Raw genomic sequence first — 54,217 nt, forward strand, 5'->3', positions numbered from 1 at the left:
TCGTCCACGTTGCAAGTCTGGTCCAGCTTGTATTTCACGCCGGTATAGAAGTCGTCCGCGCCGTGCGATGGCGCAGTGTGCACCGCGCCGGTGCCTTGCTCGGTGGTGACGTAGGTCGCCAGCACGCCGAGGATTTGCCGGTCGAGAAAGGGATGCGCAAAGGTGATGCGATCCAGCTTGCTGCCGGGAAAACGCGCGGCTTCCGTGGCGCCGGTGAGCTTGCAAGCCTCCATAGTCTGTTTGGCCAATGCCTCAGCGACCATGTACACCTCGCCATTGTGCTCCAGGGCAACGTACTCAAGGTCAGGGTGAAAAGCCACGGCCATGGAGGCAGGGATGGTCCACGGAGTGGTGGTCCATATGATGGTGTTGACCTTTTTGCCGGCCAGCTTGGCGTCTATCTTCGCGGGATCGCTGGTGAGGGCGTACTTCACCCATATGCTGGGGCTGGTGTGCATTTCATATTCGACTTCGGCTTCGGCCAGCGCCGTCTTGTCGTGTATGCACCAGTAAACCGGCTTCAGGCCTTTGTACACCGCGCCGTTTTCCAGGAAATCGAAGAGCGTGCGCGCGATCATGCACTCAAAGCGCGGATCCATCGTGGAGTAAGGATCGTCCCAGCGGCCGAAGATGCCCAGGCGCTTGAACTGGCCGCGCTGCAGGTCAAGATACTTCTGCGCGTACTTGCGGCAGGCGTTGCGGACCGACGATGCCGGCATCTGCAGCTTCTTCTGCCCCAGTTCCTGGTCCACTTTGATTTCGATGGGCAGACCGTGGCAGTCCCAGCCCGGAACGTAAGGCGAATCATAGCCAGCCATGGTCTTGCACTTCACCACAAAATCTTTCAGGCATTTGTTCAGCCCGGTCCCCATGTGGATGGGCCCGTTGGCGTAGGGCGGCCCATCGTGCAGAACGTAGAGCGGCCGGCCCTTGCGCGCCTCCCGAATCTTGCCGTAGATCCCCGCTTTCTCCCATCGTTCCAGCCACTTAGGCTCGTTCTGGGGGAGATTTGCCTTCATGGAAAAATCGGTCTTCGGCAAATTGAGGGTCTTCTTGATCTCCAGCGGCTCGGACATGGGCTCTCCGGATGCAGGTTGCACGTGTTTTCATTATAACCAGAGTCGGCGATGCTTCCGGCGAACACCGCTTTCGTACTGCCGCGCATGCTCGCCGAAGAAAATCATTCACTCGGACGGCCAGCACTTTACGGAGCCGGGAAGAGCTTTAATATCAGGATGCGGGACGAGAGTTACTTCAACGGGATAAGCAATCACGGACGGGGCTCGCGCGGTTTGCTCAGAGGCCAGCTTCAACTTCTTCTCAAGACATTCGGGAGTGTCAGTACTTTGAGCCTGGCAGCGACCTTTAGCCAGATTCCGGGCGCTCTCTTCGTAGCCTTTTTTGCAGTCAAGCATGCCGGCGCTTAGTGCGATCTTTTTCGCGATTCGCTCCCAGCAGGCTGCCTGTTCCTTGGGCAGGATGCACTCGGCATCGATAACGCGGGTGTAATTCATGGCAACCAGTTTGCCAGGGTGTTCCACAAACTCGATCTGGCCCAAGGCTACGTCCTCAAAAATCTTCTTCCCGGTTTTGGCATCGTAGATCGCAAATCCCATACCTCCGTTGAGGCCGTCATCAGCGCGGAAAAAGACAAGGTTGTTCTTCACGCCCTTGAAATAGCCGCTCCAGTCGTGAGGTCTAACAATCATCTCTGATTTAGCGCGAGCGGCCGTACAGGGAGCGGCCACGCCGTTGGCGATAGGCACAATCGCGAGCTTATCAGCGCCCTTTTGTCCCAGATCGACTTCTTTGACCATGAAGTGCGGGAAAAAATAGCAAGTCACTTTGCCGTGAGTATGCATACTGTACCGGGACGGCCCTAAGTCCACGGTTTGCGTGCGCAACGGCTTATCGAATGAACTTGCCGATGCAATTGCCGTCAACGCGAGAAGACTTACAAGAAGGCGGAATCGCACAATTCTCTCCGACATGCGACGTTCATTTCTGCTCTACGACCAGCTTAGCACCCTCATCGCGCCCGGAGAGAGTACGGGAATCCAGGCAACACGGCCCTGCGGGAATGGGGCTGCCATGCGGGCACGTTCGCGGATGGCCCAGAAAGGTGCAGATGCGGTCGGTGGCTTCAGGGGACAGAATGTGCTCGAACTTGCAGGCCTGTTCGGCGACTTCTTTTTCGTCGGCTACTTGAAACGTGTGGGTGAAGAGCTGCTCCGCCAGGCGATGGCGGCGGATCACGTCTTCCGCGCGCTTGCGGCCTTTCTCGGTGAAATAAATCATCTGCTCACCGTGACCGGTGGCCTCGCTGGGCGGACGAAACGCCACGTGGCAGCGGTTGAGAACTTGTTTATGCGTGTGCGGCGCGGCGGTGTGGGCTTCCAGTTCCACCAGTCCCATGGTCTGCATGCGCTCCAGGGCCATGGACATTGGCAACGCGCCTTCCACTTCCACGCGGCCCAGTTCGGCTGGCTCGCCGTTTTCCGCCAGCACCCAGAGTTCTTCCAGGACTTCGTCATACTGCTCTTCATCGCCCATGGCAAAGGTTTCCTGCGAAGCAATCTTGCCATGGTGCAGTTCGAGCAGGCGGTCGGCCAGGCGAGCGACGTCCGGGTCATGCGTCACCATGATGATGGTGCGTCCCTGGGCGTGCAGGTCGCGCAACTGCCGCAGGACGATTTCTTCATTCACCGCGTCCAGATTGCCGGTGGGCTCGTCCGCCAGAACGATGTGCGGATCGTTGATCAGCGCGCGCGCGATGCACACGCGCTGCTGCTCGCCGCCGGAAAGCTGCGAAGGCAAGTGGTCGGCACGATCGAGCAGGCCGATGCGGTCGAGCGCCGCGAGAGCTTCCTTCTTGTCGGTCATGCTGTGGAAGTACTGCGCCAGCATGACGTTTTCCACCGAGGTGAGGTAAGGGATCAGGTGGAATTGCTGAAAGATGAAACCAATTTTCTCGGCGCGAAAGCGGTTCAGCTCCGCCGGCGTCATCTGCGAGACGTTGACGCCGTGAATCCAGATTTCGCCTCTGGTGGGCTGGTCCAGACAGCCGAGCAGGTTCACCAGCGTGGATTTGCCTGAGCCCGAAGGGCCCATGATGGCCAGCCATTCGCCGGGAGCCACGGTCAGGGAAACGTTATCCAGCGCGCGCACTTCGACGTTGCTTTTGTAGACGCGGGTGACGTTTTTGAGTTCAATCGGCATTATTCCCCTCGGAGTATTCCCGCAGGCTGAATTTGTTGCAACAGACGCAACGGCGCGGTGGACGCCGCCAGCGCCAGCAAAATGCTGCCCAGCAATACCGGAGCGAGCAAGAGCGGTTGCGGCCAGATGGCGGCGGCGAAATTCGCTCTGCCGATCCAGAACGCGACGGCGCTGCCCAGCATATACCCAGCAGCGGCGCCGGCCAGCGCCAGCAGGGAAGATTCGGCGGCGAAGAGAAAGTTTACTGTGCGGTTGGATGCGCCCAGGGCCTTCATCACGGCAAAATCTTTGCGGCGTTCCAGAACGGAGCTGGTAAACGTGGCCACCATGCACAGCATGATCAGCGCCACCACCGCGGCGGACGCCGACAGCACCAGGGAACGCGTCTTGCCGATGACCGCCGTCTGCGCCTGCGTGATCTGGCGGACCGGTTTGACTTCAGCCTGGGGCAGGGCAGAGGCCAGCCTGGCGATGGCGTCCTGAATGTCGCGCGGGCGGCCATCCACGCGGACCAAAGCCGTGCTGGGCTGCACGCCCGTCCAGCGCACAAAATCATCGAGGGGGACATAGATGCGGCTGTCATCGTCAGAGCCAGAGTGGAACGTGGCCTGCGGACGAATTTCTGCTTTGTCCTTGCCGAACGAAACTTTAAAGGCTGAGCCGCGTGAAAGAGTTTCCGCGGCGCGCGATCCGATGAGCGCGTTGCCGGCGTGCGGCTCGCCAATCGCCCACCACGAATTCAGCTTGGTGAGCTTGGCGAGATCGGCGCCGCCGACCACAACTTTTGATCCGTCAGGCGCGGTGGCGATGGCATACGCCAACGGAACAACTTCGCCTTTGCCGCCGAGCGCCGCGCTGATCTTGCCCAGCTCATCTGCGCTGAGAGTGCCCGAGGTCTTGCTGACAATCACGTTGGCGCCAAAGTTGCGGAATTCGCGGCTGAGCTTGTTTTCCAAATCGTAATAGACGGTAAGCCCTGCGGTGGCGATAGTCGCGACCACGGCCACTGAGATCAGCGCCGTCAGTGCGCGGTCTTTGCGGACCCAGGCCGCGCGGACTAGCAAGCGCAGAAAAAGCTGGCGGCCTGTCATTTCCTTGCTTCGCCGGTCGCTCATGCGTCACCCCGCAATACGACCGCCGGTTCAAACAGCACGGCTTTGCGAACCGCACTTGCGCTGCCTAAAAAGGTCACCAGAAAGGCAGTAAAGATGACCACGGCCAGCACCACCGGGTGGACTTCAATGGCCGAACCGAAAATGTTTATCCCAATGCGCCGCACCAGCACTACGCCGGCAAGAAAGCCGATCACGCCACCGGCCAGCGCCAGCAGCCCGGCTTCAGTAAAGAACAAGGACGCCACCACTCCGTTGCTGGCGCCCAGGGATTTCATCAAGCCGACTTCATTGCGGCGCTCAAGCACGGTAGCGGCCATGGCGGCGGAGATCGCCAGCGCGGCCGCCAGCAGCGTGGCGAAGGTCAACAGCAGCATCATCCCGGAGACGCTGCTAAGCAGCTTGCCCTGGTTTTGTTCCACCTGGCGGATCTGGTCCACGCGCACGTTAGGCAGCGCCTCATGGATCTGGTAGGCAATGGAGTTGGCGTAGGGCGAGCAATACCAGCGGTCGCGTAGTGCGGGAGTCATCTTGTTGGGGTCGCGACGGCCAAACGCGTCTTCCGGCTTGGTAAGCGCACTGACCACCACTCGGCGGACGACGCCCGGGTGCCCCAAGATTTGTTGGACGATATGCAGTGGCGCGACGATGGACTGGTCCTCTGCTCCGCCAGTGCTGAGAATGCCGCTGACTTGCAACTTGCGTCCGCCGACTTCCAGTTCGTCGCCAAGCTTGATGCCCGCCCGTTCCGCCAGCTTGCTGCCGACGAGCACCTGAGGATCGTGCGTCTGCGGCCACTCGCGATAGTCCTGCGGCCATGCTCCGGTGACTTGCCACCACGCGTTCACGCTGCGCGCGCCGGTGGCAAACTCTTCTTTGCCGTAACGGAGCGGCTGCTCAAAATATGTGCCGATAAGTTCAGCATCAACTTTGCGTCCGTTGCTGGAGAAAGTCTTCGACTCGGAAAGAAAGGGAACAAAGCCCTTGATGTTGTGTCCCCAGAAAATGCCTTTGAGCTTGGGCAGGTCGGACTCCGGGATGAACGCGCCTTGGCTCGCCGGTTTCAGGTCCACACCGCCCAGGTTTACGTCCAGCGTGTCTTCGATTGGAGTGAGCACCAGGTTGGCGCCGTATGTGCGCAATTCCTGGTTGATTTTGTCGCCCACGTCATTGCCCAGGGCGATCATGGCCGTGGCAATGCTCATGCCCAACGCGATGGCCAGCAGGGCCACTGACTTGCGCCGCTTCTGGCGGCGGAACGACTCGAAAAGAAGACGGAGAAACATCTTAGTGTGAGAATTGTCCGAGCTGTGGCATGAGGTCTGTGACTTTTATCACTACCGCATCGCCTTCCTGGGTTGATTGCAGCGGAATCGGATTGCAGCCGCCGGGCTGGCCTACGCTCTGCGGGTTGATGGGTGCCGCGCAATTCTTGCAGACGATCCCGTTGTTGCCTTTGTAAAAGCCCACGGCGCCGCAGATCTGGCAAGCATCGAAGATCGCTGCCACTTTGCCGTCCGGCTTGCGATAGAGCAAAAAACGCACTTTCACGCCCTGTACGTCGGCGCTGAAGCGGCGCAGGTCGCCTTCCGCCAGGTCTTTGTCGGGGATACTGGCGCGGCCGTCTTTGTCGAACGTGACGGGCGTGGCTTCCGTCAGCTTGGGGCCTTCGGCGTAAATAAACTCGGCGGTGACCATAAAGATAAAGATGAATGCGGTGCCCACCACCAGGTTGGCCCACAGGCGTTCGCGACGCTCGGTCCACTCCTGCTTGCGGGCCTCGGCTTTATTAGCGGGGGCATTTTGATTGGCTGAGGCCGTGCCAGCCGGCTGCGAAGGCGCACTGGCGTCCGGCTTGCGCCGCCGATATTCCAGCAGCACCATCAGCGCCGCCAGGGCCAGCATGGTGACAGGGAAGAAGTAATCATTGCGGACGATAGGCCCGATCAGCGCCATCTCGCGCTTGCTGGAGCGGATCACGCCGGTTTCAAACAGCTCATGCACGCCGCTGATGGCCAACTGGGCGGCGACGAAGAAAAGAATAATGGTGGTGACGCGGAAGAACTTCCGCAGGTCCACGCGCACGCTGCCCTTCACAAACATCACGCCAAAGACCACGGCTAGGGCCACGCCGGCCAGCGTGCCCAGGAAACTCATCAGTTCGGTGGAATTCAGGGTCACGCCGGAGAGGATGACCACGGTTTCCAGGCCTTCGCGAAACACCATGAGGAAGACAAAAGCGAATAGTCCCCATCGCGACCCGCCGCCGGCCAGCGCGCCCACTTTGCCTTCAATCTCGCCTTTCAACTTGCGGGCGGTGCGCATCATGAAGACGATCATCCCCACCACCAGCACCGCGGCCACCAGCATGACCCAGCCTTCAAACGTGTCCTGGCTGATAGGCAGGTAAGAGAAGGCCACGCCGCCGGCCACGCTGGCGATAAAGGCAACACCCAGCGCCACATAGACCGTCTTGCGCAGGTCCTGACGCCCGATCTTAGCCAGGTAAACCAGGGTGATGCCGACGATCAGCGCGGCTTCCACGCCTTCGCGTAATGTGACAACCAGGGCCTGAAACATGGGTGATTATGAAAATGAATTTCAATTTCAATTTCAATTAGAGATTTTACCCGCCCGGCAAACCCAAGTCAACAAGTTGAAAAGTCGAATAACAGGGGAAAGGGATGTCCCAGAGCCGTTACTCCAGAGATCCCAGCGTCTTCAGGAACGCCTGTGCCTGTTCCAACTGCGGAAACAGTCTTTCTTCCGCCTGAAATTCACGGGAATGCACGCAGCGCCGGCTGCCGCGCAGCTTGACCGGATGCCGCAGGTGCAGCATCTCGTGGTAAACCAGGTACTCAATCGCGTGGCGAGGCACGTTGACGCGGTCAAAGATACGGCTCACTACGATGGTGTTGTGCGCGGGATCATAGTGTCCCAGGCGGCGGCGCGAATGGTTGCCGCTCCAGGTCATCTGCGGGCGGGCCATGAGCCCGTGGAAGAAGCGCAGGTTCAGGTGGTCAAAGATTTCGTCCAGGTGATAGTGCTCGCCCGCCGGTCCAGCGATGCGCTTGCGCCCGCGCATCTGGCGCACCAGGTGCATCTTGGCCGCGATGGCGCGGCTTCCGCTGAACCGGCGATAGCGCGCGGCGTGCACAGGATCAATGACCGTGCGGTACAGCTTGGCGATAAGTATGTGCAGGATGGAATGCAGAACCGTCTGCGGCGCGCCTTCCAGCAGATCAGACAGCCGCGCGTAGATGCGTCCCTTGCGCAGGCGGATGGTGTTGTTAAGATTGCTGAAAGGGAAGAAGCGCACTTCAAATTCCGGCAGAGGCGCCTGCGGACGCAGCTCACGGTAAGCTTGCTCGAAGATGGCGGCAATCTTGGAAGTCATTGATTACGTGCTGGCGAGGGCCTCTATCTGAAATTCCGCCTCGCTTCGCACGGGAGAGAAAAACCTATTTCTTCTTTTCCGCCGCCGGGTCCTTTTCTACTACCTCCGCGTACTCCCGGGCCATATCGCCGCTGGACTTGACCCCATCCTGAGCGTCTTGCAGAACGAACATGAAATCCTGCGCTTCGCGGCGCATCTGGGGATCGTTTTGCGCAACGTTCTTGAGCGCGCGCAGGCGGGCTTCAAAGCGGTCGCAGGCGACCACCACTTCTTTCAGGCCGCGGCGAAACTCTTTGCGGTCGTCCTTGCTCAGCGGACGTCCCTGGTACTGGTCGAGATTGTCGTTGATCTCGTCCATGAGGGTTGTAAAGTCCTCCAGCAAGTCGTGGATTTTCTTGCCGCGGCCTTCGGCCTGCTTGGGATCGGCGCGCAACTGGTCCAGGGAATCCAGCCGGGCCTCAGTAAATTTGATGTACAGTTTCAGCCGCTTGTAAGGGTCCATGGCCACTTCGCGAAGCTGATCGGCCTCAGCATCCGTCAGGGGATCACGCCGCCGTCCGGCAAAAGAAGTGGCCACCAGGAGCAAGAGGAGCAAAGTCATCTTGGTTGCGGCCTTCATTTTTTAGTCTCCTTCTTCTTGGGCGCGAACATTACGTCCATCAGCTCCTGGCGATAGCCAGCCAGCGTTTTTTCAGCGGCGTCCAGGGGCGGGCGATCTTCGGTCACCAGCGTCCGCTTCAGGTTCTCCAAATGGCGCTGGGTTTGGCGCAGATGAATTTCCACTTCTTTCATCTTACTGCGGGTGTCCAAGGCAATGTCATGCGCCTTAGCGGCGTAGTCCAGGATTTCTTGCACCGTCGCTTGCCCTTTGGCGATGTCGTTTTGGGCAAACTGTTCTGACGCCACGTCCGCCAGGCGCTGTGCCAGCTCGGCATAAAGTCTGGCTTGCTGCCCGCCGCTGGCCGCTGCAGCCTCAGACTTGATCTGCTCCACCGACTTCTGCGCCGCCTGGCCAGCCAGGCCCAGGCCGAACACCAGCACGACGGCGAAGGTTGTGCGCATCTTCATGATTGCCATTTCGTTAGCTGCAAAGTCCGCCCAAGAAGCGGAGGACTATTTTTCCTCGAATCGTTCTTTGTTTATGTTCTTCTCTTACGGCTCTTCTCTTATGGTTCTATCGCTTTCAAACGATGCCGGGCCTGGAACTCCTGGTCGGGATATTTCCCGCCGGACACCGCCAGAAACTTTTTGTAATTTTCCGCTGCTGGTTTGTACATCCTAAGATTGTCATAGGATGTGGCGCGGATGAAAATAGTCCTGGGCGTCTCCGGCAAAAATTTGGCGCGGGCGTCCAGGCAACGTATGGCGAGTTCGTAGTGATTGTTTTCCCGCGCCGCGTCCGCCAGGTATCCATAGGCCTCAGGCATGTCCGATTTCAATTGCAGGGCCTTCACCAGCTCGCTCTCCGCGGCAGCATACTTCAGCTGGTAGAGCAGCGCGATGCCCAGGTCCAAGTGGAGCTGCGGGTCGCGCTGGTCGTTGTCCACCAGCGGCTGCAGGACAGCCTCGGCCTCTTTGTATTGCTTGTTGGCGAGGTAAAGGTCAGCCAGTTCCTTGGCGACCACTGGCCCTGCCGGCTGGCCCGCAGCTTGGAGCGCGGCGATAGCCTCCGTATTCTTGCCTTCTGATGCCAGCAGTCGCGCATATTGAACGCGGGCGGAAGCGTCTTGCGGGTTCTGGTCAAGGTATTTGCTGAGCCAGACTTCGGCGTCGGCGTACCGCTTCTGGCCGGCCAGCAGGTTGATCAATTGCGCCATGCCCGCGGAGTCGCCGGCCTCCGCGGCTTTCCGCAAATGCGATTCTGCGCCGGCTGCGTCGCCTGCTTTCCCCAACAACACGCCGGCACGTACCAGCATTTCTGGTCCGCCGGCTTTGAATTCGAAAGCTTTGTCGTAGGCGGCCGCCGCACCTTTCGCGTCATTGCCTGCGTTTTCCAAAGCTTCTGCCAGCGCCAGCCAAGCCCGGCCGCGCGCCTGCTGCCCGCCGGTGGTGGGTGTAAGTTCCACCGCTTGCTTGAGTACGGGAACAGCGCCAGCCGTATCGCCGGAGCGCGCCAGCGCGACCCCAAGGTTCAAGTTGGCTTCAAACCATTTCGGAGACAGTTCAACCGCTTTGCGATACGAAGTGATCGCGGCTGTGGTCTTGTCCAGGTGACTCTGGGCGAAGCCCAGATCAAACCAAGCTTGCGGGTTGTTCGCGGCGGCGGTCACGGCGACCAGAAGCTTCTCTTCCGCTTGCGCGTACTGCTGGCTTTGCAGCAGCGTTTCGGCTTCCTGCAAGCTGTCAGCCGGTCGAGTTTGCGTCGCCGCCTGGGGGCGTTTCTTCGCCGGCGCCGAAGCCTGATTCAGCGCGGGCCGCCCGGAGAGCGCTGCCAGCAAGATGGCCGAGATGAGTTTACTTGTGCCCATTCGAACGCGAAGCCTCGTCGCGCAAAACCCGGGACAGCCATTTTCCAGTGTGTGACTTGCTGCATTTTGCCACAGTTTCCGGCGACCCGGTTACCACTACTTCGCCGCCGCGGGCGCCGCCTTCCGGGCCCAGGTCAATCACCCAGTCGGCGGTCTTGATGACGTCAAGGTTGTGTTCAATCACCAGCACCGAGCCGCCGGCTTCAATCAGTTTGCGGAAGGCGGCCAGCAGTTTGCTGACGTCGTCAAAGTGCAGGCCGGTGGTGGGTTCATCGAAGATATACAGCGTGCCTTTTCCGGCGCGGGCTTGCTTGCGCTGCTCGCGTTCCTCGTCGGTTTCAGAGCCGGAAGCAAAGGCGCGCGGCCGTCCCGCAGGCATGAGATGCGCCGCTAGCTTCATGCGCTGGGCTTCGCCGCCGCTCAGCGTGGTGGCAGACTGTCCCAGCCGCAAATAGCCCAGGCCCACTTCCTCCAGCACGCGCAGCTTGTCCGTGATCTTGGGATGTCCGGAAAAGAAGTGCATGGCTTCACGGACCGTGAGGTTCAGCACTTCATGAATGTTCTTGCCCTTGTAGCGGATTGCCAGCACCGTGGGCATGTAACGAGCGCCTTTGCACTCTTCGCAAATGAGTTCTACGTCGGCGAGAAATTGCATCTCGACCGTCACCGTGCCATCGCCCTGGCAGGTTTCACAGCGTCCGCCGGGAATGTTGAAGGAGAAATGCCCGGCGCTGAAGCCGCGTTTCACCGCCTCGGGGACCGAGGCAAACACTTCGCGGATCACGTCAAAGGCCTTGATGTATGTCACAGGATTAGAACGCGGCGTGCGGCCAATGGGCGATTGGTCCACCAGCACAACGTCGGCTACGTATTGTCCGCCGGTGACGTTTTTGAATCCGTGGGCGGCGGGTCCGGGGCCGGCGGTGATTCCTTTTTCCGCCGCCAGGGCTTCATACAAAACGTTGTGCACCAGCGTGGACTTACCTGACCCCGAGACGCCGGTCACGGCGACCAGCATGCCCAGCGGAATATCCACGTTGATGTTTTTCAGATTATGGGCGCGCGCGCCTTCCACGCGCAGCTTGGGCACGCCGGGCGTGCGGCGGTTCTGGGGAAACTGTATGCGCAGTTCGTGGCTGAGATAGCGTCCGGTCAGGGAAGCGGGCAACTTCTTCAGGTCTTCATAGGTTGCTGCGGCCACCAGGCGGCCGCCGTGTTCGCCGGCGCCGGGGCCCAGATCAAGAATGCGGTCAGAGGCGCGCATCACGTCGGCATCATGCTCCACCACAAGAATGGTGTTCCCCAGATTGCGCAGCTCATGCAGGATGGTGATGAGCCGCGCAGTGTCGCGACTGTGTAGCCCGATGGAAGGCTCATCCAGCACGTACAGCGCGCCGACGAGTCGTGAGCCCAGCGATGTCGCCAGTTGAATCCGCTGGGCTTCACCGCCGGACAGCGTGGACGAGAGGCGGTCCAGCGTCAAATATTCCAGGCCAACGTCATTTAAGTACTTCAGCCGCTCCTGGATTTGCTCCAGGATTTTGCCAGCGATATCAGTATGTTCGCGGGAAAGGTTCAAGTTGTCGAAGAACTGTGCTGCCTGCTCCACGGTGAGCGACGTGGCTTCGCGGATATTCTTGCCTTCAACCTTTACTTGAAGGGCGTCCGCGCGCAGCCGCCCGCCGCCACACTCGGGACACTGCGCGTATCCGCGGTACCGGCTCAGGAAAACGCGCACATGCAGCTTGTACTTCTTGCGCTCCAGCAGGCTGAAGAAGCCTTGTACGCCGGGAAACTTGCCGTCGCCTTCAAGGACCATCTGCTGGTGGTCGCGATCCAGGTCCGCCCACGGGATGTCCATGGGAATGTCATTCAGCTTGGCAAACTTCCGCAAGTCGGATTGCAGCGTACGATACTTGGGCTTGGTCCAGGGCTCAATGGCGCCTTCGCCGAGAGTCTTGTTGCTGTCGGGGATGACCAGGTTCAAATCAAAATCAATGGTGTTGCCGAAACCCTGGCAGCGCGGGCACGCGCCAAACGGATTGTTGAAGGAAAACAGCCGGGGCTCCGGCTCCTGATAGACCGTGCCGTCATTCTTGCATTCAAACTTGTTGGAGAAACGATACTGTTTGGGCTGTTTGCCTGGCGCAGCTGGATCGTTGGGCTCCCCAGGCTCGCGGAGCGCTTGTAGGAAGACGACTTCGCCGGATTCGCGATTCGCCTGCTCCACCGCTTCCACGATGCGCGAGCGCTGGTCCGGCCCAACGACGATGCGGTCCACCAGCACGAACAGCGGCTGAGTGAAGTCAATATCCAGCAGGGATTCGGGGGTGGAAAACTCAAAGACCTGATTGTTCTGAAAGAGGCGGTTGAAGCCTTTTTTGCGAAGATCAAAGAGCCGTTCGCGCAGGGCGGCGTCGGCCGCTAGGGCGGCGGCTTCAGCCTCGGCTTTGGCTTTTTTTCCGCGAAGCTTCGTTTTTCCGGCACCCCGGTTTTCGAGCACCCCTGCTTCGCCGACTGGGGCGCGACGCACCGGAAAGACGGCGTTCAGGCGAGTGCCGGCGTCCAGCGCAAGAATCGTCTGGGCGATCTCGTCCACCGTGTCTTTCTTGACTTCAGCGCCGCATTGTTTGCAGAACGTTCGGCCGACGCGGGCGTAGAGCAGACGCAGGTAGTCGTAAAGCTCGGTCGCGGTGGCGACGGTGGACCGCGGGTTGCGCGTGGAGTTCTTCTGCCGGATGGCGATGGCCGGAGCGATGCCGTCAATCAGGTCCACGTCCGGCTTTTCAATGCGCTCGAGAAATTGTCGTGCGTATGCGGAAAGGGATTCCACATAGCGGCGCTGGCCTTCGGCGTACACGGTGTCAAAGGCCAAGGACGACTTGCCTGACCCGGAGACCCCGGTCACCACGGTCAGCGCGTTGTGCGGCACCTCAAAATCAATGTTCTTGAGGTTGTGCACCCGCGCGCCGCGGACAACGATGCTTTCATTGGGGTCAACAGACATGGTCACCAAGCCCTTTTCGTCGGGGCTACGTAGAGGCCGCTCCGCGAAACAGGCTGAATCTTTCTATTGTAATTTGTTTTGACGGAGAAGGGCAGGCGGGGGGCGCTCGAATGTCGTGCGGGGAAGGTGAGGCACAAGGCAGATCTAGGACAAAGGAGTTATTTGGGCTTCCTCCGACCGGGCCGTGCGCGCCAGGAGACGGGCTCCAAAGCTCACCGTTCCACTTTGCTATTCACCCAAGTCCCAAGTTTTCGCATAGAACCTGAAAGAATGGGTGTCCAAGTTCTAACAAGGGGCGGGAGAACGGATTACCATCGTCATATATGACATCCGCCTGATCGGACATAGTATGCTCGCCATGAGATATGTTTTGACGAGCTGTACTTCATTTCTATTGCTGGCAAGTGCAATAGCCACAAATGCCCAGGTCACCGATGTCGGGCAAAAAGTAACCGCAGCGTTAGCAAGCGTTGGCCCGGTGCCGGTCACAACGATCATCCAAGTTCCCCGTCAAACTACCGTATGTGATGACCCGCAAGGAAATACTCTTGAAAAAAGAAACGGGCAATTAACCAGAGATAGGGAGCGTTACGTCTGCAAGAAGGTGACTGTGTATGATGCGACACCCCAAACAAGCCATCAGTTATTGCAGGCATCGAATATCAAGATCGTGTCAAGTGCCCCGATCATTTTCGGAACTCCCATCAGGACGGAATTAACGGATCAGCTGTTTGTTGAGGACCAACTTGTCCAAAGTTGTGTAGCAGCCCCACCGCTGGGCCAGCAGATTACTCTGCAAAAAGCGTATCAGAGGACGTCTGCAATACAAATCGCTCAATCAATTAATCACACCATAGGCGGCGAGATTAATTCGAGCTTCAAGATATCAGATTCATTCACTGTTGGAGCTAAGATTTCTTTTGGAGAGGGCACTACCAACGGCACGACAACGATAGATACAAAACAGGAAACAGTCACAAGAATTCGAACCGCAAGTACGACTGTTCCCGCCGGAACTGCAGCGGTATTGGAAATGAAAATATGGCCCATACACTTCGTTGTGCCGTTTAGCACAACCGTTACGGTAGACGCGGATTTAAGCCGAAATGATAGGCATCTCCAATTGCTTTCACAACTGCTTACCGATCCCGCTGCCCGCACATTCCCGATCACTGGAACAATAGAAGCAAACGACGCGTCCGAGGGGATTACGGTGGAATATGTTGTGGCTTATGATCCAAGCAGATGTACGGGCGCCGCAAAACGAGCTAGGGTGGTTCTGGAACATTACCGCCCAGCGTCTGATGCGAAGTTTATCGAAAGGGCGAACCCGAAGAACTAGCTTTGAGTCTACATGTCTATGGAACAAGGGCTGGACCGATCCAGGTTCGTTTCGATCCAGCCCTCTTCTTGCAGACGCCGCCGGTTGGAAGGAGCGCGACGGCCTGCAAAGCAATCCTGCTTAGACCACCGGAGTCACTACGGCGCGGTAGTTGCCTAATACCGCACGAGGTGGTCCTTCCTAATGACCACTCCCACCGTGGCGTTGGCGGGCAGGACGTAATCATTGCCTTCGCCGGGACAGCGATGGTCCAGCGACACGGCAACGTAGTAGGGCAGCAGCAAGACGAGAAACGGGGCCGTGACCGCGAGGATGAACGGAAACGCGAAGATCCAGAATGCAGGCCCCAGGTTCTTTTCCACGGGCATGTATTTGGGAAGGGTAGCGTCAGCATCCGGGCTGACAAAGCCCACGTGGGTGGGCGCGGAACTGCCGTCGGCGAAGGGGATGCTGTACAGCTTCCACTCAACCTCGGCGTTGCGGCAGTTGGCCTTGGGCTGCTTCACCCGGATGACGCGCCCGTGGACTACCGTCCCTTCCGGCAACAGGGTCACGCCGTTGACCACCAGAGCGGTGACCAGGCGGAGAGGAACGTCGTCACCCTTTTTGGCGGTGGCGGAGTTCAACGCCTCCATGGTCGCGAACCGCAGCGGCGTTTCGTAGGGAACCTTGACGATGTTGGCTCCAGGTCCGGCCTGTTGGGCTTGGGCCTGGGACACGGCGATTAATGCAGTGAGAAAGATTGTAAGAATGTGTTTCAACATGGCTGGCCTCCGTTTGCTCTACGGTCTTCGTTCGTTGCGGGCTTCGGTTCTTTGGGAGCTTTTTTCCTCGCGAGCGTGGTTCTTCGCGGTGCAACTTGGCGTCGCTAGTACCGCACCTTGTGGTTCTGCCTGACTTCCACGGCGACGGTGGAGTTGGCGGGCATGTTGAATTCGTGGCCCGCCAGGTCGCAGCTCGAGAACAGCGCAAAGGGAAGCACCAGCAGCAGCGGCGAGTAAGCGACGATCATCAGCGCGTACATGGGGATGGCCAGGATGGCTTCCCACCAGTTATTGATTTCAAAATCGCCTTCGCCGCCAGTGGATTGGTGCACCAGGCGGCTGGGGACGGAAGCGTCGGGGTCAGCGACCACCGACCAGACTTGCACTTTGGCGGTGGAGGAGTCGGCAAAGGTGAGGGAGTCGAGCTGCCACTTGACCTGGCCGTCATGGCATTTCAGGTCAGCCTTTTTAACTTTGACTACTTTGCCGTGGACGATCTCGCCGGCCGGCAGCAGGGTGACGCCGTCCACCACCAGGGGGTTGACCAGGCGCAGGGGGACGTCGTCGCCCACTTTGGAGGTGGTCGAGCTGAGCGGTTGCATGGTGGCGAACTTGAGCCCGGTGTGTTTGCGGACCGTGGTGGTGCTGCTTGGGGCGGTAACCGGGGCGGCGCTCGGCGCGGGCGTGCCAGATTGCTGCGCGGCCCCTTGCGAAACCACAACCAGCGATATTGCGAAGACAGCAAGAATTTGTTTGAACATGAGCATCTCCTTCCAACGGTCGCAGCATAGGCAAGGCGGCTTTCAGCCTCAAGCGACAAGGTACGGCGGCTTGGCGGTGACGCAGTTTGTCGCGCAACGCGGCAGCCGGGGCTGCCTCCACCCCGCCTTGCGAAGGGCGTGTCGGGAATCCAGGGCGGCGCCATGCGGTCGAACTGGGGGCCGAGCCGAGAATCCGGCCCTATATGGCTCGCGAACAAAGACTTTCACTGGTCAATCGCAGGAAAGTTGTTACAATTCAGGAAAATCCCCGCCGCCGTGAGGCGGTTTGAGCAGAGTCTCCAGTGCCCATTCGAGAAGTCCACGTTACCGGCTACCGGTCAGTCCGCGAACTAAGGTTGAAGCTGCGCCAGATCAATGTGCTGATTGGTCCCAACGCCTCCGGCAAGAGCAACCTTTACAACTCCGTGTTCCTGCTGGCCAAGGCGGCTGCGGGAGGATTTGCCCGGGTCATCGCTGACGAAGGCGGCATGACGTCAGTGGTTTGGGCGGGCGAGCGCAAAGGCCGGAGTCTCCCTTCGTCGCGCATGGAGTCCGTGCGCATGGGCTTGGGCGTGAAGACCGACTCGTTCAACTACGATCTGGTCTGTGGTTTGCCCAAACCTTCACGCTCGGCCTTTGATCTTGATCCGGAAGTGAAAGAAGAACGCGTATGGATGGAAAGCCCGCGCGGCATGAAGGTAACTTTTTTTGACCGCAACTCGGAGCGCGCGTGGATTCTGGACCGCGAAGAGCGCCTCTCCGACTACTCCGGCGAACTGCTGCCCACCGAATCGGTGCTCTCGCAGTTGCGTGAGCCGCATCTTTATCCTGAGCTTTCCGCTCTGCGCGCGGAGATGAGCCAGTGGCGCTTCTACCACCATTTCCGCACGGACCACGAGTCACCACTGCGTCATCCGCAGGTTGGCGTGCGAACGCCGGTGCTGAGCCATGACGGCCGCGATCTGGCCGCGGCGCTGCAGACCATTCTGGAAGTCGGACAGGAAGAAGACCTGCGCGAGTCTATCCGCCAGGCGTTTCCCGGAGCCAGCCTGGTGATCGAGCACAACTCGGAAAGCGGCACGTTCGCCGTTGCGTTGCGCATGCCGGGATTGAAACGCACGCTGCGCGCCCGCGAACTCTCGGACGGTACACTGCGCTATCTATGTCTTATGGCAGCGCTGCTCAGCCCGCGTCCGCCGGCGCTTCTGGCGCTCAACGAACCGGAAACCAGCCTGCACCCCGACCTGCTTGAGCCGCTGGCCAAGCAGATGGTGAACGCATCCCGCAATTCCCAGCTCTGGGTGGTCACACATTCGCAACGCCTCGCCGAACTGGTGGAACAATATTCCGGCGAATCGCCTGTACGACTGGAGTTGAACGGCGGCGAGACGCGCGTGGTCGGGCAGAAGCTGGTGGAGATCAGCGAAGAAGCCGGTTAGAGCGGCAGCTTGTATCATCCGTTCCCATCACGAGCTTTCGTCTGTTCGTAATCGGCCATGGCCACGTACTGAGATGTTGGTCCCATCATTAGCTAATTCTCATTCTTGACGCGGAATTCCTAAGAGAAACTACCGTGTTTTCCTCAGCCGCGCATCACACATGTCACGGGCCAACTATATTTTTCCCGGCGCTTGTCACTCTACTAGGTTAAGCGTCCGCTTGTTGGGCATTTAAGTGTCGAGATGTGCATCGCGTGGGTTCCGGGCGCTCGAGTTGTGACTTATTGAATAAGGGCGTCTGTAGTGAGTGACGATCGCGTTCCATTGCGCAAGAAATCCGGCGAAGCAGGCATGATCGAGTCTCATTGCTCGGGATGCGGAATGTTCATTGCCGCTTCCGCTAGCCTTCAACTATTGCGAATAGCAGAAGAACGGCATCACTGTCCCCCACCTTCGACATTAGACGGCGGGGCGGACTTCTTCCGCACCATGAAGCCGGGCGAACCGGCTTATCTCCCCGCTGAATCGGACATGGTGTTGGATTTGCCGCCGGACGACAAAGTTGGCCGGCTGCTGCGCGAGCTTGCCAGCAAGGAACCGCAGCTCGACGCATGGCTCAAAAGCTCAGACACGCATGCCGTCTGGTTTCGCAAAGACCCGGTCGCGGCCATCCGCGCTGCCAACTTGGGGATTGAAGAAGAAGTTCTCAAGGACCTGGAATCCGTTGCGGCTTCCATCGCCCTGAAACTCAAGCCCCGGGTTTGACTTCTTCGCAAGCGATGTAGGATTTTCTTTCTCTTCCACCAAGGCATGCGACCGCCGTGATTGCGGAGGTCACGCCCGCTCAGCCAGCACGCTTCCACCGCGGGCGAATGTTTGCTTATAGCCAGCATAAATATTTTCAATTTCCACGCCGAGGCCTCCAGTCGTTAAATTGTGTGTTAAGCTCCTGCCCGGATTGGCCGCCAGGAGCTTTTACCCAATATGCGAAATCGCTGCCTGATCGGTTTCACTGTCTGCATCTTCTATCTATTGCCTCTGCGAATTGTGGCGCAGACTCCGGGAAGCCCGGCGGCGCCCGCGGCAGCGTCTGCTACGGCTGCGGCGCAGAATGACCGTCTGGCCCGCGTGGAGCAGCAATTGGCGGACGCCAAGAGCTCCGCCGACAATGCCTGGATGCTCACCAGCTCCGCCCTGGTGCTGATGATGACCGGCCCCGGTCTGGCCCTCTTTTACGGTGGCCTGGTGCGCAAGAAAAACGTTTTGGCCACCATGATGCAGAGCCTGGCCTTGATGGCGATTGTCACCGTCACCTGGGCCATCTTCGGATACAGCCTGGCGTTCGGGCCGGGCAACAGCTTCATCGGAGGCTTCCACAACCTCCTCCTGCATGGCGTGGGAGCGGCGCCGGACACCGACTATGCCGCCACCATCCCGGCACAGACCTTCATGGTCTACCAGCTGATGTTTGCCATCATCACCCCGGCGCTGATCACCGGCGCGTTCGCTGAACGCATGAAGTTCAGCGCCATGGTGGTGTTCATGGTGCTGTGGTCGATCGTGGTGTACAGCCCCATGGCCCACATGGTTTGGGGCAAGGGCGGCCTGCTGAACGCTGCGTTGGGCGGACGCTTTCCCACGCTCGACTTCGCCGGCGGCACCGTGGTCCACATCACGTCCGGCGTTTCCGCGCTGGTGTGCGCGCTGTACATGGGGAAGAGAATCGGTTATCCAAAGAATGCCATGCCGCCGCACAGCGTGGTGCTCAGCTTTATTGGCGCGTGCCTGGTGTGGGTGGGATGGTTCGGCTTCAACGCCGGCAGCGCACTCGGCGCCGGCAGCCTGGCCACCAGCGCGTTCGTGGCCACCCATTTTGCCGCCGCCGCAGCGGTGATCGGCTGGAGCGCGGCGGAGTGGAAACGCAATGGCAAACCCAGCGCGCTGGGCGCCATCTCCGGCGGAGTGGCCGGACTGGTGGCCATTACTCCGGCCGCAGGCTTTGTCAGCCCGATGGCCGCGCTGGCCATTGGACTCATCGCCGGCTTCTGCTGCTATTGGATGGTGTCCAGGGTGAAGAACCGCTTTGGTTACGATGACACGCTGGACGCTTTCGGCGTTCACGGCGCCGGCGGCACGGTCGGCGCATTGCTCACTGGCGTCTTCGCCATCAGCGCGGTCAATCCCATGTTCAAGGACGCCAAAGGAAATGTGCTGCCGTCCGGCATGCTGGAAGGCAACGGCCATCAGATGCTGAACCAGCTTACGGGAGTGGCCATCGCCTGGGGACTGGCCATTGTGGGCACGCTGCTGATCCTGTGGCTGGTGGACAAGACGATCGGCCTGCGCGTATCGGAAGAGCATGAAATTCAGGGCCTGGATCTCTCGCAGCACGGCGAAGAAGGTTATTACTGGGAAACATCGGCATAAGATAGTGGCTAGAACTTTGGATGGCAGAAAGTCGGGCCGGCGATTTGGTATACGGAATCGTCGATCGGAACGTTTGTGTTCAACGAGAGTATTTGCGTTCGGACGCAACCGAGCGCCGTAGGCGCGAAATGATTTAGCCCAGGGCGGAAGCCCTGGGTAGGCGAACAACAACATGCGAGCCCCGGAGGGGCGGCACAAAAATGACCAAGATTGAAGCGATTATTCGCACCTCCAAACTGGACGCGGTGAAAGACGCGCTGCATGAAATCGGCGTGGAAGGCATGACCGTCCTGGAAGTCCGCGGCCACGGCCGGCAAAAGGGCCACACCGAGTTCTATCGCGGACAGGAATACACCGTGGACCTGATTCCCAAAACCAAGATCGAGCTGGTGCTGGATGACGATATGGCGGAAAAAGTCGTCCAGACCATCATGAATTCCGCGCGCACCGGAAAGATCGGCGACGGAAAGATCTTTCTCTCGCGCATAGACGAGGTCATCCGCATTCGCAATGAAGAGCGGGGCCCGGGCGCTCTTTGATTTCACAGCTCGATGAGCATCGAAGCCGGCTATGTGGACGATTTTCATACTGATCTTCACTCTCATTTTCGGCCGCGCAGACGCAGGCAAGGTCAGCGCAGATCCAGAAGCGCCAGCGGTTGCCTTCTGTTCTCTCGTTGCACGCCCTCAGGAATATGCCAGCAAGACTGTCAAAATTAAAGCGACCCTTGCTAGTAGCACGGAGTTCCAGATACTCAGGGACGATTCCTGCCCGTCGCCTGTCAATCCAAGCTCAGGAAAGTCTGATTTGGTTGAAGCGACGTTTAACCAGAGTCAGTACGACTTCAAAGCTGCAATTCACAGAAAACTCACCAAGCTACTTAAGAAGAGGCAGCAAGCTGACGTCACAGTTATTGGCACCTTCACAGACCCAGGACATTACTTTGGGCATCAAGGCTGCTGTCGATACCAATTGGACGTTCAAAAACTGGTCTCCGTCGAAAAGAGTCGAAAAACAAATGTCGAGCCCCCGCGGGCGCGTTGAGCGTTCGGCAGAATCTTCATCATGAGCACAGCAGCGCTATCCAGCGGCCAATTGCGCGACCTGTACACCGGGGAATCGGCGCGCATCCAGCAGGAATTTACATCCACCGGCAACGGCCGCGCCGCCGTCCTGCAACGCGCGCAACTGCTGGACCAGATCATGGTCCGGCTGTGGGAAACGTTTCTTTCGCGGCAAACCGGCGGCAAGCTTGCTCTTGCTGCCGTCGGCGGATACGGACGCAGCAGCCTGTTTCCGTTCTCTGACGTTGACCTCCTTCTTTTGCACGCTGATCGCGAAGCTGAAGCCGCAGCGAAAGACGCCGTGCGCGCCTTCTCCCAGGAGCTGTGGGACCTGGGTATCAAGCTCAGTCCGGCTAGCCGGACTCTGGAAGAATGCGACCGTTTTGATCCCAACAACGCGGAGTTCTCCATCTCACTGCTCGATTGCCGCTTCCTGGCGGGCGATCGCGAGCTGTTCGCCCGGCTTCGCGACAAAGTTGTGCTGAAGCTGGTCATGCGTGACGCGCAACTCCTGGTCCAGCGGCTGGTGGAACTGGCGCGCGCGCGCCATGCCAAATACGGCAGGACCGTTTTCCATCTTGAGCCCAACATCAAAGACGCGCCCGGCGGGCTGCGTGATTACAACGTGTCGCACTGGCTGGCCCTGATTTCTTCCATGGAGAAGCTCCAGAGCTGGCCGGACGAGCGCGCGTTGTTGCCTGCTTCCATGCGCAAACAAGTGGACGCGGCGCTGGACTTCCTGACGTCCGTCCGCTGCTTTCTCCACATCCGCCACGGCCGGGACGACAATTCACTCACCTGGTCAGCGCAGGACGAAGCCGCCGCACGCAAGATCGGAGTCTCCGACGCCGCAGCCCTGACCGCCGCCGACTGGATGCGCATCTACTTCAGCCACGCCCGCAACGTCCATCGCGTAAGCCTGCAATTGCTCGACGAAGTCCCCGCCGCGTGGTCGTCCATTTACCGGCAATTCCAGAGCTGGAAGTCGCGCGTGTCGAATTCCGAGTTCTCCGTGGTCCACAACATGGTTTTCCTGCAGGACTCAGCGGCGATCCAAGATCCGGAAACGCTGCTGCGGCTGTTTCATTTCATCGCCCAGCACGGTCTCAAGCTCAGCACCACCACGGAACAGCATGTGGAACAGGTATTGCCGTCCATGGCGGCAACGCCGCCGCGCGGCGCGGAGCTGTGGATTTATCTCCAGGAAGTCCTGTTGCAGCCGCACGCCGCCGACGCGCTGCGCGCCATGCATGCCCTGCGTTTTCTCACGCTGGTGCTGCCGGAACTCAAAGCCACTGACGCCCTGGTGGTGCGCGACTACTACCATCGCTTCACCGTGGACGAGCATTCCATCCTGGCGATAGACAGCTTGCATCAGCTCCGCCAGTCGCCGGCGGAGTGGGACCAGCGCTACGCCGAGCTGTTGAACGAACTCGAGCAACCGGAGTTGCTTTATCTCTCGCTCCTTCTGCACGACGTGGGCAAAGGCGCGCCGCAGGGCAGCGGCGGCCACATCGCCGCCGGAATGGAACTCGCCCAGAGCTGCCTGGAGCGGCTGGATCTGGAGCCCCAAGACCGCGACACCGTGCTGTTCCTCATCGCCAACCATCTGGAAATGTCAGCCGCCATGCGGCGTGACATTTTTGATCCGGAAACCGTGCGTGCCTTCGCGGAGAAATTGCAATCGCCGGAACGCCTGAAGATGCTCTGCCTGATGACCTTTGCCGACATCAAAGCCGTCAACCCGGAAGCGCTCACTCCGTGGAAGGCGGAAAACATCTGGCAGCTGTACATTGAGACCGCCAATTACCTGAACCTGAGCATGGACCAGCGCCTGCATGCCGGGTCGCAGGAAGAGGACCAGCTGCTGCGCACGATCTCACCCGTGGCCGGCAAGAAACTTAAACCGTTTCTTGAAGGCCTGCCGCGGCGATATCTGGCTACTTGCTCGGCCAAAGAAGTTCTCTTGCACCTGGAAATGGCCGGCGCATTGAAGACTGAGCCGGTGCAACTCGCGCTGGAACGCGGGCGCCACTGGTTTGATCTCACGCTGGTTACCATGGACCGTCCGTTGCTGTTTGCCCAGGTCACCGGCGTGCTGGCCGCGTGGGGCATGAGTATCGTCAAAGCCGGCGCGTATTCCAACTCCGCCGGCGTGGTGGTTGACACCTTCCACTTCACTGACCGTTTTCGCACGCTGGAACTCAACCTTCCTGAATGGGAGCGCTTCAAACGCAGCATCCGCGACGTGCTGAACGGGCATGCCGATCTGGAGAAAATGCTGCGCGACCGCCTGCGCTCCAGCAAGACTGCCGGCAGCCGGACGAAGATCCAGACGCGCCTGGAATTCAACCAAACCAGCTCCGCGCGCTGCACCGTGCTGCAGGTGATCGCCCAGGACCGTCCCGGACTGCTGTATCGCATCAGCTCTCGCCTGGCCCATCAGAAATGCAACATCGAGATCGCGCTCATTGATACCGAAGGCGAGATGGCGATTGACGTTTTCTACCTCACCGCGAACGGCGCCAAGCTCAATGCGGAGCTGGAGAAGAAGGTGAGGGAAGCGCTGGTGGGAGAGTTGATAGAGGAGTAGGCCGGAGTGGCCCACGCTTTCGCCCGGTGTTGGCGAAGCGTGCGGCATTTAGTAATTTTCAGGAACGCCCTACCGCGCCGCCGCTCCCGCCAGCGCCGGAGACATCGCCGTCAACGCCTGGTCCATGATCTTGATGGCTTCGTCCACGTCAGTCTTGGTGATGTTCAACGGCGGAGAGGTGCGCACCACGTTGTTGAACAGCCCGCCTTTGCCCACGAGCAGTCCGCGTTTGCGGCACTCTTCCATGAACTTGTTTGTCGCTTCGGGCGATGGCTCTTTGCTCACGCGGTCTTTCACGAATTCCAGCGCCTGCATCAGGCCCATGCCGCGGACGTCGCCAATCTGGTCGAACTTGTCTTTGAGGCTTTCCAGTCCCGCGCGATAGTAGCTGCCCACGGTGGCGGCGTTGTCCATGAGGCGGTCTTCTTCGATCAAGTCAATGGTCGCTTTGGCCGCAACGGACGTCACCGGGTTTCCGCCGAACGTGGAAATCTGCAGGCCCTTGAAGCTGGCGGCAATCTCCGGACGCGTCATGGTCACGCCCACCGGCGCGCCGTTGGCCAGGCCTTTCGCCGACGTGATGATGTCCGGCGTGACTTCCCACTGCTCAATGCCGAACCAGCGTTTCCCGGTGCGTCCCCAAGCGGTCTGCACTTCGTCAGAGATGAACAGCCCGCCGTAGTCTTTCACGATCTTGAACACGATCTTGAAATATTCTTTGGGCGGCGTGATAAACCCGCCCACACCCTGAATCGGTTCGGCGATGAACGCGGCAATCTGGCCTGAAGTAGTGGTTTGAATGACCGCTTCAACGTCTTTGGCGCACGCCACTTCACAACTGGGATAAGTCTTCCCCAGCGGGCAGCGGTAGCAGTAAGCATTCATCGCGTGGACGATGCCCTGCACCGGTGAAGGCAGCGACTTCCGCCAGGTGCCGTGTCCGGTGAGCGACTGCGCCAGTTGCGAGCGTCCGCTGTAGCCATGGCGCAGCGCAACTACTTCAAAGTGTCCGGTGAACATGCGCGCTAGTTGGATAGCGGTCTCGTTGGCTTCCGTTCCGCTGTTGCTGAAGTAGGTCTGGCTGATTTCGCCGGGAGTGATCTGCGCCAGCTTTTCCGCCAACGCGACGATACCTTCATTCGGGAACACGGTGGACGCGTGCTGCAGCTTGTCCACCTGCGCCTTTACCTTGGACGTGACCCGCGGATTGCAATGCCCCACGGAAATGGTCACGATGCCGCCAAAGAAATCCAGGTACTTCTTGCCCTCGGTGTCCCACAGGTACTGCATGGATGCGTGGTCGGTGACCAGCGGGTCAGTGTAATAAGTTGAGACGGAGGGGAACAGGTACTGCTTATGTTTTTTGAGGATTTCTTCTTTGGTCATGGCTGTCCTTGAGAAGGCGTCTGTTGAAGTGTACTTTTCATGCCCAATGCAAAGGGACGAATGAAAATGGCAAGCGCCAACGTTCGACTAAAATAGGATGCTCGGACAATTTTAAACGTTCCTGCCTGCGCTGGCGGCAAAAAGTTGTAGGTGCAGGAACCTAGGCGATAGCCGTCAGCAAGTCCTTGGGCTGGGCGTTGTCGCCGAACGTCTGGCTGACGTGCGCGAACAGGTCTTTGTTTCCCGGCGCGAACACGAAGCTGCCGCCCAGTTGAAACGGATCTTTGCCCAGGCGATGCTGGCGCACGCCAATAGCTTTGGCGCGCTTGCGGGCCCGCATGTTGTCGCCGCGGAACAGGTGGAGCAGATTTGCTTTACGCAGTTCCAGCGCTCTGTAGGTCTGGCGGTCCTCGTCAATCAGAAGCGGGAAGTTGATCCCGGTTTGCTCGCGGAAGTGGCGGGCGTAGTCAGTCCCGCCCAGTCCAATCGCCACCAGCTTGGCGCCCTTGCTGCGAAACTGCTCTTCATATTCGCGCAACTGCGCGACGTGCTCGCGGCAGAAGATTCAACCGTAATGGCGCAGGAACACCACCACCGCCGGGGCATCCGCCCACAACGATCCCAGACGGGTTTGCTTGCCGTCGGCATCGGGTAGAGTGACTTCTGCGAGTCTGCTGCTGTAGGTGGCCATCTTGGGCTGTCATTGTCGTGGTCGGCGGAGCCAACTGTCAAGCTGAATGCCGATTCATTCATGCGTGATTATGCTAGACTGGCCTGGTCTTGGACCCTTTGACTCCAAAAAGCTGGGCTTCCAGTCCTTGTTATCTGGCCGACGCCGAATTGTTGGAAGAAACATCCGTGGACGACGGCCCTTCGCGCAACCTTATTAATATTAATGAGGCCGACGGGGCAGAGGATCATGGTTCGGAAGGTGGTGCCCATCCCCAGCAAGTTCAACCGGACGCAAGTCAAGATGGAACTCCGCATCCGGCCGGGGATGAATGAGTCCGCCGTGCCTCCCACCACGCGTTTGATTGAGCTTCACGTCCCCGGTTTATCCGCATTCGCAAACCAGAACGCAAGCGGGAGTTGATTGATGGAACTAAGAAACTCTGTCGCGGTCATCACCGGAGCAGGTTCCGGCATTGGGCGCGCGCTGGCGCAGGAGCTGGCGTCGCTGGGCGCGCAACTCGCCCTGGCGGACGTGAACAGCGCCGCGGCGGAAGAAACGCGCGGCCTGCTGGGCCCGGTCACGGCCCGGACCTACACTGTGGACGTAGGTGACGCCGCGGCCATGGAAGCCTTCGCCCGCCGCGTAGAACAGGATTTTGGCCGAGCCACGATTCTGGTCAACAATGCCGGAGTCGCGCTGTTCGGGACGTTCGACGAACTCACCGTCCCAGAGATCGAGTGGCTTTTCCGCATCAACTTCTGGGGCGTGGTCCACGGCTGCAAGTTTTTTCTCCCCTTGCTGCGGCGGGAGAAGGACGCGCGCATTGTGAATATCTCCAGCGTGCTGGGCATGGTGGGGACTCCCGGCCAGTCAGCCTATTGCGCCAGCAAGTTTGCCGTTCGCGGCTTGAGTGAAGTGCTGCGGGAAGAGTTGCGCGCGGCGAATGTGAGCGTGACTTGCGTGCATCCCGCAGGCATCAGCACCAAAATCGCATTGAACGCGCGCGCCGGCGCCGCCACCCGGGCTGAAGACCAGGAGCAGGCCCAGGCCAGATTTGCCAAAGTCCTGCAGATTTCTCCGCAGGCTGCGGCGCAGACCATTGTGCGCGGAGTCCTCAAGAACAGAGACCGCGTACTGATCGGCGCGGATGCTCACCGCATTGACTTCTTCACCCGATTGATGCCCGTTCGCGCCAGCGCCGTTCTCACCAAGTGGATGCAGAAGCGAATCGAAGAGCCGGAAAGGGCGCCGGAGCCCAAGAACCCGGAGCCCAAGAACAAAGAGGCGGCTCCGGCTTCCCGCTAGTTGGGCATTCCGCCTGGTGGCGGGCGACGCAGGGGCATAAAAACATCAGGGGCCGATTGCTTTCAAAGTCGCAACAGCGCGAAGTGCCTAGAATTACAAGACTCATGAAATCAACCTTTTGACAAATCCGCCTCGGAGAGACATAATTCTTGGCCGTGGTCTCCCTGCCACACCGTTCGCACTCTCCCGGACCCTCCGGCGCCCGCCGGCGAGGCGTGTTTCCTATATTGCAGATAAGGTGCAATCGCATGGCAAGGGAAGATATGAATGAGGATTCATTCATAGCAGTGGACGGCGGGTTCTACTTAAGGAATTGTTCTTCGCTGACGATGTCCTCACGCTTGAAACAGGAGGCTTTATGAGGTCGTTCAATCTCTGGAAAACCCTTTTTGTGTGCGCGCTGATGGTTGTGTTGCTCAGCGGCATGGCGGTCGCGCAGGGCGTTGGCGCCTCCGGCGACATCACAGGTACAGTCACTGACCAGTCCGGAGCCATCATTGCCGGTGCAACGATTACTGTCACGGACGTCGCAAAGGGCACCAAGCACATTGTCACGTCGGACAGCAATGGCCAGTTCCGCGTGCAAGCGCTGTTGCCGGCCACCTACAGCGTGAGCGTGATGAAGGGCGGCTTTCAAGCGGAAATCGCCAAGGCTGTGCAGGTGGGCATCGGCCAAACCAGCATTGTTGATTTCAAGATGAAGGTGTCCCAGGTCTCAGAGGCCCTTGAGGTCACCACGGAAGCGCCGCTGGTCGAAACCGACAAGGGACAGCAGGCCAACGTGGTCAGTGAGCAGTACATCCGTGAATTGCCCATCAACCGTCGCGACTACCTGACGTTTACCCTGCTGGCGCCGGCCGTTACAGATTCCACCCGCTTGGCGGGCGACCAGGACTTCCGCGTGAAGCAGACGCCGCAGAGCGGCCTGTCGTTCTACGGTAGCAACGGCCGCGGCAACAGCGTGACCGTGGACGGCGGCGAAGCCAATGACGACGCCGGCGGCGTGCGCCTGAACGTGGGCCAGGATGCCGTGCAGGAATTCCAGATCAACCGCAGCAACTACGGCGTGGAGTTGGGAGGAGCCAGCGGAGCCACTATCAACATCGTGACCAAGTCGGGCACCAACAATACTCATGGCAGCCTGTTTGCGCTCTTCCGGAACGACGGCATGGATGCCGCCAATCCGTTCGCCAAATCGCAGGCGTTGCAGCCCGGGCAGACGTTTAATCCGGCCTTGCCGGACTCGGTGGGGAGAAACATCAAGGATACCTTGAAGCGTGAGCAATTCGGCGCCAGCATCGGTCTCCCTATCAAACACGACAAGACATTCTTCTTCACCTCGTTTGAGGGACTGATGAATGACTCGCAAAACGCGGTTACCCTGTTCAACTCAACCAGCGTTTTCCGTCCGAACGGCGGCCAGCAAGCCATTCTTGGCCAATTGGCCACCTTGGCGGGGAATCCTCCGGTGCCCTGTCTTACCGGCCAGCCGGCGTTGCCTGCGGCCACCTGCGCGGCGATTCTCACCAACGTTCTGACCGTCAACCCGGCTACCAGCCCGCTGAACGCGTTTATCGTCAACCAATTTGAAAACAACGGCGGCCTGTTCCCCTACACCACGCGCCTGTATCTGGCGTCTTCCCGTCTGGACCACCAGTTCAGCGACAAGAACCAGGTCTTGTTGCGTTACAGCTTCGGGCATGATCGCGAAGAGAATCCTGACGTGCAGTCCTTGACCGGGTTCTCCCGCGGCAGCTCCGTGCACGCCTTCGACAATACTCTGGCTGCTGCCCACTTTCACCAGTTCAGCGCCAAGACCTTGAACGAAATCCGCGCGCAGTTTAATTACTCAGGCTTCAACGTCATCCCCAACGTGCCCGGCGAAGTGGGTTTGGATATCCCCGGTTTCGCCAACTTAGGCACGCAAATCTTCCTGCCCAGCTTGACCATCATGCGCCGCTATGAAATCGCCGACAATTTCAGCACGATCCGCGGCAAACACAATTTCAAATTCGGCGGCTACGAACTGTATCGTGGCAACCATTCAGAGTCGCACACCTTCTTCCCCGGCCGGTTCGTCTTTGGCAACTTGCCCGGAGGGCTCCTGAGCCCCTGCCTGCAAGTGCCGGCGGCCTGCGGACTCACTGCCGCTGCCCAGACCATCAGTCCTCTGCAGTCGGTTTCGCTGGGACTGCCGCAGTTCTATCAGCAGGGCTTTGGCAATCCTGTGTACAACTATCCCCGTCCATATACTTCAGCCTACGCCCAGGACCAATGGGCGGTCAGGCCCAACCTGCAGTTGACCTATGGCGTGCGCTATGAAGTGGACTCCCAGTACGGAGCGCTGGTCACAGACAAGAACAATTTTGCCCCCCGCGCCGCTTTCTCATGGGACCCCTTCAACGACAAGAAGACCGTGATCCGCGGCGGATACGGGCTGTTCTATTCCCCCGTCTATGGCCAGATTGCTGACGTGGTGCAGACTCTGGGCTTGGTGAACGGTAACCGGCAGATTGCCCAGATTTTTGTGCCCATCACCGGTGCACCGGGCAATCCCGCGCTGACCTCAGCAGCCATCTTCCAGACGCTGTTTGCCCAGGGCAAGGTCCAGTGCGCCATCCCCACCGGCTTGAATGCGGCCTGCATTACACCCGGAGATCTGACCCAGTTCGGTATCGCCATTACCCATAGCGGCGCCATTCCCCCGCTGACGGTCATTTTCAGCGGGCAATCTGACTACCAGAACCCCTACTCGCAGCAGGCTGAATTCGGCATTGAGCGCCAGGTGGGACGCGAATGGGCAGTTTCGGTGAGTGGCATTTATGTGCACACCATCGGGTTGCCGGTGGCCCTTGACCAGAATGCGCTGTCTACTGCCCCGATCAGCAACATTACGTTGTCTACTGGACAAGTCGTTCCGGTGCGCAACTTCAATACCAGCACGAGCAACGCTCTCACGCCGGGCTTGGCGCCCTGCGGCGGAGCGGCAATCGTCACTTGCTTTGCCAACCCGCTGCGGCTTCAGGACAACGTTTATTCGTCCAAGGGGTCGGCGTTGTATGAAGGCGTGATCTTTGAGATCAAGAAGCGCGTGTCCCACCACGTTGGCCTGTTTGCGAACTACACCTTCAGCAAGGCCTTTGATACCTCAACCGATTTCAACAGTGACTTTGCTCCGCAGGACCAGACCAACCTGGCGGGCGACCGCGGGCTCTCTGATTTTGATCAGCGGCACAAGTTGGTGGTGGTGGCGCTGTTGGATACCGGCCACGGCGGGGACGGCATCCACAAGCTGATTTCCGGCTTTGAGTTTGCCCCCATCGTCCGCTACAACAGCGGCCATCCTTTCAACCTGCTGGCCGGCACGGACGTGAACGGCGACCGCCACTCCACCAATGACCGTCCTGTGGGCGCGGCCCGCAACACCGGTCAAGGTCCGGACTTCCTCTCCTTTGACGCGCGCTTGACCCGTTCGTTCAAGATGGGCGAGCACGGCAGGTTCATGTTTATGGCGGAAGGGTTCAATCTGCTCAACCGCACCAACTTTGCCACGGTCAACAACGTGGTAGGCCCGCGGCCGGACCTGGTACCCGGCTTTACCAACTTCAACTTTACCGGCGACCAACTGGGATTCACTTCAGCGTTCCCGTCACGCCAGTTCCAGCTCGGGTTCCGCGCCAATTTCTAACCGGCTTGTCCACGACGGCGGAGTGGTTCTCCACTCCGTCGTTTTTTTGTTTTTGCGCTACAATGGCCGGTCGCTGGCAAGCCGGCAGATTTGCTGAGCGATCTTTTTCTCGCCATGGCCTCGTCGTCCCACACCACTCAGGTTCCCGCAACCGTTGGCGCGCAAGCGGTGGTGGAAGCTCTGCTGCGTTCCGGAATCCACTTCGGCTTTGGCATTCCCAGCATCCACAACATCGCCATCTATGAAGGCTTGCGGCAGGCCCGGCAATTCCACCATTGGGTGGTGCGCCACGAGCAGGCTGCGGGCTACGCTGCGGACGCCTTCTTTCGCCACAGCGGAAGAATCGCCGCTGTATTTGCATCCACTGGGCCGGGCAATCTTTTCACTCTTGTTCCGCTGCTGGAGAGTCTGCAGACCGGCACGCCCATGCTTCTGGTAGGCACCAACATTGCTTCGTCGCTGCAGTCCGGACGAGGCGGAGCGCTGCATGAGACGCCGAACCAGTTTGACATCATCCGGCCGCTGACCCGTTTTGCCCGGCGCGTCGCCACGCCGGACGAAATTCCGGCCGCGTTTGCCGAAGCCGCGGCGATGCTGCATGGCCCATCGCCGGGGCCCGCGTTCATTGAGATTCCTCACGATTTCCTGTATGCGCCGCTCTCCGCCGCTTCGGCCGTTGCTGCGGCCAAGCCGCCGGCGCGGCCGTCAGTATCGCCATCGCTGCTCGCCGCTGCGATCGGTCTTCTTGAAGCCAGCAAACGTCCGGTAATAGTTCTGGGCGCTGGAGTGCACGGTGGTCCTGCATGCACGCTGCAACTGGCTGAACTGCTCCAGTCGCCGGTGTTGACCACCACCAGCGGCAAGGGCCAAATCGCCGGCGATCATCCTCTGTCCGCCGGATGTCTTTCGCGCCTGGGAGCCGTGCAGGATTTGCTGTCAGAAGCAGACTTGCTTGTCACCGTCGGCGCCAAACTCACCGAATTTGATACCGGCCGGTATAGCCTGAAGTTTCCGGCGCAGCATCTCCAGATCGTGGAAGACCAGAGCTACCCTGGAGACCGTTTCCCCGCGACGCTGCAACTGGCGGGCGGCGTCGCCACCGTCTGCCCCGCGCTTGCCGGCAAGGCAAAATCAAGGACAGCGTGGTTCGATCTTGCTTCCATGCGGACCCAAGAGAGCCAGCGGCTGGAATCACTGAACGCCGGTGCTTATACCGCGCTCAAGCTTCTCCGAAGGGCGCTTCATCGCGATGATGTAGTGGTCAATGACCAGTCCATTCTCAACTACTGGGCGTCTGCCTTCTTTCCTGTATTGGAGCCGGGGACGTTCCTGTATCCTTCAGGCTCAGGAACTCTGGGTTATGCGTTGCCTGCGGCGGTGGGCGTGGCTTGCGCCATGCAGGCGACGGGCCGGCATAGACGCATCGTCTGTATCGCGGGCGACGGCGGCTTTCAGTACACGCTCCACGAGCTGGCCACCATCGCTCAGTTCAAGTTGCCGGTGAAGATACTGCTGGTCAACGACCATGCTTATGGCGTGATCGGGTTCCTGCAGCGGTCCATGTTCGGACAAACGCACGAGGTCGCGCTGACGAATCCTGACTTCTGCAAATTGGCGCAAGCCTACGGCATTGCCGCCGAAAGCATCGCAACCGTGGACCAGCTTGAGCAGCGCCTACCCGGTTGGCTGGACGCTCCGGGACCCAGTCTGCTGGAGTGGCAAACTGAGTTACAAGCCCCGTGGGAAGCCGGCGCAATTCCGCGTCCCACCGGTGTTACTCCGGCCGGGCAAAAATAAGTTTGGAGAACCGAATGGAATCCTCGCACACCGGCGGCAGAGAAGCCAACCGCAACGTCAAGCAACTGTTTGACCTCTCCGGACGTGTGGCGGTGATTACCGGCGGGTCCATCGGCCTGGGACGCCAGATGGCGGAAGGCCTGGCTGAAATGGGAGCGAACCTGGTGCTTTGCGCCCGCAAGAAGGAACGTTGCGAGCAGGCCGCGCACGAATTGGCCAAGCTCGGCGTAAAGACTATGGCTTTGGCCTGCGACGTAAAAGATCCCGCCAGCGTCAAGCAACTGATGGAAGCAGCCGTCGTCCAGTTTGGGCGGATTGATATCCTCATCAACAACGCGGGAATCTCCTGGGGCGCGCCGGTGGAAACCATGTCCCTGGCCGACTGGAACAAAGTTCTGGAGACCAATCTCACTGGAACATTTTTGTGCTCGCAGGCTGCGGGAAGAACGATGATCGCGCAGGGAAGCGGTAAGATCATCAACGTGGCGTCAGTCGCCGGGCTGGCTGGCGCGCCTTCCGAGGCGGTGCAAGCCATTGGCTACCACGCCAGCAAAGGCGGCGTGATCGCGTTTACCAAAGACCTGGCGTGCAAGTGGGCGCGGCACAACATTCAAGTCAACGCTCTGGCGCCCGGATGGTTTCCCACGCACATGTCAGACCGCGTGCTGGAAGCCAAGAAAGATTATTTGCTGGAACACATTCCGCTGCGCCGCTTCGGGACGGATTACGACTTGAAAGGCGCCGCCGTACTTCTTGCTTCTGACGCCTCCGCTTACATCACCGGCCACGTTCTGGTGGTGGATGGAGGGCAATCGGCATGGTAACTCTGAGGGCCTCATGAACATTCCGCTTACGCCGCTGCGCTTTTTGCGCTACGCCAGCCAGCAATATCCCGCCAAGACGGCGGTCATCTGCGGCGACCATCGCTACACCTACTCGCAGTTTTCTGACCGCGCGGCCCATCTGGCCGGTGCGCTGCTGGCCGCGGGCGTGCAACCAGGCGACCGCGTGGCGTACCTGAGCGGCAATTGCCATCGCCTGCTGGAAGCCTACTACGGAGTGCTGGAAGCCGGCGCCGTTCTGTTGCCGCTGAACATCCGCCTGGCGCCGCTGGAGCTGGCCTACATCCTGAATGATGCGGAAGCCACCATCCTGTTGTTTGAAGAACAGTTCACGCCGCTGGTGGAAGCTTTCCGCAAAGAACTGAATTCCGTCAAATCATTTGTTCTTCTGGACGCCAAGCCCGGCGCGGAGAGCTGGGTCGCGCGGCAGAACTACGAAGAGCTTTTGGCGAAAGCCGCTCCACACCATGCCGACGTAATGGCGATTGACGAAAACTCGCTCGCCGAGCTTTTTTACACCAGCGGCACCAGCGCCAATCCTAAAGGCGTGATGCTGACGCATCGCAACATATATCTTCATGCGCTCAACGTCGCGCTCACGTTCCACACCGGCAGCGATTCCATTGAGCTGCATACCATCCCACTGTTCCACGCCAACGGCTGGGGCGTAGCCCATTCGCTGACCTTCGTCGGCGGAACGCACGTGATGATCCGCAAGTTTGATCCGCCGGAGGTCTTCCGCCTCATCCAGCAGGAGCACGCCCAGGCGTGCAGCCTGGTTCCGGCCATGGCCACGGCGCTGGTGAACTGTCCGGACCGCACCAAGTATGACCTCAGCAGCTTGAAGCGGATCACGCTGGGCGGGGCGGCTTCATCGCCCACGCTGGTGCGCGAAGTGGAAGAGAAAATGGGCTGTCCCTGCTTCTCCGGATACGGACTCACGGAGACTTGTCCGGTGCTCACCACCGCGCAGATGAAGTTAGGCGTGAATTGGCAGGGCGACGAGCGATATGAAGGCCAGGCGAGCACCGGCTACGCCATTCCCGGCGTGGAGATCCGCGTGGTGGACCCCGACGGCAACGATCTCCCTCGCGATGGCCAGAGCATTGGAGAAATTGTGGCCCGCAGTGACGGCGTGATGGCCGGTTACTGGAAACAGCCGGAAGCCACCGCCCACGTGATGCGCGGCGGCTGGTTCCACACCGGCGATATGGCCACCATGGCCGAGAACGGCTACGTGCTGATCGTGGACCGCAAGAAAGACATCATCGTCAGCGGCGGGGAAAACATTTCATCGCTGGAAGTGGAAAAGGCCATCCTCGCTCACCCAGCGGTGTATGAAGTGGCGGTGATTCCCGTACCCGACGATCGCTGGGGAGAAGTCCCCAAGGCCCTGGTCACATTGAAGCCGGGAGCCCAAGCAGCCGCCGACGAGTTGCTGGAATTCTGCCGCGGGCGGCTGGCGCACTACAAGTGTCCGCGGTCGGTGGAATTTGTGGATGCCCTGCCCAAGACCGGCACGGGCAAAATCTTGAAGAAAGAGTTGCGAAAGAAATACTGGTCGGGGACGGAAAGCATCCGGCCGGAAATGGCGACGAAAAAATAATTCTCACCACGGAGACACGGAGGCACGGAGAAGAAATCATGATGGTGCGTGGGGCCTGCGAGAATGTTGCGGCCAAGAAATATCGATGGACCGTGTAAACAACGGCCAAATTTGTTTTGCAGTTCTCCGTGTCTCAGTGCCTCCGTGGTGGAATGTGCGCTGAAAGGGAAAAATGAAACTCCTCGAAGGTAAGACAGCCATTGTGACTGGCGCGGCTCGCGGCATCGGCCAGGCGACGGCTGAATTGTTTGCGGCGCACGGCGCGCGCGTCGTCATGTCAGACATTGATCCCGGTCCGCTCAACGATGCCGCCGCGGCCATCCAAAAATCCGGTGGGCAGGTCATGGCCTTTGCCGGCGACGTCACCGATCCGCAGTTTCCGGACAAGCTGGTCAAGACGGCGCTCGACAAGTTCGGCGGACTGGACATCATCGTGAACAACGCGGGCTATACCTGGGACGGCGTCATCCACAAGATGACCGACCAGCAGTGGCAGGCGATCATTGACTGCCACCTGACTGCGCCCTTCCGCATTATTCGCGCCGCGTCAACGTTCATCCGCGAAACCGCCAAAAAAGAGCAGACGGAGAAGGGCCGCGCCAGCGCGCGCAAGATCATCTGCATCAGTTCCACCTCAGGCACGCGTGGCAATGCCGGGCAGGCCAACTATTCGTCGGGGAAGGCAGGCGTAATCGGTCTGGCGAAAACGCTAGCCAAGGAATGGGGCATGTTCAACGTCCAAGCCAACGCCGTGGCCTTTGGCTGGATTGACACTCGCCTGACCCACGCCAAGGAAGAGCAAGTGAAGATCAAGCGCGGCGGCGCGGAGATTGAACTGGGCATTCCGGGAGAACGCCTGAACATGATGTCCAAGTTCATCCCGCTGGGCCGCGCCGGCACTCCGCAGGAAGCCGCGGGCGCCGTGCTGTTCTTTGCTTCGCCGTTGTCTGACTACGTTTCCGGACAAGTGCTGGAAATTGCCGGCGGACTCTAGATCAAAAGGAGCGTCCATGCCCAAACGCGTGCTTGATTCTCTGGACTCGCTCAAAGCCCTGGTCGGACAGGAAGTAGCGGTCACCGATTGGTTCACCATGACCCAGGACCGCATCCAGCAGTTTGCCGACACAACGCTGGATCACAACTGGATCCATGTTGACGTTGAGCGGGCCAAGCGCGAGTCGCCGTTCAAGGCGCCGATTGCCCACGGTTTTCTTACGCTCTCCATGCTGGCGCACTTCATGTATGAGGCGCTGGGCGTCAAATCAGGCGTGCGGTTTGGCGTGAACTATGGCATGAACAAGGTACGCTTTGTCTCACCGGTGCGCGTAGATTCGAAAATCCGCGCGCGGTTCGTGCTGCAGTCTGTGAAAGACGTGGAGCCGAACGGCGTGGAAGCCACCTACAACGTGACCATCGAAATCGAAGGCGGCGAAAAGCCGGCTTGCGTGGCGGAGTGGCTGGTGCGGTATTACCGGTAAGTTGTCGCTTAGATTTCTTTCTTCCCGCTGGCCCGAAGCCCAACCCGCAACAGCATCTTCGCAACTTCGCCCAGTGATGCAAACCGCTCGTCCTTGGTCAGCCCGAGGTGGTAGCGGTAGTAGATCTGCTGGATAATCACCGCCACTTTAAACAGGGCAAAAACGTAGTAGAAGACAATATTGGAGACGTCGCGACCGGTTCTGGCGGCATAACGCTCGGCCAACTGCGCGCGCGTCAGGCTGCCGGGAAGGCTGGTCGGCCCCCAGCGGACCATCTGAACTTCCATGGGATCATCGGCATTGACCCAGTACGCAAGCGCGGTGCCCAGGTCGGTGAGCGGATCACCCAGCGTGCACATTTCCCAATCCAGCACGGCTCTGATCTGGGTGATGTCGTCGGCCGCCAGCACGATGTTGTCATACTTGTAGTCGTTGTGGACCAGCGTGGCCCCGCTCTGCGACGGCATATGCGCGTGCAGCCAGGCGGAGATGGTTGCAATTTCCGTCAACTCTTCCGTCTTGGAGCCGTGATAGCGTTCGATCCAGCCTTTCACCTGGCGCTCCAGGTAGCCGAGCGGCTTGCCCAGATCGCCCAGCCCCAGCGCGGCGTAATCGAGTGCATGCAGCGCCGCGAGGTTGTCAATGAATGCTTCGCTCAGACGGTGCGCGGTTTCCGGCGGCAGGTGAAATCCAGCAGGCAAATTGCGGCGAAGAATCACGCCACGTACGCGCTCCATGACATAAAACGGAGCACCAAGAATAGTTTCATCGGTGCAGTGGAGCAGCGGCGTTGGCGCCGGATACGCGCCATGCAACTTGGACAGCACATGGTATTCGCGGCCCATGTCGTGGGCCGACTTCACTTTGCTGCCGAAGGGCGGGCGCCGCAGGACCATCTGCTTCGCGCCGAGCGTGACCGAATACGTCAGGTTGGAGTGGCCGCTGGGAAATTGTTTGACCGTGAGCGGACCTTCCACGCCAGGGAAGTGCGCGCGCAGATAGGGCTCCAGCCGGGAGAGATCAAGCTCTTCGCCGGCGCGGATATTCTCGGAATGGTCTTGGAAATCTCCGTGGCCGTGCATGCTTAGGTGGACACCTGCACGCCGTATTTCTTCATGGCCTGGCGGGCGACCACCATTTTGTGGACTTCGTCAGGCCCGTCGTAGATGCGGGCGCCGCGCTCGGCAGCATAAAAGGCGGCCAGCGGCGTTTCGTTGGTCAGGCCCATGCCGCCGTGCGTCTGGATGGCGTGGTCCAGAACTTCGAGCAGCACGCCGGCCACGTAAAACTTGATGCAGGAAATTTCCACGCGCGCTCCCTTCTGGCCCTGGTTTTCGATCTTCCACGCGGCTTCCAGGACCATGAGACGGGCGGCGTTGATCTGCGCGCGGCTTTCGGCGATCCACGCCTGCACAATCTGGCGGGTGCCCAGCACTTTGCCGGGCGCCAGTTCGCGTTGCGCAGCGCGTTTGCACATGAGATCAAAAGCCCGCTCGCAGATGCCCAGCCAGCGCATGCAGTGATGGATGCGTCCGGCGCCCAGGCGCTCCTGGGCGATGGCAAATCCCGCGCCTTCCTTGCCGAGCAGATTGCTCTGCGGTACGCGGCAATTCTCAAAGCGAACTTCCGCGTGGCTGGCGTGGTCTTCGCCTACGTGTCCCATCACGCTCAGGTTCTTCACCAATTTGAATCCCGGCGTGTTGAGCGGCACCAGAATCTGGCTGGCGCGTTCGTGGGCCGGAGCGTCCGGGTTGGTGACGGCCATCACCACGGCGAAGGTTGCGCCGTCGGCCGACGAGGCAAACCACTTGTGCCCGTTGATCACGTAGTCCTTGCCATCCTTCTTGGCAAGGGTGCTCAGCCACGTGGGGTTGGAGCCGGCATGCTCCGGCTCGGTCATGGCAAAACAGCTCCGGATGTCGCCGCGGAGGAGCGGTTCCAGAAAAGTTTTCTTCTGCTCCGGCGTACCGTGTTCGATCAGGATCTCCATGTTGCCGGCGTCGGGCGCCTGGCAGTTGAAGACGTAATGTCCAATCAGGCTTTGCCCGAGCACCGCGCTGACCATGCCATGCTCCATCATGGTCAGCCCCAGGCCGCCGTACTCTTTGGGAATCTGCGGGCACCACAGGCCCATGTCTTTGACTTTCTGGCGGGCGGCCTTCAGTTTGGGCAGCGTTGCCCGGAAGCCGTTGGCGCCGACTTCGGGCTCCAGCGGGTAGATTTCTTTTTCCAGGAACTGTTGAATGTCAGCCAGCGTCTTTTGCATTTGCGGCGTGATGGAAAAATCCATAAGGGCCTCCTGCTCACCGGTGAGTGAGGAATTCTGGGTCGGTCAGGTGCGGAGTTGCGTTGTACGAACTAAGAGTAAACCGTTCGCCGGAGAAGAGAAACTCAGTGAGCGCGCTGTTGCGGACCATCCAGGCGGTCTTGAGCGTTGCCGGCGTGGAAAGCCCCAGCGCCTGCTGCACGGCGACGGCCGTGGGTCCGCCGGAAGTGAAAATGGCGATGCGCTGGCCGCGTGCGCCGTTCCCGGCCAGCTTACCCAGCGCGCGCTGCACCCGCACAACAAAGTCAGGCCACGGCTCGATTCCCTTGAGCGGCAGTTCTCCGGCAGCCCATCGCCCGACAACAACTTCAAACATCCGCTGGAAGGTTTTGAACTGAGCGGGCCGGGTGACGGCAGCCTGGAAGTCGCGATACATGCTGCGGATGTGCTCGTCGGTCTCGACCAGTCCCGGCAGGGCGCGCTCAATCACCGCTTCGGCCTGAAACTCGTCAAATTCGGGGAGCAGTTCAGTCTGCGGCCAGGGCAGACGGGCTTTTCTGGGAGCTTCTCCCACAATGCGCGCGGTCTCGCGCTGGCGCACTTTGGGCCCGGAATAAATGCGGTCGAAGCGGACGTTGTGGCTGGCCCAGTATTGTCCCAGGAAACGGCTTTGCTGCTCGCCTTTGGGGGAAAGCTGGTCGTAATTCTTCTCAAGGAACGAAGCCTGGCCGTGCCGGACAAGAACAAGATGACTCATGAAATGTGGACGCCGCTCCCGCCATCTGCAAGACTCAGGAGGATAGCACGGAGCGCGTCTTGTAAGCGAGTTGCGGCGATGGGCCAGGTCGGTTGCAGTCGCCGGCGAAGCTACTGCACCTTGATCAATTGGACTGAGACCTTTCCTTTGTCCACCGTGAAAACCAGGTAGTGATAGAAACCTCCTGGAAGTTTCTTGAGCGGCGCACCAGCGCCACCGGAGACCAGGTAGTCAGGCGGTTGCGACGGATCGGTGCGGCCCGGAGGCTTGCCGATACCACTCTTGCTCTGAGGGTTGTAGTACATGTGTTCGTGGCCGGAGAACACGTACGAAACGTTGGAATAGTTCTTGAACAGGTCTTCCAGGGCCTGCACGCTGACCGGGTCCAGTCCGTCTTTGGCTTTCGCCGGCTTCACCGGATGGTGCATGAAGATGAAGATGTGCGCTTTGTCTTTGTTGTCATCCAAGTCTTTTTTGAGCGCGGCAAGCTGGTCAGCGTCAATATAGCCGGGCGCTTCAGATTTGTCCGGCTTTGCCGGTTTTGATTGGGCAGCGGCGAGAGCGGCGTTCGCAGTGGCCGGAGGCTCCTCTTCGCTGTTCAGGGCGATGAAGCGCGAATTGCCGTACGTGAACGCGCCGTAAGGCAGCCCCATGTGCTCGGTGTAGAGCGCCTGCATGCCGGCGTTGGGAACGTTGTTGCCGTCGTCCATTTCATGATTGCCAGGTGCGTTGAAGACCGGCGTCTTGGCGGTCTTGGCGATATCGAGAAACTCTTTGTACTGCCCTTTGATGCGCTTGGGATGGTTGGGCGCTTTTCCGGAAATAGTGTCGCCGGTCCACAGCACAAACGCCGGACCGAGTTTCTTCACCGCGGCGAAGATCGTGCCGGGAATCGGCGGCTGCGGGTCGCTACTGTGCGCGGGACGATTGTCTCCGGCCACCACGAAGATGAAGTGGTCAGAGTGAGAGGCTGAAGCCAGGTCGCCGGTACCGGGAAGCGACTTGAGGGCCGGCATCTTGTCATCGGCGGCGATGCCGGCCGAGCACAATATGAAGGTGAGGACAATTCTTGCCAGGACCGCAGACAAGGGTCGCAACATAAACGTTCCTTTCCGTTGCTCCAGACTGGGCGCAGAAATGCTACCACCATCGGCGGGCGATACGGCGCAAATGTCCTTCTTTCGCGAAATGCGGAAAGTCACAGGGAGTTGCCTACGGCTTCTTTTCCTCTCCCGCAACACCGCCGGTGGCCACCGCAGGCGGAGCCACCGTGACCAGCGCGTTGGCGGTGCCGATGAGGCCGGTGCGGCCGTCGCGCACGCCCAGCCGTAGCAGGTAATCGCCCGGCTGGAGGTCCAGCATTTGCCGGCAAGGGAAGAAGCGTCCCATAATCTGCTTGAAGTCCTCAGCCTTGAGCTTGGCCGCGGTGTTGTTGCCGCGAATTACTACCGGCTCGCCTTTCGCGGAGAACACCTGCACGGCGCAATCCACGCTGCCGTATTGCAGGCCGTCTTCTTTGAGTTCGAAACTCAATGTATGAGGATCAATCATGTAGTTGATCACAACTTTGTTGCTGCTCTTCTCCGACGGCGGGTCTACGGAAGCGCGAAAGCTCAGGCCGGTTGCTACCGGCGAATCCAGGCTCAGGGCCTGCGCAAAATCCGCGGATTGCTGTTTGGGGTCCAGCTTGGCATACGACTGCGGTTCCAGCGAAAAATATCCCAGGCGGTGGTGGAGCTTGATTCCCGGACGGTTTACCTTCACGCTGATGCGCCGGAACTTGCCGTTCCAATCTTTGTTGTCAGGATAGTAGCCCAGCGTGTAATAAGTGCTTCCGTCTTCCACGCTCTGGCGGATGGCGCCCTCCAGATTGTTGGTGTTGTAAAACGCGCGCCCGCCGGTCTGGTCGGCGATGGTGTTCATGGAGGTGTGCGCGCTGAGCGATTCTGTGGACTGCGCGCTCAGGTCGCTGGTCACGTCAACGCCCCGGTGAAGGTCGCCATGGGTATTTTCTCTCCGCGCCTCGCGTCCCAGGTCCTGGCCGCTGCTGTCTTCTTTTCTAAGCTGTGACGATGGGTCGCTGTTGACCAGCGTCCGCGCGTCCACCGGATACACCGCAACCTGGGCTTCACTGAGCATGTTGGCCATGCGCTCAATCTCCGCGTTGTAGTTGCGGTCCCCGCTGCTGGTTATCTGGGCGATGTCGCTGTTCACGAGTTCGGAAAAAACGCTGGCGGGAAAACTCTCTGACAGCCAGATAAGGTTCTTGCGGCCGGGATAGCCGGCCAGCGTGCGCGCCAGGGCCTTCATCGCAGCCACCGTCAGGGCCAGGCGCATGTCGGTTTGGCTGGACGTGGAGCTTTCTTCAAACACGCGGATGCGCTGCAGCATGCCACCCATGCCCAGATCAACCATAGCCGCAGCAACTGGATTCGTATAGGAGGCCGCTTTTCCTCCCGGCAGGTTTTCCTGCAGAGGCGCGGCGTGGTCCTTGGTTTTCTTGAGAGCGGCCTTCAACAGCGTGGGGTCGGTGGTGAAATCCTGCAGCAAAATCAGCTTACTGCTGAGTGCATAGACCGCGATAGGCTGGCCGGCGGGCATCTTCTCCAGAAACTTGAGCATTTGCTCCCGCAACAAGGTCTGGTTGGTGGACCGGGTGTTCAGGATGTCCAGCAGCAGAATGTTGAGCGCGCCGCCTTTGGCGCGCTTGGGAACATTGGTGACATAGTTCGCGGGAAGAGGGGCCGCCGCTTGAGCAGTTTCCGGAGCGGCAGGTTCTTCGTTGGGATGGTGAAAGGCGAACACCCGGACGTGTTGGTCGCGGCCATCTTCCTGGACGGTGAAGTCTTCAGCCTTGAGGTCAGTGATGGGCGCGCCTTTCTTGTCTGCCGCTACCACGTCAACCACCACCAGCCGCGTAGTGACTCGCAGCACCGTGGAGGATTGGAAGGCCGGGCTGGCGGCGTCCTGCTGGGCCGCGGCGGGCAGAGTCGCGGACTGCGAAGGCGGCTGAGGATCCGTTTGCGCCGCGCAGATTGTGCTGAACAATCCGACAGATAAGAGAGTAATGAAAACAGCAAAGGTAAGATGACGGATGCGCTTATGCATGACCTGCTCCTTACGCCGGCGACTACGGATGGCGCCCGCGGCGACGAGGAGAAATCGCTACCCCGGAATGCGTCCTTAAAGCCGATAGATTACCAGCCGATTTTGGCTGCGATTCTCAGGCGCAATTTTCAGCCGGATTTTTTACATTCTGACAAGTAAGCTATCACCGCCCAACGCGCTTTCGCAATGGCCGCAAGAGGTTTACGGCTGTACGCGCCGTTGCGCCGTTATCTCAAGGTAAGAATTGGCATACGTACACACTTATCCCGCGCGCGGTAATGCCGTTAAGGCATGGTTTCAGGTCAGGGGGCCGGACTAAGGAATGCGCAGTTCTACGCCGTTGGCGGAGTTGGCCTGTTCGGTGGCACCGCGATCAAGATCGGCCAGTACGTACCGGCGCGCGCTGTGTTCATCGAAGATCCAGAGCGCTTGTCCCGTAATCGCGTAGTTCTTGGCGGTCAACCGGCGTCCATCACGAAAGACAAAAATGGTGGAAGCAGCCGGCGGCACAGCCGAGATGGACTGCCCTGGAGCCGCAGTCTGCGGGTACTGGGAACGAGACTCGCGTTGCTCGTCGCGCAGGTCTGCTACTTCATCCGACAGCCTCTGCACTTCGGTAGTCAGCTCAACGTCACTGCCGCCGCCGTTGTTGCTATATACAACCGTGGTAGCAGGCGGGTAGTAGCCATAGTAGTCGGGATAGTAGTAAGGATAGTATCCGGGAAAGAGCGGCGCACCAACGAAGCCGAAGCCAAAGAACGGGCTGCATCCGAAGAAGCCAAAACAACTGTTGAAGAAGAACGGCCGGCGGAAGTGTCCAAAGGGCCGGTTAAAAAACGGCCGCGAGCCGAAGAACACGCGGTTGGATACGAACGCGCTGCGTCCGCCGACAAAGACACCGCTGCGCACGAAACCGCTGCTACGAACCACGCCGCCGCGGCGCGCAAAGTTGCCGCTTCTGACAAAACCACCGCTGCGGGCGAAGCCGCCGCTGCGCGCAAAGCCGCCGCTGCGCGCAAAGCCGCCGCTGCGGACGCCCGGTCCGCCCCTGAACCCTGGCGACGAACGAAACGCCGGAGCCGAGCGGAACCCAGAACTTGATCGCGGCGCGGATGAGAACCGCGGGCCGCTGGAGAAACTACGGCCGCCGCCGGAGGAACCACGTCCCCCGCCGCCGCGCATTTGCGCTTGCGCGGATGTAGATAAAGATATGAGAGCAAAAATAGCTAGCGCCGAAATGGATAATAGGCTTCGCATGCAGATATTTTAGTCCTCTTATGGGTCCCCGGAAGCAAGAGAATTTTTCCCTTGTTTTCAAGCGTCTGGGGTGGGTGACGGAATAGTTTGGCGGGTTAAGGCGCGTAGCGTTGACCACGTCTGGCCATATCGCGAGGTAGTTCTTAAGGCGTTGATGGCTGTCCTGCGCAAAAGCGGAGAAAAACCTCACCGCTGATGAACGCTGATGACACTGATCGGAATGCAGGGTTGGAGATCGGCTGAGGACCAAACCATCAGCGTTCATCTGCGCAGATCTGCGGCAAATTCTGATTGAGCGACCCGCGATCCACTCCTGATCATGTCTGCGGCCTTCTCCGCGATCATGATCGTGGGCGCATTCGTGTTGCCGCCGGGGACGGTAGGCATCACCGACGCGTCCACCACACGCAGGCCTTCCACGCCGCGCACCCGCAGCTCGGAATCTACGACCGCACTATTGTCATTGCTGCGGCCCATCTTGCATGTGCCCACGGGATGATAGAGCGTCTCAGCGAACTTGGTGACATGGGCGCGGAGAGCGTTGGTGTCTTTGGCATCCGGGCCGGGCAGGATTTCTTTGCCGCGATACTTGGCGAAAGCGTCGGCGGCGGCCAGGGCGCGCGACAGCTTGAGGCCTTCCACCATCACGTCCATGTCGCGGTCGTCGGCGAAGTAGTTGGCGTGGATCAGCGGCGCGTCCAGCGGATTGCTGGAGCGCAACGTCAGCCGGCCTTTGCTGTAGGGACGAATCGCCGTAGGGCCAAAAGTAAAGGCGTGGCCTTTGACTTTCTGGAAGCCATGCTCATGGTAATAGCCGGGACCAAAATGAAATTGCAGGTCGGGCGCCGGCGACGAGGAAGCAATTTTCAAGAATGCACCGCCTTCGGCCACGTTGGAAGTCAGCGGGCCCTTCTTCATGGTCATGTAGCGGGCCAGGTTCTTCAGGCTCTCCGCGTCCGCAAGGCTGATGGGTTGGGTGCACTCGTAAGCCACCGGGACGGCCGGGTGGTCCTGCAGGTTGGCGCCGACGCCGGGCAGATCGCAGAGGACGGGAATATCCAGCAGTCGCAAGTGTTCTGCCGGACCAATGCCGGAGAGCATGAGCAGTTGCGGTGATCCAATGGCTCCGGCGCAGAGAATGATTTCGCGCGTGGCGCGCTCCTGTTGGCTGGCGTTGCCGTGCTGGAAACTGACGGCCGCGGCGCGCTTGCCTTCAAAGATGATGTCAAAAACCTGCACGTCTGTGCGGACCGTGAGATTGGGCCGGGACATGACGGGATGAAGGAAAGCGGCGGCGGCGCTCCATCGCTTGCCATGGAACTGCGTGACCTGGTAAAAGCCGAAGCCTTCTTGCGTTGCGCCGTTGAAGTCCGGGTTCCGCTGGTGTCCGCACTGCGTGGCGGCTTCCAGAAAAGCTTCCGAAAGCGGGTTGGGCGAAACCAGGTCAGACACGTGCAGCGGGCCGCCGGCGCCGTGATAGTCGCTGGCGCCGCGCTGCTGGTCTTCCGACTTTTTGAAGTACGGCAGCACGTCAGCGTAGCCCCAGCCAGGATTGCCCAGGTCGCGCCAGTGATCGTAGTCGTAGCGATGTCCGCGAATGTAGATCATGGCGTTGATGGAGCTGCTGCCGCCCAGCACTTTCCCGCGCGGCCAATAAAGGCTGCGGTTGGCCAGTTGCGGTTCAGGCTGGGTAAAGTACGTCCAGTCGCACGGGCCTTTGAAGAGTTTGGAGAACGCTGCCGGGATGTGAATTTCTTTGGCGGTATCCTTGCCGCCGGCTTCCAATAGAAGCACCTTGACCGCGGGGTCTTCACTCAGGCGTCCGGCCAGACAACAGCCTGCGGAGCCGGCGCCGATAATGATGTAGTCGAACATCCCGCAGCTCCTTGGTGGTTACCTGGCTAGGCGGTAGGCGGACGATTGTATCGCGAAACGCGCTCCTTTGCTTGGTTGACGCGCCAGGACCCCGGAGGTTAGAGGGAAAAGAACATTTGGGTAGCTTTGCTCTTGCTCTTCTTTTTCCACTGCTGGAACAACTCAGCGTACGACAAAGTAATGTACTTGCCGGCGGAGATGCCAAGTTCTTGCGCGACGGCGTCAATCCACGGCGGCGGGCCTTCAATTTCAACAAAGTTGCCGATGGGCGTTTCGTCAATCACCACATGCCCCGTGCCATCAGAGTATTCGCTGCGAAATTTCTCGTAGGCAAAGCTGGGTTTGAATCCAGCCGCCACCAGGATTTCTTGCAAGGCCGGGCCGTCCTGGACTTGGGTTTCAATTTCGCGCCGCGACTTGTGCCGCGTTGAACTGACTTTGCTCCTGTCTTTGTAAGTGATGGTCCACTTCTCGCCATATTGACGGACGCGCAACAGAGCGCCGCGGCGCCTGAGAGGCGACCCAGGCCGATCGTAGAGCGTGTTCATTTCATGGGTGCGCTCGGTGACCAGCCCAAACCCCAACTGGCTGAGCTTGGAGGCCAAGGACTTGAGGTCTTCAACCTGAACTTTGATTTCGACTTCTTGCGCGTTCGGCATGGGACAGGCTACACCACCTCCAGCGCAAGGGCCATGCCCATGCCGCCGCTGACGCACAGCGTGGCCACGCCCCGCTTCGCCTTGCGCTTGAGCATTTCGTGCAGCAGGGTGACGGTGATCCGCGTACCGGTGCAGCCGATGGGATGCCCCAGCGCAATAGACCCGCCGTTGACGTTGAGTTTGGCGGGGTCCATATGCAGCTCGCGGTCGCAGGCGATGACCTGCGCGGCGAAAGCTTCATTGAGTTCGATCAGGTCAAAGTCGGCGAGTTTCAGGCCGGATTTGGCTTGCAGTTTGGCCAAGGCGGGAACCGGACCAATGCCCATGGCGCGCGGGTCTACACCGGCGGAGGCGTAGCCGGCAATGCGAGCCAGCGGCTTGAGGTTGTTTCGCTTGACCAGGGCTTCACTGGCCAGGACCACGGCCGCAGCGCCGTCGGTGATGCCGGAGGAGTTGGCTGCCGTTACGGTGCCGGTCTTGGAGAACACCGGAGCCAGTTTCGCCATCTTGTCCAGCGTAGCGCCGAGAAAAGGGTGCTCATCTTGGGTGAAGCCTTCGTCGCCCTTCTTGGTTTGCAAGGTGATGGGGACAATTTCGTCTTTGAAACGGCCGGATTTGATGGCGGCTTCAGCGCGCTGCTGGGAGCGGAGAGCGAACTGGTCCTGCTCGTCGCGAGTGATCTTGTACTGTTCGGCCAGGATTTCGGCGGTTTCGCCCATCACCAGCTTGCAAAGCTGGCAGACAAAGCCGTCGCGATACATGCCGTCCACCAGTTCCTGGTTGCCCAGGCGATAGCCCCAGCGTCCGCCGTCCAGGTAGTAGGGAACGCGGGACATGGATTCAGTCCCACCAGCCAGGACGGCGTCCATATTCCCGGCGGCAATTTCCTGGTAGCCCAAAGCGATGGCCTTCATCCCGGAGGCGCACGCCTGGTTCACGGTGTAGGCGGGCGTTTCCTTGGGAACGCCGCTGCGGACTGACACTTGCCGCGCCGGGTTGGGACCGTTGCCGGCCTGCCGGGCGCTGCCGAAGATGGTCTCTTCTATGTAGGAGGGGGTCAGGCCGGAGCGATCCAAGGCCGCCTTGGCTGCCGCCACTCCCAGGTCGGGCGATGTCAGATTGGCCAGTTTGCCACCGAATTTGCCGATGGGGGTACGGACGGCGGAGAGTAGGAAAACGTCCTGCAAGGGTCTTTTTCAACCTCCAAACGTCCAAGTCTATCAGGTATGAGGGCGCTGGAATCGTTCGCGGAGAACGGCTGAAAATATGCAAATTATCTCCAAATATGATGAATATTCACAAAGAAATGTGCAAATGCACGGAAACGTGTGCACTCATTAGTAACCAAAGGACAACAATTGGCTGGACCAGTACATCAAAGTTTAGGGTATATTGGTAACTGTTCGCCTAGGGCTATCGTCTTAGGGTATAGCGCTTTGGAGGATGCGCTTGGAGTGGCAAAAAGGCAACATGCTTTGTTTTGAGCGGTATGCATGGGTTGTATCTTTGTCCTTCAGAATCATATAATTAGGTATGAAGTATTTGGGGGACCCTGAATCTCAAATGTCAAGGAGTTTGCATGAACCGAGTACTCACTGCTCTGTTAGCGACCTTAGTTTTTGTGGTCGCCGGCATAGCGGCAGAACCAGTTCCAAACCACCAACAGCCCCAGAAGAAAGCAATCCCCAAGGTTGTAAAAGGCTCCAAAACTTCCGGCGGGACGAGCAAGCCTGCAAAGAGTGAGCCCAAACCCTACCAGGTAGGCGAGGCCTCCTGGTACGGAAAGCAGTTTCACGGCAGAACGACGGCCAGCGGCGAAGACTTCGACATGTTCGAACTCACGGCCGCCCATAGGCAACTCCCTCTGGGGACCTATGTGAAAGTCACCAACCTAAGAAACGGGAAGTGGATCATTGTCCGGGTCAATGACCGCGGTCCGTACGTCGGCAACCGGATCATGGACCTGAGCTACAGTGCCGCCCGCATGTTGAACTTTTACGGGGGCATCGAAAAAGTCCGGCTCGACCTGATCAAACCGGAGACTGTGGCCGTGAATCGCGGTTACGGTGGGGAATAAGCCCCAAACGGTACTATACTGGGCGTGATGCCCGCTCAAACCCCGGAAATCGAGTCCTCGCCCGCGGCCCTGAAGCTGCGTGAGCGATTGATTGTAGCCTTGGACGTTCCCAATGCCCGAGAAGCTGTGGGGCTGGTTCGGAGCATTGGGGACGCCGCGGGCTTCTACAAAGTCGGCCTGCAACTGTTCGTCGCGGAAGGCCCGGAAATCGTCCGCGAGCTGGTGGGCTCCGGCCGGCGTGTTTTCCTCGATCTAAAACTTCATGACATTCCCAACACAGTGAGCCACGCCGTAAAGTCGGCGGTGGACCTGGGCGCCAGTATGCTCACCGTGCACGCCGGCGGGGGATCGGCCATGCTTGCTGCCGCCGTTGAAGCTGCCGCGGGACGCCTGACCTTGCTCGCAGTTACCGTTCTCACCAGCATGGACGAAGACGGCCTGCACGAAATCGGGATTCCATCCGCGGTCACGATCCAGGACCAGGCGCTCAAGATGGCTGCCTTGGCGCGAAGCGCGGGATGCGGCGGAGTGGTCACGTCGCCGCGGGAGGCCGCCGTTCTGCGCAAATTTCTGGGCGATGGCCCGGCCATCGTGACCCCGGGCATTCGTCCGGCGGGCGCAGAGGTCCATGATCAGAAAAGGATTGCCACGCCGGCTGCGGCCATAGCCGCCGGCGCCAGCCACATCGTGGTCGGCCGTCCGATAACTGCGGCCGCTGATCCAACCCAGGCGGCGCTGGGAATCATCAGAGAGATGGAGCAATCGAACTCAAACCAATAGACTGGATGCAACCTTGGCTCGCATTTGGGCCAGGCGCGGGGGAGTTACTATGCGCGTGTTGGTTCCTTTCCTTATGTTGATGGCCGTGGCGTCAGCCCAGCAAGCTTCCGTGCCACAGGCGCCGGAACAACAACCAGGGCAATCAGCGCCGCAAGCCCAAGCCCAAGCCAGTGACAATGAAGTTTCCGGCAAGAGGCTGATGACCGTCCCAGCGGGCACGCAGGTCCTGCTTTATCTGAAGAGCCCCATCAATACCAAGAGCGCCAAGGTGGGCGACGGAGTTTACTGCCAGACCAGCTTTCCGGTTACGCAGGACAACATTGTCGTGATTCCTGCAGGAACTTATGTCAAAGGCCAGATTGCTGAAGTGCAACGCGCCGGACGGATAAAGGGCCGTGCGCTCGTCCTGTTTCACTTCACGTCCATGATCTTTCCCAGCGGTTATACCGTGGACCTTCCGGGCGCTCTGAAGAGCCAGCCAGGTGCTACAGATTCAACCGTGAGCGATGACGAAGGCACGGTCAAAGCCAACAGTCAAAAAGGAAAAGACACAGGAACGGTCGCAAAGACCGCGGCAACGGGCGCGGTCGTCGGGACCGTGGCGACCGGCACGGCCCGGGGCGCTGGGTTTGGCGGCATGACGGGCGCAGCCATTGGTCTGGGTCAGGTGCTGTTCACCCGCGGGCAGGATGTTCGCATAGATCAGGGGACGGCGCTGGAGATGGTGTTGCAGCGTCCGTTGACGGTGGAGATCACCCATCCGATGGATAGCGGCGCCCACGCCGATAACAACGTGGTGCCGCAACCCGGCCCCAACAATCGCCTTCCCGTACCCAGCGTTCCCAAGTAGGAATGAGCACGTCACAAGCAGCCTTCGACGTGCGGACCGCGTCGCCGACAAAGTCCCAAATGGCGAGGCTTGTTCAATTGTTGATCGTAAGGCGAATTTCTACTTATGCTTTATAACAACCTTTGAGCATTCTAATGCCAGCCGAGCGCCAACCGTTGCCCTCATCATCTGACCGTTCTTGATAACGGTATTCGCTTTTCGTTGCCTCTATTGATTTTTGTAGATTCTTGCTCGTCTCCTTCCGCGTAAGTCGCCAAGCCGCACTGACATACCTCTTTTGGAAGCTCTGGAAATCAGAATGCACCTTGCACTAGGGCTGAGTAATCAGCTCTAGGCCCAGGTGTGCAATAGCCCGTCGATTGCGCATGTTTTTATGATTACCGCAGTCTTTGTTTATTTGGTGTTTTTGCATAAGCACCATAGATAGCTTCTGTTTAAGGAGGGAGTGAGAAGATGTCAAGAAAAGTAGGCTTTTCCCCTTGGATTCTGACACTGCTTTTGCTTTTGCTTACGGTGTCAGCATTCACCCAGACCACTGCCAGCATCAAGGGAACTGTTACCGATGCCAGTGGCGCAGCCGTCGTCGGCGCCAAAGTGACTGTCAAAAACAGTGAACGGGGAATCGAACGGGTGACCCAGACCAGTTCGATCGGCGATTATGAAGTCCCTGCGCTGCCCCCAGGCATATACAACGTCGAAGTCCGGATGAATGGCTTCGAGTCCCAGATCGCGAAAGGAGTCGTTCTGCAAGTCAGCAACAACTCCGTTCAGAACTTCGCGCTGAAGGTAGCGAGCACGAATGAAGTGGTGACCGTGGAAGCTAGTGCGCCGGTGATTGAAACCACCACCATGACAGTGGGTCAGTCCATTGACCAGCAGACGGTACAGAATATTCCCTTGAACGGCCGCCATTTTGTGGATCTGGGGCTGTTGATCCCGGGCTCGGTGACGCCGCCGCAAAATGGGTTCCTTACGGCTCCTCTTCGCGGACAAGGTTCGTTCGCGTTTAACACCGCGGGCAACCGCGAAGACTCCGTCAACTTCATGGTGAACGGCATCAACCTCAACGACATGGTGCAGAACCAGATCACCTTCCAGCCGTCCATCAACACGGTTTCCGAGTTCAAGGTGGACAACTCTACCTACAGCGCGGAATTCGGACGCAACTCCGGCGCCATCGTGAACATCGCCACGCGTTCGGGCACCAACAGCTATCACGGCGAGTTTTTTGAATTTCTGCGCAACAACGATTTCGACGCCAGAAACATCTTCAACACTACGCCCACGCCGCAATCTGTGTTTAAGCGCAACAATTACGGGGCTGCTTTTGGCGGACCCATCAAGAAGGACAAGACGTTCTTCTTCCTGAGTTATGAAGGCACCCGCCAACGCCAGGGGCTTACGTTGAATACCCAGGTGCTGAACGCCGCCCAGCGGACGGCGGTACAGACGGCCGCGAATCCAACCAGCATGCAACTGCTGTCACTGATACCGTCGGCGAATGATCCCACCGGGACGCGTTTTCTGGGGTCGGCCACCGCCCCGGTAAACATTGACCAGGGGACGGCGGACATCAATCACAACTTCAGCAGCAACACTCGCTTGCACGGGTATTGGGCGGTCCAGCACGATCTGCGCCAGGAGCCGACACTGCAAGGCAACACTATTCCCAATTTCGGCGATACACGTGAATCAAAGCGTCAGATCGCGACCCTGGGGCTGGACCACACGTTCTCACCCAGCCTGGTGAATGAGACCCGTTTGGGATTCAACCGCATTCACATCACGTTTTCGCCAAACGCCACCCAGAATCCGGTCAGCCTTGGCATTCTGGACGGCAACAACTTCAACTCCGGTCTGCCGCAGATATCCATTGGCGGGACGGGAATCAACTTCGGCGGGCCTTCCGGTTTTCCGCAGGGCCGCGGTGATACCACCGCCGCGCTGGGCGATACTCTGAACTACATCCGTGGTCGCCACTCCTTCAAGTTTGGCGGAGAGTTCCGGCGCTTCTACAACAACAACTTTAACGGCGACGCAGGGACCCTCACCTTCCTCAACGCCACCGACTTCGCCAACGGCTTGCCCAGCGGATTCACCATCTCCCCAGGGAACCTGCCGAGCCGCATCGCCGTCAACAACCTGGGCTTCTTTGTCCAGGATAGTTGGAAAGCCATGTCTCGGCTGACTTTGGAACTGGGCCTGCGTTACGACTGGAATGGTACGCCCAGCGAAGCCTTTGACCGGTTCGCAAACATTGTTGTTTCTGGTGGCCAGGCTTCTCTGGTCCAGGTGTCTTCGCCTTACAACCAGAACAATAAGAACTTCCAGCCGCGCCTGGGCTTTGCCTATGATGTTTTCGGCAGCGGCAAAACCGTGGTACGCGCCGGCTACGCCATGATGACCGATCAGCCGATCACCAATCTGGTGACCGGATTAACGGGCAACCCGCCGTTCGGCAGCCCCAAAAACTTTGTATCCACCGGCGCCAAACCCAAGACCAGCTACGCCACACTGCTTCCTGATGCGGCGGCCAGCGGCTTGGCGCCCACCGTGGTGGATCCTGACTTCAAGAACTCGTATGTCGAGTCCTACAACCTGAATATCCAACACCAGCTCGGCAAGAACTGGAGCATGATGATTGGCTATTTCGGGTCTGAAGCGCACGATCTGCGTACCCGGGTCAACTTGAACCAGTTTGTCGGCGGCGTTCGTCCGTTCGCGAACCTCTCGGCCAGCAGTCCCATCTTGCCCGGAGCGGGCGTAGGCAACATCTCTGATAACGTCAGCAACGGCAATTCCGCCTACAACGCTCTGTGGGTCTCCTCCACCATGCGCCCGTGGCATGGATTGCAGTTCAACGCGTCCTACACCTACTCCAAGTCGATAGATTACACGTCACAGAACGGACAGGGCATTGTGATCCAGAACAGCCTCAATCCCGCCGGTGACCGGGGTCTATCGGACTTCGACGCGCGCAACCGCTTCGCCATGAACTTCATCTACGACCTGCCCTTCAAGGGGAACCGCTTGGTGGATGGATGGCGCGTGGGCAGCGTCATCTTCGATCAAAGCGGCAACCCCGTCAGCCTGCTGGCTAACGCCACGGGCATTGCCGGATTCACCGGCGTGGCTACCCTGCGGCCGGACCTGCTGGGCGCGGTGCCCATCACGGGTACTCCGGTTGCCGGCGGAATCCAGTGGTTTGGTGGCTCGGTCTGCGATCCTTTCGTGGGCTGCGCCGCCGGGTCAACGTTTGCTATTCCTGATGTTGCGGGCGGAACGGCGCGGGCCTTCCATTTCGGCAACATGGGACGCAACGCGATCATCGGACCGGGCTTCAATAACGTAGACTTCTCCCTGAGCAAGCGGACCAAGCTTACGGAGCGGTTTAGTCACGAAATGCGCTTTGAAGCCTTTGATCTGCTCAACCATCCGAACCTTGGCCAGCCTGGACGCGTTGCCCAGGTTGGAAGCACCACCTTCGGCGTGATCAGCAGCACACGCTTCCCGGTGGGCGACTCGGGCTCCGCCCGCCAGTTACAGTTCGCGATGAAACTGGTTTTCTAAAAGAAAAGCATCACTCACCTTCAAGCGCACCGGTCCAATCCGGTGCGCTTTTTCTTGCGGGGAACAAGCGGCAAGGCCGACTTGCGCGCCTAGCCGCCTGCAACTGGGCCGGAAGATTCCACCAGAAGCGAGATAGCCAGGCGGTTTAGAGCGAAGCGGTTCATCGTGCGCGATGACGTCTGCCTAAAAGGCCCGCGTCCCGGCGGGCCGGGACACTAGACGCTGATACTGGCAGCGAGCCAGTTTTTCAACAGACTCGCTGCCAAAAAAAGCCCCGCCTTTTGGGCGGGGCTTGTAGGAGCGTCGTGCAATTTCTTGTTTATCCGCCGTAGGGCATGCCGCCGTGCTCGCCGCCCGTGGCTCCGCCCTTTTTCTCTTCCGGAACATCAGAGACCAGGGCTTCGGTGGTCAGCATGAGCGCGGCGATGGAAGCAGCGTTCTGCAACGCGGTCCGGGTGACTTTGGTCGGGTCGATGACGCCGGCCTTGACCAGGTCTTCAAACTTGTCGGTTTGCGCGTTGTAGCCGTAGTTGTTGTCTTTGGAGTCGCGGATCTTGCCCACCACGATGGCGCCTTCTTCGCCGGAGTTGGCCACAATCTGGCGCAGCGGCTCTTCCAACGCTCGGCGGACGATCTCCATGCCAGTCTCT

The 54,217-nt window shown here is 59.5% G+C and carries 44 protein-coding genes (1 of these 44 only partly in view); 19 read left to right on the plus strand and 25 right to left on the minus strand.

Going from position 1 to position 54,217, the window contains the following annotated elements:
* The 11 genes from ileS to uvrA all read right to left on the minus strand — a co-directional run.
* Window positions 1-1,076: the 5' portion of an isoleucine--tRNA ligase gene (ileS, locus tag LAO20_20900; GenBank protein ID MBZ5533895.1), read on the minus strand. It extends 1,768 nt beyond the left edge of the window; 1,076 of the gene's 2,844 nt are visible here — the first part of the coding sequence; the start codon lies at window positions 1,074-1,076; its stop codon lies off the left edge, out of view.
* Window positions 1,077-1,184: 108 nt separating this feature from the next.
* Window positions 1,185-1,991 (minus strand): hypothetical protein, encoded by an 807-nt coding sequence (locus LAO20_20905; protein MBZ5533896.1) that lies wholly within the window; start codon window positions 1,989-1,991, stop codon window positions 1,185-1,187.
* Window positions 1,992-1,998: 7 nt separating this feature from the next.
* Complete coding sequence (locus LAO20_20910; protein MBZ5533897.1) at window positions 1,999-3,219, minus strand: ATP-binding cassette domain-containing protein; 1,221 nt, start codon at window positions 3,217-3,219, stop codon at window positions 1,999-2,001.
* Window positions 3,219-4,334: an FtsX-like permease family protein gene (locus LAO20_20915; protein MBZ5533898.1), complete on the minus strand. Its 1,116-nt coding sequence runs from the start codon at window positions 4,332-4,334 to the stop codon at window positions 3,219-3,221. The genes LAO20_20910 and LAO20_20915 overlap by 1 nt, the downstream gene beginning before the upstream one ends.
* Entirely contained in the window at window positions 4,331-5,617 is a 1,287-nt protein-coding gene (locus tag LAO20_20920) for an ABC transporter permease (protein ID MBZ5533899.1), read from the minus strand. The genes LAO20_20915 and LAO20_20920 overlap by 4 nt, the downstream gene beginning before the upstream one ends.
* 1 nt (window position 5,618) lies before the next feature.
* Window positions 5,619-6,911, minus strand: coding sequence for a Fe-S-containing protein (locus LAO20_20925; protein MBZ5533900.1), 1,293 nt, complete (start codon window positions 6,909-6,911; stop codon window positions 5,619-5,621).
* A 118-nt stretch (window positions 6,912-7,029) separates the two neighbouring features.
* On the minus strand, window positions 7,030-7,728 hold the full coding sequence (locus tag LAO20_20930; GenBank protein ID MBZ5533901.1) for a M48 family peptidase: 699 nt from the start codon (window positions 7,726-7,728) through the stop codon (window positions 7,030-7,032).
* Between the two features lie 64 nt (window positions 7,729-7,792).
* Entirely contained in the window at window positions 7,793-8,347 is a 555-nt protein-coding gene (locus LAO20_20935; GenBank protein ID MBZ5533902.1) for a hypothetical protein, read from the minus strand.
* A complete protein-coding gene (locus LAO20_20940; protein ID MBZ5533903.1) occupies window positions 8,344-8,805 on the minus strand; it encodes a hypothetical protein in 462 nt (153 codons plus the stop codon). Before LAO20_20940 ends, LAO20_20935 begins: the two co-directional genes overlap by 4 nt.
* A gap of 89 nt (window positions 8,806-8,894) precedes the next feature.
* A complete protein-coding gene (locus LAO20_20945; GenBank protein MBZ5533904.1) occupies window positions 8,895-10,196 on the minus strand; it encodes a tetratricopeptide repeat protein in 1,302 nt (433 codons plus the stop codon).
* Window positions 10,183-13,203, minus strand: a complete 3,021-nt coding sequence (uvrA, locus tag LAO20_20950; GenBank protein ID MBZ5533905.1) for an excinuclease ABC subunit UvrA — start codon at window positions 13,201-13,203, stop codon at window positions 10,183-10,185. The genes LAO20_20945 and uvrA overlap by 14 nt, the downstream gene beginning before the upstream one ends.
* A 349-nt stretch (window positions 13,204-13,552) precedes the next feature.
* On the opposite strand from uvrA, the gene LAO20_20955 reads away from it, so the two are divergent.
* Window positions 13,553-14,545, plus strand: coding sequence for a hypothetical protein (locus LAO20_20955; GenBank protein ID MBZ5533906.1), 993 nt, complete (start codon window positions 13,553-13,555; stop codon window positions 14,543-14,545).
* Between the two features lie 155 nt (window positions 14,546-14,700).
* Here the strand turns inward: LAO20_20955 and LAO20_20960 are convergent, their stop codons facing one another.
* Together LAO20_20960 and LAO20_20965 are read right to left on the minus strand one after the other, a co-directional pair.
* Window positions 14,701-15,309: a hypothetical protein gene (locus LAO20_20960; protein MBZ5533907.1), complete on the minus strand. Its 609-nt coding sequence runs from the start codon at window positions 15,307-15,309 to the stop codon at window positions 14,701-14,703.
* A gap of 104 nt (window positions 15,310-15,413) precedes the next feature.
* On the minus strand, window positions 15,414-16,070 hold the full coding sequence (locus LAO20_20965; protein MBZ5533908.1) for a hypothetical protein: 657 nt from the start codon (window positions 16,068-16,070) through the stop codon (window positions 15,414-15,416).
* Between the two features lie 302 nt (window positions 16,071-16,372).
* Here LAO20_20965 and LAO20_20970 point away from each other — a divergent pair, with 302 nt between their 5' ends.
* From LAO20_20970 to glnD, 6 genes are all read left to right on the plus strand, one after another.
* Window positions 16,373-17,509: an AAA family ATPase gene (locus LAO20_20970; GenBank protein MBZ5533909.1), complete on the plus strand. Its 1,137-nt coding sequence runs from the start codon at window positions 16,373-16,375 to the stop codon at window positions 17,507-17,509.
* 489 nt (window positions 17,510-17,998) lie between these two features.
* Window positions 17,999-18,274 (plus strand): hypothetical protein, encoded by a 276-nt coding sequence (locus tag LAO20_20975; GenBank protein ID MBZ5533910.1) that lies wholly within the window; start codon window positions 17,999-18,001, stop codon window positions 18,272-18,274.
* 219 nt (window positions 18,275-18,493) lie between these two features.
* Window positions 18,494-19,936: an ammonium transporter gene (locus tag LAO20_20980; GenBank protein MBZ5533911.1), complete on the plus strand. Its 1,443-nt coding sequence runs from the start codon at window positions 18,494-18,496 to the stop codon at window positions 19,934-19,936.
* Window positions 19,937-20,136: 200 nt separating this feature from the next.
* Entirely contained in the window at window positions 20,137-20,475 is a 339-nt protein-coding gene (locus tag LAO20_20985) for a P-II family nitrogen regulator (GenBank protein MBZ5533912.1), read from the plus strand.
* 31 nt (window positions 20,476-20,506) lie between these two features.
* Window positions 20,507-20,980, plus strand: coding sequence for a hypothetical protein (locus tag LAO20_20990; protein MBZ5533913.1), 474 nt, complete (start codon window positions 20,507-20,509; stop codon window positions 20,978-20,980).
* A 21-nt stretch (window positions 20,981-21,001) separates the two neighbouring features.
* Complete coding sequence (gene glnD, locus LAO20_20995) at window positions 21,002-23,593, plus strand: [protein-PII] uridylyltransferase (GenBank protein ID MBZ5533914.1); 2,592 nt, start codon at window positions 21,002-21,004, stop codon at window positions 23,591-23,593.
* 69 nt (window positions 23,594-23,662) lie between these two features.
* On the opposite strand, the gene LAO20_21000 is transcribed toward glnD, so the two are convergent.
* Both LAO20_21000 and LAO20_21005 read right to left on the minus strand, forming a co-directional pair.
* Entirely contained in the window at window positions 23,663-24,979 is a 1,317-nt protein-coding gene (locus tag LAO20_21000; protein MBZ5533915.1) for an aspartate aminotransferase family protein, read from the minus strand.
* A 160-nt stretch (window positions 24,980-25,139) separates the two neighbouring features.
* Entirely contained in the window at window positions 25,140-25,517 is a 378-nt protein-coding gene (locus LAO20_21005) for an AhpC/TSA family protein (GenBank protein MBZ5533916.1), read from the minus strand.
* Window positions 25,518-25,898: 381 nt separating this feature from the next.
* Here LAO20_21005 and LAO20_21010 point away from each other — a divergent pair, with 381 nt between their 5' ends.
* From LAO20_21010 to LAO20_21045, 8 genes are all read left to right on the plus strand, one after another.
* Window positions 25,899-26,072 carry a hypothetical protein gene (locus tag LAO20_21010; GenBank protein ID MBZ5533917.1) on the plus strand — a complete coding sequence of 58 codons (174 nt, stop codon included), beginning with the start codon at window positions 25,899-25,901 and terminating at the stop codon, window positions 26,070-26,072.
* Window positions 26,073-26,957: an SDR family NAD(P)-dependent oxidoreductase gene (locus tag LAO20_21015; protein MBZ5533918.1), complete on the plus strand. Its 885-nt coding sequence runs from the start codon at window positions 26,073-26,075 to the stop codon at window positions 26,955-26,957.
* 358 nt (window positions 26,958-27,315) lie between these two features.
* On the plus strand, window positions 27,316-30,645 hold the full coding sequence (locus tag LAO20_21020) for a TonB-dependent receptor (protein MBZ5533919.1): 3,330 nt from the start codon (window positions 27,316-27,318) through the stop codon (window positions 30,643-30,645).
* Window positions 30,646-30,735: 90 nt separating this feature from the next.
* Window positions 30,736-32,442, plus strand: coding sequence for a thiamine pyrophosphate-binding protein (locus LAO20_21025; protein MBZ5533920.1), 1,707 nt, complete (start codon window positions 30,736-30,738; stop codon window positions 32,440-32,442).
* A gap of 14 nt (window positions 32,443-32,456) precedes the next feature.
* Entirely contained in the window at window positions 32,457-33,266 is an 810-nt protein-coding gene (locus tag LAO20_21030; protein ID MBZ5533921.1) for an SDR family oxidoreductase, read from the plus strand.
* A 13-nt stretch (window positions 33,267-33,279) separates the two neighbouring features.
* Window positions 33,280-34,890, plus strand: coding sequence for a long-chain-fatty-acid--CoA ligase (locus LAO20_21035; GenBank protein MBZ5533922.1), 1,611 nt, complete (start codon window positions 33,280-33,282; stop codon window positions 34,888-34,890).
* Window positions 34,891-35,062: 172 nt separating this feature from the next.
* The gene (locus LAO20_21040) at window positions 35,063-35,884 is read left to right on the plus strand and encodes an SDR family oxidoreductase (GenBank protein MBZ5533923.1); all 822 of its coding nucleotides are present in this window, start codon (window positions 35,063-35,065) and stop codon (window positions 35,882-35,884) included.
* A 16-nt stretch (window positions 35,885-35,900) separates the two neighbouring features.
* Complete coding sequence (locus LAO20_21045; protein MBZ5533924.1) at window positions 35,901-36,368, plus strand: MaoC family dehydratase; 468 nt, start codon at window positions 35,901-35,903, stop codon at window positions 36,366-36,368.
* A gap of 8 nt (window positions 36,369-36,376) precedes the next feature.
* Here LAO20_21045 and LAO20_21050 read toward each other — a convergent pair whose 3' ends face one another.
* From LAO20_21050 to LAO20_21090, 9 genes are all read right to left on the minus strand, one after another.
* Window positions 36,377-37,450 (minus strand): phosphotransferase family protein, encoded by a 1,074-nt coding sequence (locus LAO20_21050; GenBank protein ID MBZ5533925.1) that lies wholly within the window; start codon window positions 37,448-37,450, stop codon window positions 36,377-36,379.
* A 2-nt stretch (window positions 37,451-37,452) separates the two neighbouring features.
* The gene (locus LAO20_21055; GenBank protein MBZ5533926.1) at window positions 37,453-38,658 is read right to left on the minus strand and encodes an acyl-CoA dehydrogenase family protein; all 1,206 of its coding nucleotides are present in this window, start codon (window positions 38,656-38,658) and stop codon (window positions 37,453-37,455) included.
* Window positions 38,659-38,671: 13 nt separating this feature from the next.
* Window positions 38,672-39,391, minus strand: a complete 720-nt coding sequence (locus LAO20_21060; protein MBZ5533927.1) for a histidine phosphatase family protein — start codon at window positions 39,389-39,391, stop codon at window positions 38,672-38,674.
* A gap of 110 nt (window positions 39,392-39,501) precedes the next feature.
* A complete protein-coding gene (locus tag LAO20_21065) occupies window positions 39,502-40,491 on the minus strand; it encodes a metallophosphoesterase (protein MBZ5533928.1) in 990 nt (329 codons plus the stop codon).
* Between the two features lie 112 nt (window positions 40,492-40,603).
* On the minus strand, window positions 40,604-42,499 hold the full coding sequence (locus LAO20_21070; protein ID MBZ5533929.1) for a VWA domain-containing protein: 1,896 nt from the start codon (window positions 42,497-42,499) through the stop codon (window positions 40,604-40,606).
* A 315-nt stretch (window positions 42,500-42,814) separates the two neighbouring features.
* A complete protein-coding gene (locus tag LAO20_21075; protein ID MBZ5533930.1) occupies window positions 42,815-43,681 on the minus strand; it encodes a hypothetical protein in 867 nt (288 codons plus the stop codon).
* A 336-nt stretch (window positions 43,682-44,017) separates the two neighbouring features.
* Window positions 44,018-45,631 carry a choline dehydrogenase gene (locus LAO20_21080; protein ID MBZ5533931.1) on the minus strand — a complete coding sequence of 538 codons (1,614 nt, stop codon included), beginning with the start codon at window positions 45,629-45,631 and terminating at the stop codon, window positions 44,018-44,020.
* Between the two features lie 98 nt (window positions 45,632-45,729).
* Window positions 45,730-46,290: a class IV adenylate cyclase gene (gene cyaB / locus LAO20_21085; protein ID MBZ5533932.1), complete on the minus strand. Its 561-nt coding sequence runs from the start codon at window positions 46,288-46,290 to the stop codon at window positions 45,730-45,732.
* Window positions 46,291-46,298: 8 nt separating this feature from the next.
* The gene (locus tag LAO20_21090) at window positions 46,299-47,477 is read right to left on the minus strand and encodes a thiolase family protein (GenBank protein ID MBZ5533933.1); all 1,179 of its coding nucleotides are present in this window, start codon (window positions 47,475-47,477) and stop codon (window positions 46,299-46,301) included.
* Window positions 47,478-47,869: 392 nt separating this feature from the next.
* Between LAO20_21090 and LAO20_21095 the strand changes: the two genes are divergently transcribed.
* The 4 genes from LAO20_21095 to LAO20_21110 all read left to right on the plus strand — a co-directional run bounded on the left by LAO20_21095 (window position 47,870) and on the right by LAO20_21110 (window position 53,567).
* A complete protein-coding gene (locus LAO20_21095; protein MBZ5533934.1) occupies window positions 47,870-48,367 on the plus strand; it encodes a septal ring lytic transglycosylase RlpA family protein in 498 nt (165 codons plus the stop codon).
* A gap of 27 nt (window positions 48,368-48,394) precedes the next feature.
* On the plus strand, window positions 48,395-49,147 hold the full coding sequence (pyrF, locus tag LAO20_21100) for an orotidine-5'-phosphate decarboxylase (protein ID MBZ5533935.1): 753 nt from the start codon (window positions 48,395-48,397) through the stop codon (window positions 49,145-49,147).
* A gap of 49 nt (window positions 49,148-49,196) precedes the next feature.
* Entirely contained in the window at window positions 49,197-49,997 is an 801-nt protein-coding gene (locus LAO20_21105) for a TrbI/VirB10 family protein (GenBank protein ID MBZ5533936.1), read from the plus strand.
* A gap of 453 nt (window positions 49,998-50,450) precedes the next feature.
* Entirely contained in the window at window positions 50,451-53,567 is a 3,117-nt protein-coding gene (locus LAO20_21110) for a TonB-dependent receptor (GenBank protein MBZ5533937.1), read from the plus strand.
* A gap of 319 nt (window positions 53,568-53,886) precedes the next feature.
* On the opposite strand, the gene groEL is transcribed toward LAO20_21110, so the two are convergent.
* Window positions 53,887-54,217 (minus strand): chaperonin GroEL (gene groEL, locus LAO20_21115; GenBank protein ID MBZ5533938.1); only part of this gene is annotated, 331 nt, incomplete at its 5' end.

Source organism: Terriglobia bacterium, assembly GCA_020072815.1.
GTDB lineage: Bacteria > Acidobacteriota > Terriglobia > Terriglobales > Acidobacteriaceae > Angelobacter.

Bases quoted from the DNA above. Each gene is read 5' to 3' on its own strand.
- LAO20_20905 (MBZ5533896.1), bottom strand. From the start codon at position 1,991: ATGTCGGAGAGAATTGTGCGATTCCGCCTTCTTGTAAGTCTTCTCGCG.
- LAO20_20910 (MBZ5533897.1), bottom strand. From the start codon at position 3,219: ATGCCGATTGAACTCAAAAACGTCACCCGCGTCTACAAAAGCAACGTC.
- LAO20_20915 (MBZ5533898.1), bottom strand. From the start codon at position 4,334: ATGAGCGACCGGCGAAGCAAGGAAATGACAGGCCGCCAGCTTTTTCTG.
- LAO20_20920 (MBZ5533899.1), bottom strand. From the start codon at position 5,617: ATGTTTCTCCGTCTTCTTTTCGAGTCGTTCCGCCGCCAGAAGCGGCGC.
- LAO20_20925 (MBZ5533900.1), bottom strand. From the start codon at position 6,911: ATGTTTCAGGCCCTGGTTGTCACATTACGCGAAGGCGTGGAAGCCGCG.
- LAO20_20930 (MBZ5533901.1), bottom strand. From the start codon at position 7,728: ATGACTTCCAAGATTGCCGCCATCTTCGAGCAAGCTTACCGTGAGCTG.
- LAO20_20935 (MBZ5533902.1), bottom strand. From the start codon at position 8,347: ATGAAGGCCGCAACCAAGATGACTTTGCTCCTCTTGCTCCTGGTGGCC.
- LAO20_20940 (MBZ5533903.1), bottom strand. From the start codon at position 8,805: ATGGCAATCATGAAGATGCGCACAACCTTCGCCGTCGTGCTGGTGTTC.
- LAO20_20945 (MBZ5533904.1), bottom strand. From the start codon at position 10,196: ATGGGCACAAGTAAACTCATCTCGGCCATCTTGCTGGCAGCGCTCTCC.
- uvrA (MBZ5533905.1), bottom strand. From the start codon at position 13,203: ATGTCTGTTGACCCCAATGAAAGCATCGTTGTCCGCGGCGCGCGGGTG.
- LAO20_20955 (MBZ5533906.1), top strand. From the start codon at position 13,553: ATGCTCGCCATGAGATATGTTTTGACGAGCTGTACTTCATTTCTATTG.
- LAO20_20960 (MBZ5533907.1), bottom strand. From the start codon at position 15,309: ATGTTGAAACACATTCTTACAATCTTTCTCACTGCATTAATCGCCGTG.
- LAO20_20965 (MBZ5533908.1), bottom strand. From the start codon at position 16,070: ATGTTCAAACAAATTCTTGCTGTCTTCGCAATATCGCTGGTTGTGGTT.
- LAO20_20975 (MBZ5533910.1), top strand. From the start codon at position 17,999: ATGAAGCCGGGCGAACCGGCTTATCTCCCCGCTGAATCGGACATGGTG.
- LAO20_20980 (MBZ5533911.1), top strand. From the start codon at position 18,494: ATGCGAAATCGCTGCCTGATCGGTTTCACTGTCTGCATCTTCTATCTA.
- LAO20_20985 (MBZ5533912.1), top strand. From the start codon at position 20,137: ATGACCAAGATTGAAGCGATTATTCGCACCTCCAAACTGGACGCGGTG.
- LAO20_20990 (MBZ5533913.1), top strand. From the start codon at position 20,507: ATGTGGACGATTTTCATACTGATCTTCACTCTCATTTTCGGCCGCGCA.
- glnD (MBZ5533914.1), top strand. From the start codon at position 21,002: ATGAGCACAGCAGCGCTATCCAGCGGCCAATTGCGCGACCTGTACACC.
- LAO20_21000 (MBZ5533915.1), bottom strand. From the start codon at position 24,979: ATGACCAAAGAAGAAATCCTCAAAAAACATAAGCAGTACCTGTTCCCC.
- LAO20_21010 (MBZ5533917.1), top strand. From the start codon at position 25,899: ATGGTTCGGAAGGTGGTGCCCATCCCCAGCAAGTTCAACCGGACGCAA.
- LAO20_21020 (MBZ5533919.1), top strand. From the start codon at position 27,316: ATGAGGTCGTTCAATCTCTGGAAAACCCTTTTTGTGTGCGCGCTGATG.
- LAO20_21030 (MBZ5533921.1), top strand. From the start codon at position 32,457: ATGGAATCCTCGCACACCGGCGGCAGAGAAGCCAACCGCAACGTCAAG.
- LAO20_21035 (MBZ5533922.1), top strand. From the start codon at position 33,280: ATGAACATTCCGCTTACGCCGCTGCGCTTTTTGCGCTACGCCAGCCAG.
- LAO20_21040 (MBZ5533923.1), top strand. From the start codon at position 35,063: ATGAAACTCCTCGAAGGTAAGACAGCCATTGTGACTGGCGCGGCTCGC.
- LAO20_21045 (MBZ5533924.1), top strand. From the start codon at position 35,901: ATGCCCAAACGCGTGCTTGATTCTCTGGACTCGCTCAAAGCCCTGGTC.
- LAO20_21050 (MBZ5533925.1), bottom strand. From the start codon at position 37,450: ATGCACGGCCACGGAGATTTCCAAGACCATTCCGAGAATATCCGCGCC.
- LAO20_21055 (MBZ5533926.1), bottom strand. From the start codon at position 38,658: ATGGATTTTTCCATCACGCCGCAAATGCAAAAGACGCTGGCTGACATT.
- LAO20_21060 (MBZ5533927.1), bottom strand. From the start codon at position 39,391: ATGAGTCATCTTGTTCTTGTCCGGCACGGCCAGGCTTCGTTCCTTGAG.
- LAO20_21065 (MBZ5533928.1), bottom strand. From the start codon at position 40,491: ATGTTGCGACCCTTGTCTGCGGTCCTGGCAAGAATTGTCCTCACCTTC.
- LAO20_21070 (MBZ5533929.1), bottom strand. From the start codon at position 42,499: ATGCATAAGCGCATCCGTCATCTTACCTTTGCTGTTTTCATTACTCTC.
- LAO20_21075 (MBZ5533930.1), bottom strand. From the start codon at position 43,681: ATGCGCGGCGGCGGGGGACGTGGTTCCTCCGGCGGCGGCCGTAGTTTC.
- LAO20_21080 (MBZ5533931.1), bottom strand. From the start codon at position 45,631: ATGTTCGACTACATCATTATCGGCGCCGGCTCCGCAGGCTGTTGTCTG.
- cyaB (MBZ5533932.1), bottom strand. From the start codon at position 46,290: ATGCCGAACGCGCAAGAAGTCGAAATCAAAGTTCAGGTTGAAGACCTC.
- LAO20_21095 (MBZ5533934.1), top strand. From the start codon at position 47,870: ATGAACCGAGTACTCACTGCTCTGTTAGCGACCTTAGTTTTTGTGGTC.
- pyrF (MBZ5533935.1), top strand. From the start codon at position 48,395: ATGCCCGCTCAAACCCCGGAAATCGAGTCCTCGCCCGCGGCCCTGAAG.
- LAO20_21105 (MBZ5533936.1), top strand. From the start codon at position 49,197: ATGCGCGTGTTGGTTCCTTTCCTTATGTTGATGGCCGTGGCGTCAGCC.
- LAO20_21110 (MBZ5533937.1), top strand. From the start codon at position 50,451: ATGTCAAGAAAAGTAGGCTTTTCCCCTTGGATTCTGACACTGCTTTTG.